General features: G+C 74.1%; 35 protein-coding genes and 4 pseudogenes. 24 read left to right on the top strand and 15 right to left on the bottom strand.

All coding sequences use genetic code 11. From position 1 onward, the window contains the following. Positions 1 to 228: 228 nt before the first annotated feature. From AB0C22_RS28030 to AB0C22_RS28020, 3 genes and pseudogenes are all read left to right on the top strand, one after another. Positions 229 to 831, top strand: a pseudogene (locus AB0C22_RS28030) (DEAD/DEAH box helicase); the annotation flags it as partial. A 180-nt stretch (positions 832 to 1,011) separates the two neighbouring features. Then, a pseudogene (locus AB0C22_RS28025) lies at positions 1,012 to 2,508 on the top strand (helicase-related protein); the annotation flags it as partial. 204 nt (positions 2,509 to 2,712) lie between these two features. Further along, positions 2,713 to 3,837, top strand: coding sequence for a hypothetical protein (locus tag AB0C22_RS28020; protein ID WP_255597751.1), 1,125 nt, complete (start codon positions 2,713 to 2,715; stop codon positions 3,835 to 3,837). A gap of 359 nt (positions 3,838 to 4,196) precedes the next feature. Here AB0C22_RS28020 and AB0C22_RS28015 read toward each other — a convergent pair whose 3' ends face one another. Next, the gene (locus AB0C22_RS28015) at positions 4,197 to 4,613 is read right to left on the bottom strand and encodes a helix-turn-helix transcriptional regulator (protein ID WP_219464817.1); all 417 of its coding nucleotides are present in this window, start codon (positions 4,611 to 4,613) and stop codon (positions 4,197 to 4,199) included. Between the two features lie 225 nt (positions 4,614 to 4,838). Here AB0C22_RS28015 and AB0C22_RS28010 point away from each other — a divergent pair, with 225 nt between their 5' ends. Next, positions 4,839 to 5,264, top strand: a complete 426-nt coding sequence (locus AB0C22_RS28010; RefSeq protein WP_219464815.1) for a hypothetical protein — start codon at positions 4,839 to 4,841, stop codon at positions 5,262 to 5,264. A gap of 6 nt (positions 5,265 to 5,270) precedes the next feature. Here the strand turns inward: AB0C22_RS28010 and AB0C22_RS28005 are convergent, their stop codons facing one another. From AB0C22_RS28005 to AB0C22_RS27990, 4 genes are all read right to left on the bottom strand, one after another. Further along, entirely contained in the window at positions 5,271 to 6,440 is a 1,170-nt protein-coding gene (locus AB0C22_RS28005) for an SAM-dependent methyltransferase (protein WP_219464813.1), read from the bottom strand. A 136-nt stretch (positions 6,441 to 6,576) separates the two neighbouring features. Continuing rightward, positions 6,577 to 8,325, bottom strand: a complete 1,749-nt coding sequence (locus tag AB0C22_RS28000; RefSeq protein ID WP_219464811.1) for a DEAD/DEAH box helicase — start codon at positions 8,323 to 8,325, stop codon at positions 6,577 to 6,579. Positions 8,326 to 8,705: 380 nt separating this feature from the next. After that, positions 8,706 to 8,933, bottom strand: coding sequence for a DUF3107 domain-containing protein (locus AB0C22_RS27995; RefSeq protein ID WP_091242202.1), 228 nt, complete (start codon positions 8,931 to 8,933; stop codon positions 8,706 to 8,708). A gap of 65 nt (positions 8,934 to 8,998) precedes the next feature. Beyond that, positions 8,999 to 9,637, bottom strand: a complete 639-nt coding sequence (locus AB0C22_RS27990; RefSeq protein ID WP_208568268.1) for a TetR/AcrR family transcriptional regulator — start codon at positions 9,635 to 9,637, stop codon at positions 8,999 to 9,001. 148 nt (positions 9,638 to 9,785) lie between these two features. Between AB0C22_RS27990 and AB0C22_RS27985 the strand changes: the two genes are divergently transcribed. From AB0C22_RS27985 to AB0C22_RS27960, 6 genes and pseudogenes are all read left to right on the top strand, one after another. Continuing rightward, a complete protein-coding gene (locus AB0C22_RS27985) occupies positions 9,786 to 13,268 on the top strand; it encodes a hypothetical protein (RefSeq protein ID WP_357537928.1) in 3,483 nt (1,160 codons plus the stop codon). 45 nt (positions 13,269 to 13,313) lie between these two features. Beyond that, positions 13,314 to 14,249, top strand: a pseudogene (locus tag AB0C22_RS27980) (alpha/beta hydrolase); the annotation flags it as partial. A 209-nt stretch (positions 14,250 to 14,458) separates the two neighbouring features. Next, positions 14,459 to 15,454 (top strand): DUF3152 domain-containing protein, encoded by a 996-nt coding sequence (locus tag AB0C22_RS27975; RefSeq protein WP_357537926.1) that lies wholly within the window; start codon positions 14,459 to 14,461, stop codon positions 15,452 to 15,454. Between the two features lie 330 nt (positions 15,455 to 15,784). Next, positions 15,785 to 16,543, top strand: coding sequence for a DUF3152 domain-containing protein (locus AB0C22_RS27970; RefSeq protein WP_357537924.1), 759 nt, complete (start codon positions 15,785 to 15,787; stop codon positions 16,541 to 16,543). A 110-nt stretch (positions 16,544 to 16,653) separates the two neighbouring features. Next, positions 16,654 to 17,835 (top strand): adenylyltransferase/sulfurtransferase MoeZ, encoded by a 1,182-nt coding sequence (gene moeZ / locus AB0C22_RS27965; protein ID WP_219464807.1) that lies wholly within the window; start codon positions 16,654 to 16,656, stop codon positions 17,833 to 17,835. Positions 17,836 to 17,928: 93 nt separating this feature from the next. Next, a complete protein-coding gene (locus tag AB0C22_RS27960; protein ID WP_219464805.1) occupies positions 17,929 to 18,858 on the top strand; it encodes a prenyltransferase/squalene oxidase repeat-containing protein in 930 nt (309 codons plus the stop codon). A 66-nt stretch (positions 18,859 to 18,924) separates the two neighbouring features. Here the strand turns inward: AB0C22_RS27960 and AB0C22_RS27955 are convergent, their stop codons facing one another. Together AB0C22_RS27955 and proB are read right to left on the bottom strand one after the other, a co-directional pair. Then, on the bottom strand, positions 18,925 to 20,166 hold the full coding sequence (locus AB0C22_RS27955; protein ID WP_219464803.1) for a glutamate-5-semialdehyde dehydrogenase: 1,242 nt from the start codon (positions 20,164 to 20,166) through the stop codon (positions 18,925 to 18,927). Positions 20,167 to 20,215: 49 nt separating this feature from the next. Next, the gene (gene proB / locus AB0C22_RS27950; RefSeq protein ID WP_357537921.1) at positions 20,216 to 21,373 is read right to left on the bottom strand and encodes a glutamate 5-kinase; all 1,158 of its coding nucleotides are present in this window, start codon (positions 21,371 to 21,373) and stop codon (positions 20,216 to 20,218) included. A gap of 13 nt (positions 21,374 to 21,386) precedes the next feature. Here proB and AB0C22_RS27945 point away from each other — a divergent pair, with 13 nt between their 5' ends. From AB0C22_RS27945 to AB0C22_RS27935, 3 genes are read left to right on the top strand one after another with little or no spacing between them, the layout of a single operon-like run. After that, positions 21,387 to 21,701: an MGMT family protein gene (locus tag AB0C22_RS27945; RefSeq protein WP_088644748.1), complete on the top strand. Its 315-nt coding sequence runs from the start codon at positions 21,387 to 21,389 to the stop codon at positions 21,699 to 21,701. Between the two features lie 31 nt (positions 21,702 to 21,732). Further along, a complete protein-coding gene (locus AB0C22_RS27940; protein WP_357537919.1) occupies positions 21,733 to 23,343 on the top strand; it encodes an MFS transporter in 1,611 nt (536 codons plus the stop codon). After that, entirely contained in the window at positions 23,340 to 24,788 is a 1,449-nt protein-coding gene (locus tag AB0C22_RS27935; protein WP_357537917.1) for an aminotransferase class V-fold PLP-dependent enzyme, read from the top strand. Before AB0C22_RS27940 ends, AB0C22_RS27935 begins: the two co-directional genes overlap by 4 nt. 243 nt (positions 24,789 to 25,031) lie before the next feature. Here the strand turns inward: AB0C22_RS27935 and AB0C22_RS27930 are convergent, their stop codons facing one another. Beyond that, positions 25,032 to 26,234, bottom strand: a complete 1,203-nt coding sequence (locus tag AB0C22_RS27930; protein WP_357537915.1) for a hypothetical protein — start codon at positions 26,232 to 26,234, stop codon at positions 25,032 to 25,034. After that, entirely contained in the window at positions 26,227 to 26,769 is a 543-nt protein-coding gene (locus AB0C22_RS27925) for a SigE family RNA polymerase sigma factor (RefSeq protein WP_357019574.1), read from the bottom strand. Before AB0C22_RS27925 ends, AB0C22_RS27930 begins: the two co-directional genes overlap by 8 nt. Before the next feature lie 188 nt (positions 26,770 to 26,957). Here AB0C22_RS27925 and AB0C22_RS27920 point away from each other — a divergent pair, with 188 nt between their 5' ends. Next, the gene (locus AB0C22_RS27920; RefSeq protein ID WP_357537913.1) at positions 26,958 to 27,545 is read left to right on the top strand and encodes an NADH-quinone oxidoreductase subunit B family protein; all 588 of its coding nucleotides are present in this window, start codon (positions 26,958 to 26,960) and stop codon (positions 27,543 to 27,545) included. A gap of 389 nt (positions 27,546 to 27,934) precedes the next feature. Further along, entirely contained in the window at positions 27,935 to 29,251 is a 1,317-nt protein-coding gene (locus AB0C22_RS27915) for a DUF2252 domain-containing protein (protein WP_208568257.1), read from the top strand. Between the two features lie 16 nt (positions 29,252 to 29,267). Here AB0C22_RS27915 and AB0C22_RS27910 read toward each other — a convergent pair whose 3' ends face one another. Further along, on the bottom strand, positions 29,268 to 30,314 hold the full coding sequence (locus tag AB0C22_RS27910) for a glucose 1-dehydrogenase (RefSeq protein WP_208568256.1): 1,047 nt from the start codon (positions 30,312 to 30,314) through the stop codon (positions 29,268 to 29,270). A gap of 322 nt (positions 30,315 to 30,636) precedes the next feature. Here AB0C22_RS27910 and AB0C22_RS27905 point away from each other — a divergent pair, with 322 nt between their 5' ends. Both AB0C22_RS27905 and nuoH read left to right on the top strand, forming a co-directional pair. Further along, entirely contained in the window at positions 30,637 to 31,443 is an 807-nt protein-coding gene (locus AB0C22_RS27905; RefSeq protein WP_357537911.1) for an NADH-quinone oxidoreductase subunit C, read from the top strand. After that, positions 31,443 to 32,408: an NADH-quinone oxidoreductase subunit NuoH gene (gene nuoH, locus AB0C22_RS27900; RefSeq protein ID WP_208568254.1), complete on the top strand. Its 966-nt coding sequence runs from the start codon at positions 31,443 to 31,445 to the stop codon at positions 32,406 to 32,408. The genes AB0C22_RS27905 and nuoH overlap by 1 nt, the downstream gene beginning before the upstream one ends. Before the next feature lie 51 nt (positions 32,409 to 32,459). On the opposite strand, the gene AB0C22_RS27895 is transcribed toward nuoH, so the two are convergent. Together AB0C22_RS27895 and AB0C22_RS27890 are read right to left on the bottom strand one after the other, a co-directional pair. Continuing rightward, on the bottom strand, positions 32,460 to 33,776 hold the full coding sequence (locus AB0C22_RS27895; protein ID WP_357537909.1) for a S8 family peptidase: 1,317 nt from the start codon (positions 33,774 to 33,776) through the stop codon (positions 32,460 to 32,462). A gap of 210 nt (positions 33,777 to 33,986) precedes the next feature. Beyond that, positions 33,987 to 34,283: pseudogene (locus AB0C22_RS27890) on the bottom strand (hypothetical protein). A 301-nt stretch (positions 34,284 to 34,584) separates the two neighbouring features. On the opposite strand from AB0C22_RS27890, the gene AB0C22_RS27885 reads away from it, so the two are divergent. Next, complete coding sequence (locus AB0C22_RS27885; RefSeq protein ID WP_357537907.1) at positions 34,585 to 34,998, top strand: GntR family transcriptional regulator; 414 nt, start codon at positions 34,585 to 34,587, stop codon at positions 34,996 to 34,998. 52 nt (positions 34,999 to 35,050) lie between these two features. Here AB0C22_RS27885 and AB0C22_RS27880 read toward each other — a convergent pair whose 3' ends face one another. Next, on the bottom strand, positions 35,051 to 36,097 hold the full coding sequence (locus tag AB0C22_RS27880) for a glutathione S-transferase C-terminal domain-containing protein (RefSeq protein WP_357537905.1): 1,047 nt from the start codon (positions 36,095 to 36,097) through the stop codon (positions 35,051 to 35,053). 96 nt (positions 36,098 to 36,193) lie between these two features. On the opposite strand from AB0C22_RS27880, the gene AB0C22_RS27875 reads away from it, so the two are divergent. Beyond that, positions 36,194 to 36,616 carry an ester cyclase gene (locus tag AB0C22_RS27875; RefSeq protein ID WP_357537903.1) on the top strand — a complete coding sequence of 141 codons (423 nt, stop codon included), beginning with the start codon at positions 36,194 to 36,196 and terminating at the stop codon, positions 36,614 to 36,616. Here the strand turns inward: AB0C22_RS27875 and AB0C22_RS27870 are convergent. Both AB0C22_RS27870 and AB0C22_RS27865 read right to left on the bottom strand, forming a co-directional pair. Continuing rightward, positions 36,597 to 37,010, bottom strand: a complete 414-nt coding sequence (locus AB0C22_RS27870) for a Uma2 family endonuclease (protein WP_357537901.1) — start codon at positions 37,008 to 37,010, stop codon at positions 36,597 to 36,599. The two genes, AB0C22_RS27875 and AB0C22_RS27870, sit on opposite strands and share 20 nt — an antisense overlap. Then, positions 37,010 to 37,174 (bottom strand): hypothetical protein, encoded by a 165-nt coding sequence (locus AB0C22_RS27865; RefSeq protein WP_357537899.1) that lies wholly within the window; start codon positions 37,172 to 37,174, stop codon positions 37,010 to 37,012. The genes AB0C22_RS27870 and AB0C22_RS27865 overlap by 1 nt, the downstream gene beginning before the upstream one ends. A gap of 184 nt (positions 37,175 to 37,358) precedes the next feature. Here AB0C22_RS27865 and AB0C22_RS27860 point away from each other — a divergent pair, with 184 nt between their 5' ends. The 5 genes from AB0C22_RS27860 (at position 37,359) to AB0C22_RS27840 (ending at position 42,499) form a co-directional block, all read left to right on the top strand. After that, on the top strand, positions 37,359 to 37,949 hold the full coding sequence (locus tag AB0C22_RS27860; protein ID WP_208568249.1) for an NADH-quinone oxidoreductase subunit I: 591 nt from the start codon (positions 37,359 to 37,361) through the stop codon (positions 37,947 to 37,949). Further along, positions 37,946 to 38,488, top strand: a complete 543-nt coding sequence (locus tag AB0C22_RS27855) for an NADH-quinone oxidoreductase subunit J (protein WP_357537897.1) — start codon at positions 37,946 to 37,948, stop codon at positions 38,486 to 38,488. The genes AB0C22_RS27860 and AB0C22_RS27855 overlap by 4 nt, the downstream gene beginning before the upstream one ends. A gap of 114 nt (positions 38,489 to 38,602) precedes the next feature. Beyond that, positions 38,603 to 39,004 (top strand): NADH-quinone oxidoreductase subunit NuoK, encoded by a 402-nt coding sequence (gene nuoK, locus AB0C22_RS27850; RefSeq protein WP_357537895.1) that lies wholly within the window; start codon positions 38,603 to 38,605, stop codon positions 39,002 to 39,004. Beyond that, positions 39,001 to 40,914: an NADH-quinone oxidoreductase subunit L gene (locus AB0C22_RS27845; protein ID WP_219464792.1), complete on the top strand. Its 1,914-nt coding sequence runs from the start codon at positions 39,001 to 39,003 to the stop codon at positions 40,912 to 40,914. The genes nuoK and AB0C22_RS27845 overlap by 4 nt, the downstream gene beginning before the upstream one ends. Before the next feature lie 55 nt (positions 40,915 to 40,969). Then, positions 40,970 to 42,499, top strand: coding sequence for an NADH-quinone oxidoreductase subunit M (locus AB0C22_RS27840; protein WP_219464789.1), 1,530 nt, complete (start codon positions 40,970 to 40,972; stop codon positions 42,497 to 42,499). Positions 42,500 to 42,503 lie beyond the last annotated feature (4 nt).

Below are 42,503 nucleotides of genomic sequence, written 5' to 3'. Positions count from 1 at the left end.
CGTCTACGCCCCGCCTGTGCGCCCCGGGGTCGGTGAGGAATCGGCGCGCTCCCTCCCTCCCTCCCTCCCTCCCTCCCTCCCGGTCGCCCCGGTGATCAAGAAGTTTGCGTCACCTGGAGGGCGGATCATGACGTAAACCTCTTGATCAACTGCGTGGGAGGTCGGGGTGTCCGGCCGGGGTGGTAGGAATGGCGGGTGGAGGTGCGGGAGCGGGTAGAGCAGGATCGGGTGGCGGTGCGGGAGCGGGCCGAGGGGGTGCTGCGCCGGCTGGCCGGTGCGCACGCCCGGCTGCGTGAGGACCAGTGGCGGGCCATCGAGGCGCTGGTGGTGGACCAGCGGCGGGTGCTCTGCGTGCAGCGCACCGGGTGGGGCAAGTCGGCGGTCTACTTCGTGGCCACCGCACTGCTGCGTGAGCGTGGCGAGCACGGCCCGACGGTCATCGTGTCGCCGCTGCTGGCGCTGATGCGCAACCAGGTGGAGGCGGCGGCCCGCGCCGGCATCCGGGCCCGCACCATCAACTCGGCCAACCTCGACGAGTGGGACGAGATCACCGCCGAGATCCACGCCGGGGCGGTCGACGTGCTGCTGATCAGCCCCGAGCGGCTCAACAACCCCGACTTCCGGGACACCGTCCTGCCGAGGCTGGCCGCCACCACCGGTCTGCTGGTGGTCGACGAGGCGCACTGCGTCTCCGACTGGGGGCACGACTTCCGGCCCGACTACCGCCGGCTGCGTACCTTCCTGGGCAACCTGCCCGAGCGGACCCCGGTGCTCGCCACCACCGCCACCGCCAACGAGCGGGTGACCCGGGACGTCGCCGAGCAACTCGGCACCGAACCCACCGCACCCCCCGCCGACCGCCACGCCCCCCGCGCCGAACTCTCCGCCGACCGCGCCGTGTCGCCCGCCGCACCTCGCGCCGACGGGAGTGCACTGACCGCCGATCCTGCCGCGTCGCCCGCCGATCCTGCCGCGTCGCCCGCCGACGCCGGTGGCCGGCGGGCCGACGTGCTGGTGCTGCGGGGCACCCTGGACCGGGAGTCGCTGCGGCTGGGCGTGCTCGACCTGCCCAGCCCGGCGCACCGGCTGGCCTGGCTCGCCGACCACCTGGACGCGCTGCCCGGCTCCGGGATCATCTACACGCTGACCGTCGCGGCGGCCACCGAGACCGCCGAGTTCCTGCGCGGGCGCGGCTGGTCGGTGGCTTCCTACACCGGTCAGGCCGACGACGCCGACCGTCGCGCCGCCGAACAGGACCTGCTCGACAACAAGATCAAGGCGCTGGTGGCGACCAGCGCGCTCGGGATGGGGTTCGACAAGCCCGATCTCGGTTTCGTGGTGCACCTCGGTGCGCCGCCCTCGCCGATCGCCTACTACCAGCAGGTCGGCCGCGCCGGTCGCGCCGTCGAACACGCCGAGGTGCTGCTGCTGCCCGGTGTCGAGGACGCCGCCATCTGGCGCTACTTCGCCTCGCTCGCCTTCCCGCCCGAGGATCAGGTGCGCACCGTGCTGGCCGCCCTGCACACCGACCGGCCGCTCTCCACCCAGGCCCTGGAACCCATCGTCGACCTGCGCCGGACCCGCCTGGAGTTGATGCTCAAGGTGCTCGACGTCGACGGCGCGGTCCGCCGGGTCCGTGGTGGCTGGCTCGCCACCGGCGAGCCCTGGACCTATGACGAGGCCCGGTTGCGCCGCGTCGCCGAGGCCCGCACCGCCGAGCAGCAGGCCATGCGCGAGTACGCCAGCACGCCCGGCTGCCGGATGCGATACCTGCGGGACTGCCTGGACGACAGCGGTGCCGGCGACTGCGGCCGGTGTGACCGCTGTGCCGCGCCGCTGTTCACCGCCGACGTGTCCGGTCCCGCGTTGACCGCCGCGCAGACCTTCCTCGGCCGCCCCGGGGTGCAGATCGCCCCCAAGAAGCTCTGGCCGACCGGCCTCGACGCGGTCGGCGTACCACTGAAGGGGCGGATTGCCCCGGCGGAGCAGGCGTTGCCCGGTCGGGCGGTGGGGCGGCTGTCCGACCTGGGCTGGGGTGGCCGGCTGCGCGCACTGGTCGGCCCGGACACGGCCGACGGCCCGGTCCCCGACGACGTGGCGGCGGCCGTGGTGGAGGTGCTGAAGGCGTGGGCCCACGGCGACGACCCGTGGCCGCGCCGCCCGGCCGGCGTGGTCGCGGTCGGCTCCCGCAGCCACCCGACCCTGGTCGCCTCGCTCGCCGAGCGGATCGCCACGGTCGGCCGGCTGCCGCTGCTCGGCCTGGTCACCCCCACCGGCCCGGCCGGGGCCGGCGGGCCGCGCGGCAACAGCGCCCAGCGGGTACGCGCCCTGCACGACGCCTTCACCGTCACCGACGAGGTGGCCGGCGCATTGGCCGGGCTGGACGGCCCGGTGCTGCTCGTCGACGACCTGGTCGACTCCGGCTGGACGATGACGATGGCCGCCCGGCTGCTGCGCCGCGCCGGTGCCCCCGACGTCCTCCCGCTGGCCCTCGCCGTCGCCGGCTGATCCGACCGGGCCGATGCCGGTGGCGGGCGGCCTCGGCAGGCGGCCGACAACGGGCTGAGCCAGCTCGGGTCGCCACGCCGACCAGCGGGCCCAGCCGACCAGCGGGCCCACCGGAGATGGTTCCCCGGCCGGCCGTAGTGCGACCGCCGCCACGGTGCCCGGCCGTCGCCCCGGTGCCGAGGGCCTCGACGGTACGGTGGGTGGATGGCCGACCAGCGATCCGTCACCCGGCCCGCCGGCCCGGCAGGTAGCGGCGGCCCGGCCACTGACCGGGGCACCCCGCAGCCGGTGGACCGGCAGGACCGGGGTACCCCCGACGCGGAACCGGGGGACCGGCCGGGACGTGGCGACGCGGAGCCCGGCGGATGGGTGCTGTCCGCCGGGGGGACCTCGGCCGGGGACGAGGCGTCGGCGGTCGGACCGGACCGGGCCACCCTGCGGTTGGCACTGGTGGTGGGTGGCCTGGTGCTGGCCGTCCTGCTCGGCTTCGGCCTCGGCCGGGCCAACGGGCGGCCCACCGACCGTACGACGGCGACCGCCGCCACCGCCGCCGGTGACCACACCCATGCTCCGGGCACCGGGGCGCACCAGCACGACGGCACCGCCGGGCAGTCGGGCGGCGACGCGGCCACCGGCCTGTCGGTCACCTCCGGCGGCTACACGCTCACCCCGTCGGGTGGGGAGTTCGTCGCCGGGCGGGCGGGCGAACTGCGGTTCCAGATCCGGGACGCCCAGCGACGGCCGGTCACCCGGTTCGCGATCGTGCACGACAAGCCGATGCACCTGGTCGTGGTCCGCCGTGACCTCACCGGCTTCCAGCACCTGCACCCGACGATGGCCGCCGACGGCACCTGGTCGATCCCGCTGACCCTGCCGGAGCCGGGCGTCTGGCGGGCGTACACGGACTTCACCGCGCTCGCCGACGACGGCCAGCAGACCCCGGCCACGCTGGGCGTGGACCTGGTCGCTCCGGGGGACTACACGCCCCGCCCGCTGCCGGCCCCGGCCACCCGGGCGACCGTGGCCGGGTTCACCGTCGACTACGAGGGCACGGCGCAGGTGGGTGCCGCCGTACCGCTGCGGTTCCGGGTCCGGGACGGGGCGGGACAGCCGGCGACCCTGGAGCGCTACCTCGGTGCGTACGGGCACCTGGTCGCCCTGCGTGAAGGGGACCTGGGCTACCTGCACGTGCACCCGGGACCCGGGCCGGCCACCGACACGGTGACGTTCTGGCTGACCGCGCCCGGCCCCGGCAGTTACCGGATGTACCTGGACTTCCAGGTGGCGGGCGTGGTGCGGACCGCCGAGTTCACCCTCACGGTCCGCTGACCCCCGGCAACCTCCACCCGGCCCGGCGAGGCGCTGCCGTCCCTGCCTGGTCAGCCGGCGAGGCGCTGCCGTCCCTGCTTGGCCAGCCGGCGAGGCGCTGCCGTCCCTGCGTGGTCAGCCGGCGAGGCGCTGCCGTCCCTGCCTGGTCAGCCGGCGAGGCGCTGCCGTCCCTGCCTGGTCAGCCGGCGAGGCGCTGCCGTCCCTGCTTGGCCAGCCGGCGAGGCGCTGCCGTCCCTGCGTGGTTACTCGGCGAGGCGCTGCCGTCGCCGCGTGCTCGGCCGGCTCAGCCGGAGCGGCCGCCCGGCCCGATGAAGGGTCCCAGCCGAAGGGCCTCAGCCGGCGAGGGGCAGCCGGAGGAGTCAGCCGGCCCGGCGGATCGGGCGGCGGGCGAGGTAGCGGAGCAGGTCGCGGATGTGGTGCTTCTCCTCGGCGGGCACCGTCGGATCGGCCAGCCGGTCGAGGATCACCCGGACGTCCGCCTCCACCGGGCCGTCGTCGGCGCGGCGGCGGGGGACGGGTCCCGCGTCGGGCAGGCCGAGGGCCCGGAAGGCCGCCGCCACCGGCAGGTCGAGGGCGGCGCAGAAACCGCGCACCTTGGCCAGCTCGGGATAGTCCTGCCAGTCACCGGCGAGCCAGCGGAAAACGGTGGATCGACCGACCCCGGTGTGGGCAGCGAGGTCGCTCACCGTCCAACCCCGCTCGTCACGGGCGTCGTCGATGGCCCGTCGCACGAACCGTGCGAACGCCATCTGGGGTGATACCTCTGTCGAACCCATGCCGGTGAGATCGTCCCTTCCGGTGGGAGTCGGGTGTCCGGTGCGCCCTTCGAGGGTAGTACGGCGGGACGTCGTGACAATTGCCCGACCGTCCGTCCCTTCCGCGCCGACGGCGTCGCCGCACCCGGGGCAGCTGGCGGGCGGGTGCGGACTGCCGCAGTTGTCACCAACCCAGGACGGTCGGTGGGGCCCCCGACCCGTCCCGTACGCCGAGGAGGAGCAGCTATGGCCGAGCCCGACCGTCCGGTGCCGCACCGCCCGGGTGCGGTCAGCCTCTTCTTCGTCGCCAAGGCGGGGGTGTTCGCCCTGGGCTTCTGGAGCTGGCTGCTGGTGCTGGTGTTGACCGGTGACGGGGCGACCGGCGGGCACGTGCTGGCCGCCGCCGGTGCCGTCACCACCACGCTGGTGGGGGTGGTGCTCGGCGTGCGGCTGGCCCTGCAACGCAGCGCCGCCGCCCGGCACGCCGAACTCAAGCGGCTCCTGGTCGACATCTCGTGGAACGCCTTCGCCGCCGCCGGCAACGCCGAGTCGGCCGGCACGGTGGTGCCGTTCCCCACCACGTCCGTCGAGGGCGAGCGTGGGGAGCGTGATCGGGTCCCTACGGTCTTCGCCCGGGGGCCGGGGGAGCGGCCCGGCGGGCGACGTCGCTGAGCCTGGTCACGCCCCGCCGACGGGTGCGGGCCGGTCGTCCAACAGGATCGACAGGCGCGGGGTGACCTGCCACTGGTCGACCAGCTGCTGATACTCGGCCCGCTGCGGCCCGGTGTCGGTGCCGGACCCGGTGCGGCGGGCGCGGATCAGCAGGTTGCGGGGGGTGTGCCGGGAGTCGACGAACTCGACCACCTCGGCCCGGTAGCCGTGCACCCGCAGCAGCCCGGCGCGTAGCGCGTCGGTGAGCACGTCGGCGAAGCGTTCCCGCAGGATGCCCTGCCGGGTCAGCAGCTCGTACGGGGCCGGCGTCGGCCGGGAACGCAGCTGTGCCGCCAGGTCGTGGTGGCAGCACGGCGCGGCGAGGATCCACCGGGCGTCCCAGCGCACCGCCCGGGCCAGCGCCTCGTCGGTGGCGGTGTCGCAGGCGTGCAGCGCGAGCACCAGGTCGGGGGCGGGTTCCACCACCGCGTCGGCGATGGTACCGGCCACGAAGGAGACCCGGTCGGCCCAACCGAGGCGGGCGGCCAGTTCGCTGTTGCGCTGCCGTTGATCTTCCCGGACGTCCACCCCGACCAGTTCCACGTCCAGCCCGCGACCGGTGAGGTACCGGTAGGCGGCGAAGGTCAGGTAGGCGTTGCCGCAGCCCAGGTCGACCACCCGCAGCCGGCCGGTGAGATCGTCGGGCAGGGTGGCGGCCAGCGCGCGGAGGAAGGCGTCGACCTGCCGCCGTTTGGCCGCGTTGCCGCCGATCGTCGCGAAGATCGGGTCCCCCGGATCGAGCAGGTAGTCCTTCACCCGGTCGTGGCCCTCCGGCCCGGCCGCCGGTCGGTCGGCGGTGGCCCGGTGCACCTGGGCTTCGCCGGACTTGGTCACCCGCAGTTGGAGGGTCGCCCCGGCGGTCTCCACGTGCCAGTTGCCGAACGGCTCGGCGAGCAGCGCGTCGACCGCCGCGTCGGCCTCCGCGCCCGGCGACACGTTCCGGGTGTACGGCCGGACGCCGTCGGACGTGGAGATCTGCAACCGGGGGCCGGTCTTGAGGGCCACCGGGCGTAGTTCGGCCCGGACCAGGGAGGGGCGCTGCCCACGGCGTCGACCGGCGGCGACGGCGCGGGTCAGGGCGGGGTCGAGCAGCAACGCCCGGACCTCGGTGAGGGCGGCGTCCAAGGGTTCCGGCATCGCTCCATCATCCTTCCCGGCCGATCGGTCCCGCGAGCGGGCGGACGCGGGGTGACCCGAACCGCCGTGGTGACCGGGCGGACACGCGACATCCCCCGGGCCGTCCGTACGGGCCGGGGGATGTCGGTGGTGCCAGTCAGTCGGCGGTGGCCTCGGCCGGCGTGTCCGTGCCGGAACCGCCACCACGGCGACGCCGCCGACGACGGGGCCGGGTCGACTCGCCCTCGCCGGCCGGCCCGGAGGCTGCGACTGCCGGCTCGGAGGCTGCGGCGGCCGGCTCGCCCGCCGTACCCGTCGGGGTGTCGGTGGACTCCCCACCGGTCACGGTGGTCGGCTCGCCCACGACGACCTCGCCGGCCCGGCGGCGACGCCGGTGGCGCGGGGTACGGGGGCCTTCGTCGGTGGACTCCACGGGCGTCTCGGTGGCGCCCGGCGCATCGGTGTCGGGGCGGCCCCGTCGGCCCTCGCCGCGACCGCCGGTGGCGCCCCGACCGCCGCTGTCACCGCGGCCTCGGCCCTCGCCGCGTCGGGAGCCCCGGCCGCCGCCGCTCTCACCCCGGCGGGAACGGCCACCGAGGTCCTCCTCGACCTCGGCGGAGAGCCCGGCCCGGGTCCGCTCGGCGGTCGGCAGGGTGCCGGTCATCTCGGCGGAGATGTCCAGGTCGGTGTAGAGGTGCGGGGAGGTGTGGTAGGTCTCCGGCGGCTCCGGCATGTCCAGGCCGAGCGTCTTGTCGATGATCCGCCACCGGGGCATGTCGTCCCAGTCGACGAAGGTGACCGCGACGCCGGTCGCCCCGGCCCGACCGGTACGACCGATCCGGTGGGTGTAAGTGTCCTGGTCTTCGGGGCAGTCGTAGTTGATGACGTGGGTGACGCCGCTGACGTCGATGCCCCGGGCGGCCACGTCGGTGGCGACCAGCGTGTCGATCTTGCCGGCCCGGAACGCGCGCAGCGCCCGTTCCCGCGCGCCCTGGCCCAGGTCGCCGTGCACCGCGGCCACCGCGAAGCCGCGGAAGTCGAGATCCTCGGCGACCCGGTCGGCGGCCCGCTTGGTGCGGGTGAAGATCATGGTGAGCCCGCGCCCCTCGGCCTGGAGGATCCGCGCCACGATCTCGATCTTGTTCATCGAGTGGGTGCGGTACGCCAGCTGCTGGGTCTGCGGCGACGGGCCGGTCTCGGCGGTGTGCCCGGCGTGGATCGTCACCGGCCGGCGCAGGAACCGCCGGGAGAGGGTGACGATCGGGTCCGGCATGGTGGCCGAGAAGAGCATGGTCTGCCGGTCGTCCGGCAGCATCGCCAGGATCTTCTCGACATCGTCGAGGAAGCCCAGGTCGAGCATCCGGTCGGCCTCGTCGAGCACGAGCGCGCGGACCCGGTCGAGCCGCAGGTGCTTCTGCTTCTGCAGGTCCATCAGCCGGCCGGGGGTGCCGACCAGGATCTCCACGCCCTTGCGCAGCGCGTCGATCTGCGGCTCGTAGGCCACGCCGCCGTAGATCGGCAGCACCCGCACGCCCCGGGTCCGCCCGGCGGCGGCGAGGTCCTTGGCGACCTGGATGCCCAGCTCGCGGGTGGGTACGACGACCAGCGCCTGGGGCACGCCGTCGCTGCCCTCGGCCGGCGCCAGGACCCGCTCCAGCAGCGGTACGCCGAAGCCGAGGGTCTTGCCGGTGCCGGTCGGGGCCTGGCCGATCATGTCGGTGCCGCGCAGCGCGATCGGGATGGCGTACTCCTGGATCGCGAAGGCGCGGGTGATGCCCGCCGCGGCCAGGGCCTCGACGGTCTCGGGCCGCGCGCCGAGCGCGGCGAACGTGGGGGCCTCCGGGCGGACCGGGGCGGTGGGGACCAGTTCCTGGCCCTCCAGTTGGTCGAGAATCTGTTCGCTCATCTGGATCTGGGGGTGCCCTCTCGTGGTGCGCCCCGTTTTGTCCTCAGGGCGCGTTCGGTGTGACGCGGGCCACGCGATCGGCGGCGGAGAATCGCCGCGCCGGACCGGGCCGCACGCGCGCCGTGGGCAGGACTTCGATCAGATCGGCGCCCACGGCAACTACCTCATCCTACCCGAGCAGGTCGGCACACGCTCCTGACCTGGACCCACGGCTTTTCGCCGGGGGTGGGAATTGTGACCTGAGTCACCGTTAATGTCGTCGGTGACGCCGACGGCACAGGGGTGGGCCAGCGCGGCGACCGGATTCGACACGGTCGGTGACCCGCCGCCCACCGGGCCCGGCCTGCGACGGGATCACCCGCCGCAGGGGCCGGACCGGTTCAGCGGACGGTGAACCCGACCGAACGGGGAGACGCCTCGGCGATCTCGACGTAGGCGACCTTGCCGACCGGCACGATGACCCGTCGACCCTTCTCGTCGGTCAGGGACAGCGTCCCCTCGACCTTGGCGAAGGCGTCGGTCACGATCTGCTCGATCTCGGCCGGCGACTGCGCGCTCTCCAGTACCAGCTCGCGCGGCGCGTACTGCACGCCGATCTTGACCTCCACTGTGCCTCCTCAGGTGGGCGAGATAGCCGCCGGTCCGAAGGCTATCCGATCTCGGGGCGGGATGTTCAGGCTGACTCACCCTGGAGCGGGAAGCTCGCGATGCCCCGCCAGGACAACGCCGCGACCAGCGCCTCGGCCTCGGCCTTCGGCACCTGCCGGCCACCGGCCAGCCAGAACTGGGCCGCCGTCTCCGCCGCACCGACCAGGCCGGAGGCGAGCAGCTCGGCGTGCGACCGGCTGACCCCGGTGTCGGAGATGATGGTGTCGGTGATCGCCGCGATGCAGCCCTGCTCCACCCGCTCCACCCGCTGCCGGACCGCCGGATCGTTGCGCAGGTCCGACTCGAACACGAGCCGGAACGCCTCGCTCTCGTGGTCGACGAAGTCGAAGTAGGCCCGCACCGACGCGCCGACCCGCTCCTTGTTGTCGTTGGTGCCCCGCATCGCATCGTGCACCTTGGCGACGATGGCGTCACAGTGCGTGTCGAGCAGCGCCAGGTAGAGATCCATCTTTCCGGGGAAGTGCTGATACAGCACCGGCTTGGAAACCCCGGCCCGCTCGGCGATGTCGTCCATCGCCGCGGCGTGGTACCCCTGGGCTACGAACACCTCCTGAGCCGCCGCGAGTAGCTGCTTACGGCGTGCTGAGCGGGGCAGCCGGGTGGGCCGGCCGGTAGTCTGCGCACCGTTCCCCACAGCGGTCATGGGAACCTCCGAGTTTCGTCATCCAGCCGGCACTTTTACCCCGTACCGGTCAGGGCACTCACCCCGGCCCCGGAATTGGCCCGCCGCTGTAACTTATCGCCACTGTCACCACACGGTAGCCTCAGCGGGGGCGACCAAGGAGCGCGCGGTGAGTGAATCAGGGCAACCCGGTGCCGCCACCCCGGGAGAGCATGACGACGGTACGGGTCAGCAGGACGACCTGGCCCGTTCCGTCAACGGTTGGGCACCTGCGACCGGGTGGTCCGGCGGAACCGACGCCCCGGGTTACCGGGAGTCGGCCTCACCGTGGAACCGGACCGATCCCACCGCCGGCTGGGGTGGTCAGCCGTCCCGGCACGGTGACCTGCCTGCGCCGTTCCCCGTTCCCCCGGCCGGCGACGAGGTCCCCCGCAACGGGCGGGCCCACCGCAATGGTCACGACTCGGCACCGGAATTCCCGGCCCCGCTGCGTCGCCCGGTGAGCGCCCCGCCCGGCGGGCCGGGGCACCCCGCCGACGACCCCGGATTCACCGACGGTGACCGACTGGTCGTGCCGGCCCAGCGGCCGGCGTCCCCGGCTGAGCCACCGCACGATCCCGAGTCCGCCCGGCACTCCTCGGACGATCCCGCCGCGCCCCGGCGCGGCCACTGGCCCGACAGTGGCCTGCCCACCTCCGCCCCGCCGGCCGTGCAGGTCCCGCCGGTCGGCACCGCCGCCTCCGGGTTCGAGGTGCCCCCCGGTTTCCACGCCCCCGAGCGGGGCGAGGCCGGGCCGCTGCCGACCGACGCCCCCCGCGACTGGAGCAACCGGCTGCCCGCCGAGGGCGGCCCGCGCGGGGCCGGCCGGTTCGCCCCCACCGAGCCCACCGCCGGCACCGAGCCGCCCGGTGCCGATCCGTACGGCACCGAGCCGCGTGGTGCCGGGCAGTACAGCGGGGAGCAGTCCGCTGCGGGGCGTCGGCCCGCCCCCGGACCGGACGAGCCCGACTGGTCCGGCCCGAGCTGGAACCGGCCCAGCTGGGGCGGCAGCTGGGCACCCGCCTGGTCACGGGACGAGGAGCCGCCCGCCGGCCGCCCGACCCGCGCCGAACGGACGGCCGAGTGGTCGGCCGAGCCCGCCCGCCCCTACGAGCCGGTCCGTGCCGAACCCGCCCGCCCCTACCAGCCGGTGCGCGCCGAGCCCGCCCGGCCGTACGAGCCGGTGCGCTCGGAGGTGCCCCGCCCGTACGAGCTGACCCGCTCCGAGCCGGTCACCCCACCGGCGCTGCCGGAGCCCGCGCCGCCGGTGGTCGCCCGGCCCGGCCGGGACCAGCCGCCCGTCGCGCCGGTCGTCGACCGGGTCGCCCCGGGCCGCCCCGGCACCGACCACCCCGAGCCCGACTGGTCCGACCGCACCGGTCACGACCGCGACCGGCCCGAGCGGGACTGGTCCGGGCGTACCGGCCGGTCCGAGCGGGACCTCCCGACCCGCACCGACCGGCCCGAGGGCGGCTTCTCCGGCCGGTCCGAGCGGGACTTCCCGGACCAGGTGGACCGCAGCGGTCGAGCGGAGCGCTCCGAGCGGGACTGGACCGCCCCCGTGAAGCGGGACTGGACCGACCGCCCCGAGCAGGACCGGTCCGGCCGGGACTGGACCGACCGGTCCGGGCGGGACTGGCCGGAGCCCGTCGAGCGGCCCGACCGCGGCCGGCCGGCCGGCGAGTCCGCCACCGAGGGGTCGCCCACGCCGGACCGACCGGCCGAGCGACGCCCCTGGGCGGTGGGCCCGCCCGCCGACGCGCCACCCGTACCCCCCGAGACGTTCACCGGCCCACCCCCGGCGGCCCCCGAGGCGTTCGCCGGCCTGCCCCGCGACGAGCCGGCCGGTCTGTCGCCCGCCGCGCGGGCCGAGCCGCCCGCCGTGCCGGCCCTGCCGGGGCCCGAACCGGTCGGGCCGGTGGCCGCCTCCGGCCCGGAACGGGGCACCGGACTGCCGCCCGCCGTCCGGGCCGACCAGCCGTTCCGACTCCCCCGCGACGAGCCGGCCGCCCGTCCCGTCGGCCGCGCCGACCAGCCGTTCCGACTCCGGTCGGTGCCGACCGAGCCGGCCACCCCCACCGATCTTCCCGGCCACCCGCCGGAGCCTCCCGTCTCCGCCGTCGGTGCCCCCGCCACGAGCGGGCCACACCGCCTGGACCGGATTCCCCCCGCGCCCGTCCCGACGAGCGCTCCCCCCTACGCGGCCCGCCGATCCGCCCCTGACCCGCTGACCGCCACCGAGCCGGTGGTGGACGAACGGCAGCCGGACCGGGGCACGGCGGTGCTGCCGCAGCGCGTCCCCGCCGAACCGGACGTGCCCGTCGTGCCGGAGCCGCCAGCCGTGGAGCCCCCCGCAGAGACCCCGGAGCTCGCCCGAATCGCCACCCACCTGCGTCGTGACGACGAGTCCGCCCCGCTGCGGGAACGCCCCGAGGGCTTCGACGTCAACGCGATCCTGGACGCCGTACGGGAGGTGGCCGGGGTGCGGGACGCGGCGCTGCGTCGTACCCCCGCCGGGGCGCACAGCCTGCGCCTCGACCTGTCCGACGGGGCGGACCCGGCGGAGGTGAGCCGACTGGTGGCCCGCCTGCTCCAGGAACGGATGGGCCTCGCCGCCGCGCCGCAGAACCTGTCCGGTGAACCCAGCGCCCCGGTGCCGCCGCCGCTGCGTCGGCGTACCGGTGAGCCGCGTCCGGCTGCCGGCGAGCGCCCGGGTGACGCCCGGGGCCGTGACGAGTTCGGCCCGGCCGACCGGCGGGATCCGAACCGGGGCGGTGCCCCGACCGGCCGGGCCCGCGCCGTCGAGCCACCCGCCGCGTCGCCGGTGGTCTCCCCATCCGCTGCGGCACCGCCCGTCGTCGCGTCGTCCCCGGTCGAGGAGCGCCCGGTCGGTGACCCCGCCCGACCGGCGGGTGAGCCGACGGCCCGGTCGACCGCCGCGGCCCGTGCCGACGGGGTGTCCCGCGCCGACGGTCCGGCCTGGGACGGCGAGGAGCACCCCGCCGAGGAGTCGCCGACCGCGTCCGGGGTGCCCCGGCGACGTCGGCAGCCCGTCCACCGGGGTCGGGCCAGTGTGGAGGAGGCACCCCCGGGGGCGCTGCTGGTGCCGACCGGCAGCCCGGCGACGCTCAACGCGTCGTACTCCGGTGGGCAGATGACCACGACGGAGACCGCGCCGTCGCGACCGCTGGACACCGGCGGTGTGCCGGGGCCCCGGGTGGTGATCGACCACGTCCAGGTGAGCACCTTCGGCCTGGACGCCAACGTCGAGGTACGCCTGCTCACCGCCGGTGAGCCGGCCGCCGGTCACGCCACCGGGCCGGCCGTGGACGGGTACGTGCTGCGGCTGTGCGCGGTGGCCGCCGCGGCGGCCGTGGACGAGTTGCTGCGCCACGCCGAGCGCACCGCCGAGCGGGGACGTTGCTTCGTCGAGCACGCCGCCGTGGTGCCGTTCGGCAACTGCGAGGTGGCGACCGTGGTGGTGCTGCTGGTCTGCGACGGCTGGGTGGAGCAGTTGGCGGGGTCGGCGCTGGTCGCCGGTGATCCGCGTCAGGCGGTGGTCCGGGCGACCCTGGCGGCGGTCAACCGACGCCTCGAAGCGTTGCTCGCCTGACCTGGCACGTTGTCGGCGAGGGGTCGGGGCGGTAACACTGCCGGTATGAAGCGCGCCGCCCTCTGGCCCGAGGAGCACCTGCCCCCGCACCGGCTGCCCCCACCGTGGCCCGGCCGGGCGGTACGCCTCGACGGCACGGTCACCTACGTCCGGGACACCCCGGCCACCGGGCCGGACGCGGAACCGGCGCTGTACGTGCACGGGCTGGGTGGTTCGTCGCAGAACTGGACGGACCTCGCCGGCCTGCTCGCCGGCCGCCTCGACGGGCAGGCGATCGACCTGCCCGGTTTCGGGCGCAGCGAGCCGGGGCTGCGCTACACCATCCCGGCGTTCGCCGACCGGGTGGTGCGCTGGATCGAGCACTCCGGCCGGGGCCCGGTGCACCTGTTCGGCAACTCGTTGGGCGGGGCGGTCTCGGTGTACGTCGCCGGTCGCCGGCCGGACCTGGTGCGGACCCTGACGCTGATCTCGCCGGCCCTGCCGTTCCTGAACTTCGGGCGTTCGTTGCAGGGGCGGATGCTGCCGCTGCTGGCCATCCCGCGGGGGGAGCGGTTGGCTGCGTGGCGGCTCGCCCAGCTCGCCCCGGAGGTGATGGCCCGGCAGGCGATGGAGGCGTGCGTGGCCGACCTGAGCCGGATCAGCGACCAGCGCCGGCAGGAGGCGCTGGAGGAGATCCGGGTCCGCTACGAGGCGACGCACTACGCCGCCGCGTACGTCCGGACGTTCCGGGGGCTGGTGGCCAGCTTCCTGCGGTCGTACCTGCCGGGGCCGGGGTCGCTGTGGCGGATCGCCGCCGCGATCGAGGCGCCCACCCTGGTGGTGGGGGGCATGAAGGACCGGCTGGTGGACGTCAGGGTGGCCCCGCAGACCGCCCGGATCATCCCGGACAGCCGGTTGATGATGCTGGCCGGCGTCGGGCACGTGGCCCAGTTGGAGGTGCCGCGTACGGTGGCTCGCGCCGTGCTTCACCTGCTCGCGGAGACGACGGGGTCCCCGCCGCCCGCCCGGCCCGGCAGGCCACCGGCCGGCGGTGCGGACCCGACGTCTGCCGGGGACGCGGCGCCGACGACCGGCGGTGGGGCGGACGTGCCGTCGGCCGGTGCGGGTGCCGCGCTTGAGTTCGGCGGGGGCGACGCGCCGGAGTCCGGTGGTGACGTGGCGTGGCGGCCCGGGGTGGCATCCTGACCCGGATGACTGCCCTCCTGCGCCACGGCCTGCGATGGGCCCGTGGCATCCGCCGCCCCGGGACGGTCCTGCGCCGTCCGTCCGTCTTCACCGGCCGGTCGCGTCCGGCGCTGTCGGCGACCGTGCTGCTGTTGGTGGTGGTCTCCGGCGGGCTGGCGGTGACCACGGGTGCGGGGTCGGGCACCGGTCGGTTGGTCGCCCGGCCGGTGGTGCCACCCGGCGGGTCGGCCGCGACCGGTAACGCGTCGGACGCCGTGGGGTCGGCCGGCGACTTCGGGCGGGCCGGGCCCGCCGACGGTGCGGGTCCGCAGGGTGCGGCCGGGCCGGTGCCGCCGGTCGCGGTGCCGTCGGCGGAGCAGGCCGGCGTGGGTGGCCCGACCACGGCCGTGCCGCCGTTGGCGTTGTCCGGGCCGGTCCCGGCGACGGGCCGGGGCACCTTCGCCTACGACGACCGGGCCGGGGCGACGCTGGGCCGGTCCGGTGTGCTGCGGCGGTACCGGGTGGCCGTGGAGGTCGGCTCCGGTGAGGACGTCCGGGACTTCTCCGACCAGGTGCAGGCGGCGCTGGCCGGGCCGGGTAGCTGGGTGGACGGCGGGCGGTTGCGGCTGCGCCGGGTGCCGGGGGACGCGCCGTACGACTTCACGGTCCAGTTGGCGACCCGGAACACGGCGGGTCGGTTGTGCCGGGCCGGTGGGGTGGACATCCGGGTCGGTGGGGTGCCGTTCACGTCGTGCCGCGCGCCGGGGAAGGTGATCGTCAACCTGGACCGGTGGCGGACGTCGGTGCCGCACTTCGTCCGGGCCGGGGTGCCGTTGGCGCTCTACCGGACGTACGTGGTGAACCACGAGGTGGGGCACGAGTTGGGGCACCGCCACGAGGGGTGCCCGGGGGTGGGCCGGCCGGCGCCGGTGATGCAGCAGCAGTCGTTGTTCCTGCGGGGGTGCACGGCGAACCCGTGGCCGTACCTGGGTGGGCGTCGGTACGCCGGCCCGGCGCGCTGAACCCGCCGGGGCGGGTCGTCCGGTGTATGTGAAACATCCTCTCGTAAGAAGTGGCAATAACGCTGATATGCCCGATTAGTCTGCCATGCTGGACGGGTGACCACCCCGACCGACTCCGCCGGGCGTCCGGAGCCGCCGGCCGCCGGCCCACCCGACCCACGCCCATGCGACCGCACCGCGTCGCAGCCCGCCGACCAGCGCCACCGCGACCCGCACACCGAGCCGCACCACGGCGGGCCGAGCCACGGCGGGCGAAGCCACGGCGGGCCGAGCCGCGGCGGGCCGAGCCACCCCACGGAGGGGCGGCGAGGGTCGTACCGCAGTCGTCGGTTGCGGCGTCGGCGTCGCCGGGCCGTGCTGCTCGGCCTGGTCCTGCTTGGCGCGGGCGGGTTCGTCGGCCTCTACCCGGACGACCCCCCGGGAGACCCCGCGCCGGTCGCCGGGCGGCTGGCCGACGGGACGGGCGGTGGACGACCGACCGGTGGACCCGACGGCGGGCAACCCCCCACCGGCTACCCGCGCAGCGGACCCGGGCGCTTCACCGTCGCAGACGGCCGCTCCGAGGTGTACGGCTCCGACGGTCCGCTGCACCGCTACCGGATCGAGGTGGAACAGGGCACCGGTCAGGACGTGGACGCGTTCGCCGCCGCCGTGGACGCCACCCTGGGTGACCCGAACAGCTGGATCCGCTCCGGCGAACTACGGTTCCAGCGGGTGCCGGAGGTGGCCGCCGCCGACTTCACCATCTATCTCGCCACCCCGGCCACCTCCGAGCGGATCTGCGCGGAAGGTGGGCTGGACACCGAGGGCTACACCTCCTGCCGGCTGCCCGGTCGGGTGGTCATCAACCTGGCCCGCTGGATGGACGCCGTGCCGGACTACGGGGCGCCGCTGTCGGTCTACCGGACGTACGTGGTCAACCACGAGGTGGGGCACGAACTCGGCGAGGAACACCAGGCCTGCCCCGGGGTCGGCGAGCCGGCCCCGGTGATGCAGCAGCAGACGTACGGGCTGGACGGCTGCGTGGCCAACGCCTGGCCGTACGTCGACGGCTCCCGCTACTCGGGCGAGCTGATCCCCGGCGCCTGAGTTATTCCCCTCCCGTATGTCGGACGGGGTGTCACTGCTCATGGCCGAGGGGTGGTCGGCCGAGCGACAATGGCTCGGTTCGCCATCAGCCGATCACCGGGGAGTCCACCGTGTCGTTGCCCCCGCTCGTCGAACCCGCCGCCGAGCTGACCGTTGACGAGATCCGTCGTTACTCCCGTCACCTGATCATCCCCGATGTGGGGGTCGAGGGGCAGAAGCGGCTGAAGAACGCCCGGGTGCTCTGTGTGGGTGCCGGTGGTCTCGGCTCGCCGGCCCTGATGTACCTGGCCGCCGCCGGGGTCGGGACACTCGGCATCATCGACTTCGACACCGTCGACGAGTCCAACCTCCAGCGCCAGATCATCCACGGCGTCTCCGACATCGGCCGGTCCAAGGCCGAGTCCGCCGCCGCGTCGATCCGCGAGATCAACCCGCTGGTCCAGGTGGAGATCCACAACACCGCCCTCGACCGGGAGAACGTCCGGGACATCTTCGCCCGGTACGACCTGATCGTCGACGGCACCGACAACTTCGCCACCCGCTACATGGTCAACGACGCGGCGGTGCTGCTCGGCAAGCCGTACGTCTGGGGGTCGATCTACCGGTTCGACGGTCAGGCGTCGGTCTTCTGGGCCGAGCACGGCCCCTGCTACCGCTGCCTCTACCCGGAGCCCCCGCCGCCCGGCATGGTGCCGTCCTGCGCCGAGGGCGGCGTGCTCGGCGTGCTCTGCGCGTCGATCGGCTCGATCCAGGTCAACGAGGCGATCAAGCTGCTCGCCGGGATCGGCGAGCCGCTGGTCGGCCGGCTGATGGTCTACGACGCGCTGGAGATGGAATACCGCAAGATCAAGATCCGCAAGGACCCGAACTGCGTGCTCTGCGGCGAGAACCCCACGGTCACCGACCTGCTGGAGGACTACGAGGACTTCTGCGGCGCGGTCTCCGAGGCGGCCCAGGAGGCGATCGTCGACTCGACCATCACCGCCACCGAGCTCAAGGAGTGGCAGGACGCCGGCAAGGACATCTTCCTGGTCGACGTCCGGGAGCCCGCCGAGTACGAGATCGTCCGGATTCCCGGCTCCACCCTGATCCCCAAGGGCGAGATCATCTCCGGTGAGGCGCTGGCGAAGCTCCCGCAGGACAAGCAGGTCGTGCTGCACTGCAAGTCCGGGGTCCGCTCGGCCGAGGCGCTCGCCGCGCTGAAGGCGGCCGGGTTCCGCGACGCGGTGCACGTCCAGGGCGGGGTGCTCTCCTGGATCAAGCAGATCGATCCCTCGCTGCCCGCGTACTGACCGGTGACCGGGGCCGGGGGCGGCGACGAACCGCCCCCGGCCCCGACCGATTCCCCGAGGCGGGATCGCGTCCGCGCCGGTAGCGTCTGCGCCGTGGTGGACTTGGATGCGGCGATAGGTTTCGTCGTGGCGCACGGTGACGCGGTGGACCGCGCCCGGCTGTCCCGGCTGCGCACCGGTGCGCCCGTGCCCCCCGACCTGCTCGACGCGGCCGAGGTCGGGCAGACCGTGGACGGCGGCTGGCCGGCGGTGCTCGGCGGTGAGGTCCCGTCCATCGACGCCACCTGTTTCCGCCTGGCCGAACTGGACGATCTCGGCGCGCTCGGCCGGCCCGCCGCCCGGCACGCCCTGGACTGGCTGGCCGCCCGGCAACTGCCCGACGGCGGCTGGGACGAGGACCCGCGGCTGGCCGGCAGCGCCCCCGAGTGGGCCACCCCGGGCGACCCGGAGGCCCGGCTCTACCTCTCGGCCAACGCCGCGTTCTGGCTCAGCGTCGCCGGTCGGGACGCCCGTGCCGCAGGCCCGCTGGACAACCGCGTCGGCGGCGCGTACGCCGGGGTGGTGCAGGCGGCGGCGCAGGCCCTGGCCGGGCAGCTCGCCCCGGACGGCAGTTGGCCGTCCTTCCTCGCCGCCGGCTGGCTGAGCGCGGCGGTGCTGCACCGCCAGCAGCTCTACTACGAGTCGGCCCGGATCCAGGCGGTGCTGGCCGAACGGATGCCGCAGCTGTCCCCGGCGGACACCGCCGCGCTGGCCGCCACCCTGCGCCGGGTGGAGGTGGGCGAGGAGCAGTGGGTGCTGGTGTCGGCCCGCAGGCGGCTCGCCGAGACCCAGCGCAGCGACGGCGGCTGGGACAGCGACGACGGCCACCAGTTCGACGTGCACACCACGCTGACCGCGATCCGTGCCTGCCGGCCGATCGGGCCGGTCCTGCCGCCGGGCTCACCGGTCGCCCCGCCGGGCTCACCGGTGGTGCGCCGGGCCCGCGTGGTCCCGCCGACCGACGACGAGCCCGGCACCTGGTGACCCCGGGCCCGCAGCGCCCGGCTGCGGGCGACCGCCCCCGGGCGTAGCCGGGCCGGGGCGGTCCGCTCAGCGCAGGTGACCGTCGCCGGTCACCACGTACTTGGTGGAGGTCAGCTCGGGCAGCCCCATCGGCCCCCGGGCGTGCAGCTTCTGGGTGGAGATGCCGATCTCCGCACCGAAGCCGAACTCGCCGCCGTCGGTGAACCGGGTGGAGGCGTTGACCATCACCGCCGCCGCGTCGACCCGGGCCACGAACTCCCGGGCGGCGGCCTGCGAGTCGGTGACGATCGCCTCGGTATGCCCGGTGCCGTAGCGGCGGATGTGCGCGACCGCCGCGTCGAGCGAGTCGACCACGGCGACGGAGATGTCCGCGCTGAGGTATTCGGTGGCGAAGTCCTCGTCGGTGGCCGGCACCACGGCGGGGGAGTGGGCGACGACCTCGGGGGAGCCGTGCACGGTCACCCCGGCCTCGGCGAACGCGGCCAGCACGACCGGCAGGAACGCGTCGGCGACGTCGGCGTGCACCAGCAGCGACTCGGCCGTGTTGCAGGTGCTCAGCCGCTGGGTCTTGGCGTTCAGGGCGATCGCCACCGCCTTGGCCTGGTCGGCGGCGGCGTCCACGTAGACGTGGCAGTTACCCACCCCGGTCTCGATCACCGGCACCGTCGACTCCTCGACCACGGTGCGGATCAGCGACGCGCCACCGCGCGGGATCAGCACGTCGACCAGGCCCCGGGCCCGCATCAGCTCCTTGACCGACTCCCGGGAGCCGGCGTCGAGCAACTGCACCGCGTCGGCCGGCAGCCCCGCCCCGGCGACCGCGTCACGCAGCACCGCCACCAACGCCGCGTTGGAGTGCGCGGCCGAGGACGACCCGCGCAGCAGCGCCGCGTTGCCGGACTTCAGGCAGATGCCGGCCGCGTCCACCGTCACGTTCGGCCGGGCCTCGTAGATGATGCCGACCACCCCGAACGGCACCCGCACCTGCCGCAGCTCCAGCCCGTTGGGCAGGGTCGAACCCCGGACCACCTCGCCCACCGGGTCGGGCAGTGCGGCCATCTCGCGCAGCGCGTCGGCGATGCCGGCCACCCGACCCGCGTCGAGGGCGAGCCGGTCCAGCACGGCCGCGCTCAGCCCCGCCTCCCGCCCGGCCGCCAGGTCCGCCGCGTTCGCGGTGAGGATCTCCGGCGTACGCGCCACCAGCGCGTCGGCCATCGCGTGCAGCGCGCCATCCTTGACCGTACGGGTGGCCACGGCGAGGGCCTCCGCCGCGTCCCGGGCCCGCCGGGCCTGCTCGACGACGCTCATTGCGTACTCCTTCGGATCTTCCGGAGGCGCCCGTGCGGGACGCCTGACGTCACAGCAGCACCAGGTCGTCGCGGTGGACGACCTCACGTTCGTACGCCGGGCCGAGCGCCGCGGCGAGTTCCCCGGTGGACCGGCCGAGCAGGCCGGGCAGCTCCACCGCGTCGTAGTTGACCAGTCCCCGGGCCACCGACGCCCCGTCGACGTCCACCAGGTCCACCGGGTCGCCTGCGGTGAAGGTGCCGTCCACGGCGGTGATCCCGGCCGGCAGCAGCGACTTGCGCCGGCCCACCACGGCCTGCACCGCGCCCGGGTCGAGGTGCAGCCGCCCCCGGGGTGCGGTGGCGTGCGCCAGCCAGAACAGCCGGGCCGCCGGGCGTCGCCGGGCCGGGTGGAAGAACGTGCCCACCGGTTGCCCGGCCAGCGCGTCGCCGGCCAGCGGGGCGGCGGTCAGCACCACCGGGATGCCGAAGCCGGTGGCGATCCGGGCCGCTTCCACCTTGGTGACCATGCCGCCGGTGCCGACCCCGGCCCGGCCGGTCCCGCCGATGTCGACGCCGGCCAGGTCGGCCTCGCCGCGTACCTCGGTGATCCGGGTGCTGCCGGGGCGGGTCGGGTCGCCGGTCCACAACGCGTCGACGTCGGAGAGCAGCACCAGCAGGTCGGCGTCGACCAGGGCGGCGACCAGGGCGGCCAGCCGGTCGTTGTCGCCGAACCGGATCTCCTGGGTGGCGACCGTGTCGTTCTCGTTGACGATCGGCACCGCCCGCAGGTCGAGCAGCTTGCGCAGGGTCCGGTACGCGTTGCGGTAGTGCGCCCGCCGGGTCACGTCGTCGACGGTGAGCAGGACCTGCCCGACGGTGAGCCGGTGCCTGGCGAAACCGGCCGCGTACCGGCCGATCAGCAGGCCCTGGCCGACGCTGGCGGCGGCCTGCTGGGTGGCCAGGTCACGCGGGCGGCGGGGCAGCCCGAGCGGGGCGAGCCCGGCGGCGATCGCCCCGGAGGAGACCAGCACCACCTCGCGGCCGGCGGCGGCGAGCGCGGCGAGGGCGTCCACCAGGGTGTCCACCCGGGTCTCGTCCAGGCCGCCGGTGGCGGTGGTCAGCGAGGACGAACCGATCTTGACGACGATCCGCCGGGCCTGGGTGACTGCTTCACGCACCCGCCCATTCTGCGTGGTCGGTCCCGACGGACCCCGCCGCGTTCCCATATCCTGGCCGGTCGTGACGCCTGAGGAGTACGTGGAGGCGGTGCTCGCGCTGGTCGAGCGGATACCGCCGGGCCGGGTGATGTCCTACGGGGCGATCGCCGACGCGCTGGCCGAGCGGTCCGGGCGGGCCTCGGCCCGGCTGGTCGGCTCGATCATGGCCCGGCACGGCGGCGGGGTGCCCTGGCACCGGGTGGTGAACGCGGCGGGTCGGCTGCCACCCGGGCACGAGGTGCGGGCGCGGGCCCTGCTGCGCGCCGAGGGCTGCCCGTTGCGGGGTGCCGGGGTGGATCTGGATGCCGCCAAATGGTGGCCGGATGAGGGGCGGTGACCAGGCGGTAACGTGAGTAGCATTCGGCCGCATGGACGTGCCACCGGCCGAGCCCGGCTCCCCACCCGCCGGCCTGCCCGCGCCGGTCCCCGGGGTGTCCGCGTCGGCCGCCGGCCTGCCCGCGTCGGCCAGCGGGGTGTCCGCGTCGGCCGCCGGGGTATCTGCGTCGGCCGGCGGCCTGCCCGCGCCAGCTGCCGGGGTGTCCGAGTCGGCCGGCGGGTCGGCCCGGTCGGCCGGTGCCGACGGGGTCGGGTTGCCGCGTCGGGTGCATGCCGGCTACGCGCTCGGTTCGTTGGCCACCGGGGCGTTCGGCACGGTGCCCGGGTTGCTGCTGCTGCCCTACCTGACCGACACGCTCGGGGTGGCCGCCGGGCTGGCCGCCCTGCTGGTGCTGTTGCCCAAGGCATGGGACGTGCTGGTCAACCCGGTCGCCGGGCGCATCTCCGACCGGACCCGCTCCCGGTGGGGGCCACGCCGGCCGTGGCTGCTCGGTGCCGGGATCGCCCTGGCGGTGCTCTTCGCCGCCATCTTCGCCGCGCCCTTCGGCGTCGGGCCGGCCGCCGGGGCGTACGTGGCCGTCGCGTTCCTCGCCACCGCCACCGCGTTCGCCTTCTTCCAGGTCCCGTACGTGGCGATGCCCGCCGAGCTGACCGACGACGCGGCGGAGCGTACCCGGCTGATGGGCTGGCGGGTCGCGGTGCTGGCGCTGGCCATCCTGATCTCCGGGGCGGTGGCCCCGATGGTGGTGACCGCCGGTGGCGAGGGGGTGGCCGGGCACCGCTGGATGGGGGTGTTCGTCGCCGCGCTGATCGCGCTCGGCGCGCTCGGCGCGTTCCTCGGCACCCGGTCGGCGGCGACCGGCACGGTGACCGCCACCGAGCCGACGCTTCGCGCCCAACTCGCGGTGGTCGCCGCGGACCGGCCGTTCCGGGCGCTGCTGCTCTGCTTCGTGATCCAGTCCGCCGGGGTGGCGACCATCCTGGCCGGGGTCAGCTACTTCGCGGCCCAGATCCTGCGGGACCCGACCACCGGGCCCACCGTGCTGTTCGCCTGCTTCGTCGGGCCGGCGTTGCTGGTGATGCCGCTGTGGACCCGGCTCGGCACGCGCCTGGGCAAGAAGACCGCGCTGGTCGCCGCCTCGCTGCTGCTGGCCGCCGGTGCGGCGACGCTCGTGGCCGCGCCGGTGCTGCCCGCCGCCGCCGTCTACGCGGTGGTCGCGCTCCTCGGCGTCGGGTACGCCGGGCAGCAGGTCTTCGCGCTGGCGCTGCTGCCCGACTGTGTGGCCGCCTCGACCGCGCGCACCGGTCGCCGACAGGCTGGCGTCTTCACCGGCCTGTGGACCGCTGGAGAGACCTTCGGTCTGGCCCTCGGCCCCGGCCTCTACGGCCTGGTCCTGGCCTTCTCCGGCTACGTCTCCTCAGCCACCGGCACCGCCGCCCCCCAGACCCCCACCGCCCGCTTGGGCGTCCTCCTGGGCTTCACCCTCGTCCCGGCCCTCCTCATCGCCCCCGCCACCCTCCTCCTCCGCCCCCACCCCTACCACCTCCCCCCACCTCCCGCCCCCACCCACCTCGTCGATCATGGAGTTGTGGCGGGGGCGAAAGCCGCGAAAACCTACGGAAAGGCCACCACAAGTCCATGATCGACAAGAACGGGGTGCCTGCCGAGCGGGTGCTGGACGAGATTCGGCAGCTCAGGGCGGGGGATCGGCCGGTGCACGGGGGGCGGTTGTTCGCCTACGTGTACGACCCGGGCGTCGGCGGGCTCGACGCGTTGGGGGCGGCGGCCCACGCGGAGAGCGCCCACGTCAACGGGCTCGATCCGACCGCCTTTCCGTCCCTGCTGGCGATGGAGAACTGGCTCGTCGGGGCAGCCGGCGGGCTGCTCGGCGGCGGACCGGGCAGCGCCGCGCCGGACGTGGTCGGCAGCGTCACCAGCGGCGGGACCGAGTCGCTGATCCTGGCCGTCAAGGCCGCCCGGGACGCCCACCCGGAGCTGACCGCACCCCGGATCGTGGTGCCGGCCAGCGGGCACGCCGCCTTCGCCAAGGCCGCCCACCTGCTCCGGGTCACCCTGGACACGGTTCCCGTCGACCCGGTCACCCTGCGCCCGTCGGTCGCCGACGTGGCCACCGCGATCCGCCCGGAGACGGTGCTGGTGGCCTGCTCCGCCCCGTCGTACGCGCACGGGGTGATCGACCCGGTGGCCGGGATCGCGCAGGTGGCGGCGGCGGCCGGGGTGCGTTGCCACGTGGACGCCTGCTTCGGCGGCTGGACCCTGCCCTACCTGCGTCGCCTCGGCGTGCCGGTGCCACCGTTCGACTTCACCGTCGACGGGGTCACCTCGATCTCCGTCGACCTGCACAAGTACGCGTACGCCCCGAAGGGGGTGTCGGTGCTGCTGCACCGGGACGCGACGCTGCGCTCCCCGCAGTTCTTCGCGTACGCCGGCTGGCCCGGCTACACCATGGTCAACCCGGTGCTCGCCTCCACCCGCTCGGGTGGCCCGATCGCCGCCGCGTACGCCACCCTGCGGCACCTCGGCGACGACGGCTACCTGCGGTTGGCCGCAACCACCCGGGACGCGGTCGACACCCTGGCCGCCGCCGTACGCGGGGTCGACGGGTTGCGGCTGATGGCCGAACCGGAGTCCACCGTGGTCTGCTTCACCAGCACCGACCCGGCGCTCGACCTGTTCATCCTGGTCGACGAGCTGACCGCCCGGGGCTGGCACACCCAACCCCAGCTGCGGTACGCCGACCTGCCCGCCAGCGTGCACCTCACGGTGACCGCCTCGGTGGCCCCCCGGGTGGCCGAGTTCGGCCCGGACCTGGCCGCCGCGGTGGCCGCCGCCCGCCAGGCCGGGCCGGTCGAGCTGCCGGCCGAACTGGTCGCCCTGGCCGGATCGCTGACCCCGCAGACGCTCACCCCGGAACTGATCGGGGGGCTCGCCGCCGGCCTCGGGCTGGGTGCCGGACCGCCGGACCGGATGGCGATGGTGAACACCCTGCTCGACGCCGCCCCCGCCGCGTTGCGCGAATGCCTGCTGGTGGAGTTCGTCGGCCTGCTGCAACGCCCCACCTGGTGACGGTCCGGGGGCTGCCTCCGCAGCCCCCGGAACGCCCCGAGCCCGTCTGATCCACTTCGGGCCCTGCCCACTTCGGGCCCTGCCCACTTCGGGCCCTGCCCACTTCGGGCCCTGCCCATGCGCGGGCCCTGCCCACTTCGGGCCCTGCCCATGCGCGGGCCCTGCCTGCTTGGGGCCCTGCCCCGGGGTGGGCTGCCCCGGGGGTGGCCCGGCCAGGCACGACGACCGCGCCCGGCCGGCTGGTCACCGGTAGGGCAGCGGGGTGACGTTGTCGTACTCGACCACCTCCGCGACGACCCGGTTCTCGGCGTCCAACGCCTGCGCGGTCAGCTCGGCCGTGCCCGCGCCGAGCGGATCGTCGGCCGCCACCCGTAGGCCCAGGACCAGCCGGAACTCGGCCCCCGGGGCCAGCGCGCCCAGCTCGCAGCGCACCGGCCCGCCGGTCGTCGCCGGGGCGGTCCGGCAGGCGGCCCAGCCGTCGCCGTCCGGGCGCAGCGCCACCGGCAGGTCGAACCGGAGCGCCACGGACCGGGCCGGCCCGGTGCCGGTGTTGCGGACCCGCACCGTCGTGTATCCGGCCCGGGAGCCGTCCGGTGCGACGCCGAGCACCAGGTCGGTGGCGGTGACCACGAGATTCACCTCGTGCGGGTTGGGCGGGAAACCGGTCGGCCCGGAGACCTGGCGGAAGGACCCGCCGTCCCAGCGGTAACCGCGCCACTGCCGCTGCGACCACTCGCCGGCCCAACCGCCACCCGGGTAGATGTCCCCGACCTGCACCCGGACCACCCCGTCACCGCGCACCTGCATCCCGATCAGCCACTGGGGCCGCTCCCGGGCGCTGACGACCACCCGCCCGACGGTGACGATCCGGCCGGCGGCGTCCCGGTCGAAGGCCACCACCTGCTGCCAACCGTGGGTGCCGAAGACACACTGCACCAACGCCACCGTCTCCTGCGCCCCGTCGGCATCGACGTCACCGTGGTCCACGGCGAGTAGGGCGTTCTGCCCCTCGTGGCCGTCCGCGGTCAACCGGACGCCCTCGGTGCGGCACTGCGCCCCGGCCGGCCACCCCGGCAGCGTAACCGTGGTGGCCAGCAGTTCGTTGCGGCCGATCCGGCCGTCGGGTGGCGTCGTCGGGGCCGCACCGGTCGGCGTGGGGCTGCCGGTCGGGGTCACCGGTCCACCCGGCGTCGGCGTACCGGTCGGTTCGGGTGCGGGCAGCACCGGGCCGGGCCGGGGCTCCGGACGGTGCAGTGCGACGTACCCCAGGGTCGGTCCGGTGAACAACGCCAGCACCGCCGCGACCAGCGCGGCCCACCGGCGCCGGCGACGCGACCGCACGGTCCGCCGGACCGCGGCCGGGCCGGGCACCACCACCTCCGCCAGCACGGTACGGCGGTAGCGGGCGAACTCCACGTTCGGATCGAGGATCTCCGGGTCAGGCATCTCGCACCTCCCCGGTGCTCTCGCGCAGTTGGGTGGCCAGGGCGGCCCGGCCCCGGTGCAGCCAGGACTTGACCGTTCCCTCGGCGACCCGCTCCTGGGCGGCGATCTCACTCACCGACATGTCAGCCAGATAGTGCAGGACGACCGCCCGGCGCTGCTTCGGTGGCAGCTGCGCCAACGCGACGTCGACCGCGACCCGGTCCGGTGTCGGTCCGGCCACGTGGGTCTCCCGTTGCCGGGACAACCACGCCTGGGCGGTCCGCAGCCGCCGCCACCGGTGGTGGCCCAGGTTCCAGGCGACCTTGCGGACCCACGCCAGCGGGTCGTCGTAGCCGGACACCCGGTCCCACCGCGCGTACGCCCGACAGAACGCCTCCTGCACCAGGTCCTGCGCCTGGCCGAGGTCGCCGGTGTAGGCGGTGAGCTGGACGACCAGCCCACGGAAATGGGCATGGTAGAACCCGTCGAAGCTCAGTTGCGGGGCTGCGGGCCGGGGGTCCGGTGGTGGATCACCGACCCGCGCGCTTCTCGTCACCGTCACTCGTCCTCCCCGTGGTCGCCCGACGGCCCGCACCCCGGGACACGGCCCGCCGTCACACGGGTAAGAGCCCGCTGCCTGCGCACAGGGTTGCGTCCGTCGGCTGTGGTTGACTGTCCGTTGGGAGACAGCGCAGCGGCCACGGCGACGTAACGGTCGTCGACCGGCCGGACGAGGAGGCGGTCGTGCAGTTGCCGGCAGTGCTCGGCGAGCCGATCCGGTTCGTCCTCAACTGGGGTCGCCGCTACTCGCTCTGGGTGTTCAACTTCGGCCTGGCCTGCTGCGCGATCGAGTTCATCGCCACCAGCATGGGCCGGCACGACTTCATCCGGCTCGGCGTCATCCCGTTCGCCCACGGGCCCCGGCAGGCCGACCTGATGGTGGTCTCCGGCACGGTCACCGACAAGATGGCCCCGGCGATCAAGCGGCTGTACGACCAGATGCCCGAGCCGAAATACGTCATCTCCTTCGGCGCCTGCTCCAACTGCGGCGGCCCGTACTGGGACTCGTACTCGGTGACCAAGGGGGTCGACCAGCTCATCCCGGTCGACGTCTACGTGCCCGGCTGCCCGCCCCGGCCCGAGGCGCTGCTGCACGGCATCCTCCGCCTCCAGGAGAAGATCGCCGCCGAGCAGTCCGGCATCGGCGGCGTCGACCGCACCGACCCCCTCGCCCCCCTGGCCGACGTCACCCCCTCCGACGGAACCCCCCCACGCCCAGCCGACTCCCTGACCGCCCCCCTGATCCACCCCCCCACCCCCTCAGCCCCCTGACCCCCCGCTGCCCCCGCCCCCGCTGCCCCCTCCGCCTCGCGCTCCCTCCGTCTCGCCCCGGTGATCAAGAGCTTTACGCCATCTCCACCCGGATTCTTGACGCGAACCTCTTGATCACCGACCCGTACCCGTCCGGACGCACGGGCCGCGCCCCAGCCGTCACTTTCTCCGGGATCCCTGCCCGTTGGGGCGTGCGGGCTCGCGCCCAGCCGCCGCTTTCTCCGGTGATCAAGAGGTTTGCGTCAGCATCCCGGCCGGAATTGACGCGAACCTCTTGATCACCGGGGCGAGGGTGAGGCGGGGGGAGAGCGGGGTGGGGGGAGAGCGGGGTGGGGGGAGAGTGGGGCAGGGGGGTGAGGGGGTGGTGGGTGGGGGTTAGCGTGCGGGGCATGAACGACTCTGGGGACCGGCGGTCCGCCTTCATCGTCGACGTGTTGACCGAGGAGTTCGGCGCGTCGATGGCACTCGATCCGGCGGCATTCCGCCGCAAGTTCCGCAAGATGGCTGCGTCACCGTTCGCCTTCTACCGGGGCAGCGCCGCACTGTTCTACGCCGACCAGCGCGGGGACTTCGCCGACGACGCGTTCCTCGACAAGGAGACCAGCCGGGTGTGGATCCACGGCGACCTGCACGCCGAGAACTTCGGCACCTACATGAACGGTTCCGGGCACCTGGTGTTCAACGTCAACGACTTCGACGAGGCGTACGTCGGGCCGTTCTCCTGGGACCTCAAGCGGCTCGCCGCCAGCGTGGCGTTGCTCGGCTACGCCAAGGCCCTGTCCGACCAGGCGATCGGTGAGCTGGTCACCGGGTTCGCCCGGTCGTACCTGACCGAGTTGCGGGCCATCGCCGCCGGTGGGGACGACGCGATCGGGTCGATCACCCTGGACAACGCCGACGGGGTGTTGCGCCGGGTGCTCCAGGAGGCCCGCCTGAACACCCGGGTCGACCTGCTGGCCGCGCAGACCACCGTCGACAACTACGAGCGGCGGTTCTCCCTCGGCGACGGGGTCTACGAGATCGACGGGGAGACCCGGGAGCGGGTGTGCGCCGCGTTCACCGGCTACCTCGCCACGCTGCCCGAGGCGACGGCCCGGCTGCGTCCGGTCGCCACCCAGATCAAGGACGTGGTGCTACGCAAGGGCGTGGGCATCGGCTCGGCCGGGCTGCCGTCGTACAACCTGCTGCTGGAGGGGCACACCGAGGCCCTGGAGAACGACGTGGTCATCTACATGAAGCAGGCGCAGGTGCCGGCGGTGGCCCGGTACGTCGACGACGAGCGGGTCCGGGGCTACTTCCGGCACCAGGGTCACCGGACGGCCGAGTCGCAACGGGCGTTGCAGGCGCACGCCGACCCGTGGTTGGGCTTCACCGAGCTGGACGGGGCCGGTCAGCTCGTCGCCGAGGTCTCCCCCTACGCCGCCGACCTGGACTGGTCGGACGTCAACGAGCCCGAGGAACTGGCCGGGGTGCTCGCCGACCTGGGTCGGGCGGTGGCCCGGATGCACTCGGTCGCCGACGACGAGTCCAGCCACGACCTGGTCGACTACTCCACCGAGGAGGCGATCGTCGCGGCGATCGGCGACGACACCGACGGCTTCGTCGGGCACCTGGTCGAGTTCTCCCACGCGTACGGCGTCCGGGCCCGTACCGACCACCAGCTCTTCGTCGACCTGTTCCGCAACGGCCGGCTGCCCGGCATCTGAGCCGGCCGGTCGGGGTTCACCTGTCGAACTCCAGCACCACCTTGATGTCCTCGTCGGCGTGGGCGTACGCCTGGGCGTACGCCGACACCGGCACCCGGCGGGTGATCAGCGAGTTCAGCCACGACTGGTCGGCCCGGGCGAGCGCCTGCGCGGCCAGTTCCCAGTGCCGCCGGTTGGCGTTGACCGAGCCGAACACCACGTTGTTCTCCAGCACCAGCTCCCGGTTGAGGGCCCCGGCGTCGAAGTCGATGGTCCGGCCCCCGCTGGACACCCCGGTGAGGCAGACGATCCCGGTGGGGCCGACCTTGCACATGGCGTCCAGCACCACCGTCGGAGCTCCGGTGCACTCGACCACCACGTCCGGCTCGACGTCCAACTCGTTCACCGACTCCGTGTGGTAGGTCGCTCCGAGCGCCCGGACCAGGTCCGGTTTCGGGCCGGTGGTGCTGCGGTCCAGCACGTGCACCGACAGCCCCCGCTGGACGGCCAGCAGAGCCGCCAGCAGCCCGATCGGCCCGGCACCGGTGATCAGCGCGGTCTGCGGTTCCCACCTGGCCCGGGTGCCGATCCGCCCGATGTGGTCCCACGCTTTCGCCACCACGCTGGTCGGTTCCAGCAGCATGCCCACCGGAGCGAGGACCGGGTCCAGCCCGATGGCGAACTTGGGTTGCACCCGCCACCGGTCCCGGGCGAAGCCGGGCAGCGCCTTGATCCCGTGCTCGGTGTACCGGCCGTTGCGGCACATGTCCCACTCGTCGACGGCGCAGTTGGGGCAGGGCACCGGATCGGGGTGGCGGACGATGCCGGCCACGAGGTCACCGGGTTGCAGGGTGCCGGACGGGTCTTCCAGCACCCGGCCGAGCGACTCGTGGCCGAGCACCAGCTCCCGTTGGCCGGGTGGGGCCTCGCCGTAGTGCCCGGCGATGATCTCCTGGTCGGTGCCGCAGATGCCGACGGCGAGCGCCTCGACCAGGATGACCCCCTCCTCGGCTGCCGGCTCCGGCCAGTCCTGTACCAGCCGCAGCGAGTCACGGACCTTGGGAGTCACCGTCACAGCGCGCACGGCCCCATCTTTCCCCGCCCCGTCCCGCCCCGCCCGGCAAAGCGCCAGATGCCCGCCCCGCCCCTGCCCGGCACAGCCCCGGACGCCCGCCCCGCCCCGCCCGGCACAGCGCCGGACGCCTGCCCCCGCCCGGCACAGCGCCGGACGCCCGCCCCTGCCCGGCACAGCGCCGAACGCCCGCTCGCACAGCGCCGGACGGACCGTCCGGGTCGCTCCGCGACACGGCGGAAGGCTGTCCGTTCACCTCATCCAGGTGTCCGCCGGGCGCGTACGACCGGGCGGGCGGACCCGGGGCCGGGGCGGCGGCCATAGGATCAACCGCATGACTCCGGAAGAGGTCGGTCGGCGGGTGGTCGCGCTGCTCACGCCGGTCGAGGCGACCGCGTCGGTGTCCGGCGGGCAGGCCCACGCCCGGGCCACCGTCGACGTACCCCCGGCGGCCTGGGCGGACACCCTCCGCGCGGTCCGCGACGACGCCGAGCTGGCCTGCGACTTCTTCGACTGGCTCTCCGCCGTGGACGAGCTGGCCGGCGGCTTCGACATCGTGGCCCACCTGTGGTCGACCCGGCACCGCCACGGCGTGCTGCTGCGGACCCGGGTGCCACGGCAGACGCCGACGGTGGGATCGGTGGTCGACGTCTTCCCGGGCGCGGCCTGGCACGAGCGGGAGACCCACGAGATGTTCGGTGTCGATTTCGCCGGCCACCGGGGGCTGGCCCCGCTGCTGCTGCCTCCCGAGTTCGAGGGGCATCCGCTGCGTAAGGAGTTCGTGCTCGCCTCCCGGGTGGCGAAACCGTGGCCGGGTGCGAAGGAACCGGGTGAGTCCGAGGCCGGTGGCGGTCGCCGGGCGGTCCGTCCACCCGGGGTGCCCGCCCCGGGGGAGTGGGGTGTGGTGCCCGCCCCGGCCGGTCCGGTGACGGTGGGCGACGGGCCGCGCGGCGGCGCCCCGGCCCGCCCGCCCAGGGACCGTCCGGCCCGGCCCACTGCGGGGGGCCGTCCGCCGCGTACCCCCGCCTCCGGCGCGACCGGCGATGCCCCGCCGGCCACCGGACGCCTGGCCCCCGACGGCCCGGCCGGCGACGGCCCGGCGCGCGGTGACCAGGGTGGCGACGAGCAGGGTACGGACTGATGCCGACCTGGTTGGAGCTGGTGATCCGGATCGGCGGGGTGCTGGTCGCGTTCCTCACCCTGCCCCTGATCGTCGGCCAGGCCGAGCACAAGGTGATGGCGCACATGCAGGGCCGGCTCGGTCCGATGTACGCCGGTGGCTTCCACGGGTGGGCGCAGCTCGTCGCCGACGGGATCAAGTTCGTCCAGAAGGAGGACATCACCCCCCGCGAGGCGGACCGGGCGGTGTTCCGGCTCGCGCCGGTGGTGGCCCTGGTGCCCTACCTGCTGGTGTTGCTGGTGATCCCGCTCGGCCCGGACGACCTGGTCGGGCAGCCGCTGGACATCGGCCTGTTCTTCGTCCTGGCGGTGGTCGGCGTCGGCGTGGTGGCGGTGCTGATGTCGGCGTGGGCGTCGGCCAACAAGTACAGCCTGCTCGGCGGGCTGCGCGGGGCGGCCCAGCTGCTCGGCTACGAGCTGCCGCTGGTGCTGGCCGCCGCCTCGGTGGCGATGGCGGCGGGGACGCTGAGCCTCGGCGGGATCGTCGAGGCGTGGCAGCCGTGGTGGCTGCTCTGGCAGGCCCCCGCGATGATCGTGTTCTTCGTGGCCGGGCTGGCCGAGATCCGGCGCCCCCCGTTCGACATGCCGGTTGCCGACTCCGAGCTGGTGTTCGGCTACATGACCGAGTACACCGGGCTGCGGTTCGCGTTCTTCCTGCTCGCCGAGTACGTCGGGATCGTGGTGATCGCCGCGCTGACCACCGTGCTGTTCCTCGGTGGTTGGCAGGGCCCGTTCGCCGACGCCCAGCTCGGGTGGCTGTGGACCCTGCTGAAGGTCTTCGCCGTCTCGTTCGTGATCATCTGGCTGCGGGTGTCGTTCCCCCGGCTGCGGGAGGACCAGCTCCAGCGGCTGTGCTGGCTGGTCCTGGTGCCGGCGGCGCTGGCCCAGCTGGTCCTCACCACCGCCGTACGGCTCACGCTGAACTGAGCGCCGGCCCGGAGGGGCCCCGGGACACTCCCCGGGGCCCCTCCGGCACGCTCACGGCGCGGCGTAGAGCAGACGGTTCGGGGAGCCGACCCCCGGGTTGACCACCTTGCCGGTGGTGGCGGCGGTGATCAGCGCGCTCTTGGCGGTGGCGAGGGTCGCCGACGGGTTGGTCTGCCGGTAGCGGGCCAGCCAACCGGTGACGTGCGGGGCCGCCATCGAGGTGCCGGACCAGCCGCTGGCCACTGCGGTGTTCGAGGCGATGCCGGCGGAGGTGATGTCCACCCCCGGGGCGAAGATGGTGACGCAGGTCCCGTAGCTGGAGAACGAGGCCCGGTTGTCGTTGATGTCGGTCGCCGCGACGGTGATGCCCCGGCTGGACCGGGGGCCGTTGGTGCAGGCGTCGGTGTTGAAGTTGTTGGCGATGAAGACCGGGTACACACCGTGGTCGATCAGGTTCTCGATCGAGGTGTTCGCCGACGTGCCGTAGCCCTGGAGGCTGAAGTTCGCCACCGAGACGGCCGCGTGGTTGGTGGCCAGCCAGTCGACGCCCTCGATCAGGTCGGTGCTCCACCCGGAGTTGTCGCACTGGAGGACCCGGACCGCGCGCAGCGTCACCGACTTGGCGACCCCGTAGGTGGTGCCGCCGATGGTGCCGGCGACGTGCGTGCCGTGGCCGTGGCAGTCGTTGGTGCCGTTGCCGTCGCCGACCGCGTCGTAGACCCCGGCGGCCCGGGTGCCGAAGTCGACGTGGGTGGCCCGGATGCCGGAGTCGACGATGTAGGCGGTCACCCCGGAACCGGTCGAGGTGTAGCCGAAGCTGTTGCTCAGCGGCAGGTTGCGCTGGTCGATGCGGTCCAGCCCCCACGACGGCGGGTTGCTCTGCACCGCCTGGACGGACACGCCGCCGGCCTGGGCCCGCCCGGTCCGGGCCGTCGTCGGGCCGGTCCGGTCCGGGGTGGTGCTGGTCAGCCCGCCCTGGATGCGGGTGTCCCGCTCGACGTACTGCACGGCCGGGTCGTTGCGGACGGCGGCGAGGGCGGCCGGCGGCAGCACGGCCGCGTACCCGTCGAGGACCTGGGTGTAGCGGTTGAGCACGGTGCCGCCGGCCCGCTCGGCGACGGCGGCCGACTGGGTGGTGCGGGCGAGGCGGGCGGTGCGCTCGCCGCTGACCGGCTTGTCGGAGAGGACGACGATGTACCGGTCCGGTGCGGCTTCCGTGCTGCCGGCCAGCAGCGGCGCGGGTGCGGTCCGCCCCGGGCCGGGGGTGGCCGGGGCCGCGACGGCGGCGTTGGTGGTGGTGGCGAGCGCGCCGGCGAGAACACCGGCGAGTACGCCCAGACGTGCGGTCCTGCTACCCAGCTTGCGCAAGGTTCGTTCCTCCTCAAGAGGGGAGTCCGTAGTGGACAGGCGGCCCGCCGACGGGAGTCGCATCGACGGACGTCCCATAGTCGAACAGGTCATATTGACCACCGTGTTAACTCTTGGGCACCGAAGGTGAATGTGCGACAGCTCTCAGTGGCGGGACCGAACGTCGTTCCCGTCGGTGTCGAAGTCCTTGCGGCGGTGCCAGGCGCTGGTCTACGCCACGTCTGTCCGGGCTTTTGTGTTCGAGCCGGATCGCCTCGGTTGTCCGACCGTGGACCTCGGGGTGGTTCGCGCTTCGATGACCAGTCCCGCTGGCTGTACGAAGATCGATCGGCGCGTGACGGCGTCCCCTCTGGCGTTGAGCTGGTAGCCCTCCAGTCAGACCCACCCGTCGTAGGTGGGCCAGTCGAGCACGCGGATGACTCGGAACGCGATTGGGTTGATGAACTGGACACTGGCCGACCGGTTCACATGGAGCAGGTCACCGGATCGGGGGGTGTGCGACGCCATTGGGCCGTGTGTGGTCATCGGCCCTCGCCCGGCCAGTGCCCCCGGTTGATCGGCACCCGGTGTCGGATTCTGCACGGCAGTTCGCGTCCGCAGCGGCAGACGATCCGCTTCCGGTCGCTGGACCATGCGGGCCGGTGCCTGCGTCGCAGCGTCAGTGCGACGGCGGCCAGGTACTCGTGGTAGGTGACGTGCCTGGGCATGTCGTGCTCCTTGCGGAGGGTCAGCATGACCAGATCACTCTAAGTGTTGTATTGACGTAAACACAACACTGCGACAGCATGAGGTCACCTAGCGTGCGCCTGTGAGCAGCGAGAGCGACTTCAATCCGGATGTCGCTACCTGGAAACAACTGGCGGATCGGCTGCGACAAGCCATTCGTTCCGGCCAACTCGCCCCTGGTCAGCGAGTCCCCACCGAGCTGAGCCTCACCCAGGAGTTCCAGCTCAGCCGACTCACGGTCCGCCGCGCGCTCCAGCAGTTGCGAAGCGAGGGCCTGATCGTGGTCGTACAGAGTCGCGGAACCTTCGTCCGGGGAGAACAGGATCGCGTCGAAGTGACCCTGAGTAAAGGCGATCGGGTTCAGTCGCGGATGCCCGATCCCGAGGAGCGGCGCAGGCTCACCCTCCACGAAGGTGAGCCCGTCATCCTGGTGACCAGGGCGGATGGCGCGGTGGAGGGGTACGGGGCGCACCGCGTGACCATCGTGGTCGGATAAACCCGCGCCCCCACCCATAGGCCGGGCGGGGGCGCGTGTGGTCGGTGGCGGCTCAGCCGATCGGGGTGTGTTCCGGCGGCACCTGCTCGGCCGGCAGCGGGGGCGGCGGGGGAGTGCCGTCGCCGAACGGCCGGCCGCCGAGCGCCTCCCGCCCGTGCGGGCTGAGCCAGTTGACCAGGTCCGGGCCCAGCGGCACCACCCCGGTCGGGTTGATGTCGCGGTGCACCTCGTAGTAGTGCCGCTTGATGTGGTCGAAGTCGATGGTGTCGCCGAAGCCGGGGGTGGTGAACAGGTCCCGGGCGTACGCCCACAGCACCGGCATCTCGCTGAGCTTCTGCCGGTTGCACTTGAAGTGGCCGTGATAGACCGGGTCGAAGCGGACCAGCGTGGTGAACAGCCGCACGTCGGCCTCGGTGATGGTGTCCCCGACCAGGTAGCGCTGGTCGGCGAGCCGGTCGCTGAGCCAGTCCAGCCGGTCGAACAACCGTCGGTACGCCTTGTCGTACGCCTCCTGCGAGCCGGCGAAGCCGCACCGGTACACCCCGTTGTTGACGTCGGCGAAGACGACCTTGTTGACCTCGTCGATCTCGGCCCGTAGGTGCTCCGGGTAGAGCTGCGGGGCGCCCTCGCGGTGGTGTGCCGTCCACTCGGTGGACAGGTCCAGGGTCATCTGCGCGTAGTCGTTGGTGACCACCTGCCCGGTCGGCACGTCGACGATCGCCGGCACGGTGATCCCCCGGTCGTACCCGGGGTACCGGGCGAAGAACGCATCGGCGAGCCGTTCGATGCCGAGCACCGGGTCCCGCCCGCCCGGGTCCAGGTCGAACGTCCAGCTCCGGGCGTCGTGGGTGGGCCCGGCCACCGCCATGGGCAGCGCCTCCTCCAGCCCGAGCAGCCGCCGTACGATGATCATGCGGTTGGCCCACGGGCAGGCCCGGCTGACCACCAGCCGGTAGCGTCCCGACTCGACCGGGTAGCCGTCCCGCCCGTCGACGGTGATCCGGGTGGCGATGTAGCGCTGGTCCCGGGTGAACTCGCCGCCTGGCTCGACGTACTTGCCGCCGCTCTGGGTCGCCGTCGTGCCGTTGCTCTCCGCCATGGTGTCGCCCTTCGTCCGCTTCGGCTCCCATCATGGCGGTTCTTCCGCCCGGGGGCAGCACAACGGCGTCCGGGTCGGTCCGCCTAGGCTGCCCGCATGATCGACGTTGCGGCGGTGGCCCGACGGTTCGTGGCCGACGTGTGGAACGCCGGCCACGAGGAGTCGGCGCACGAGTTGGTGGCGCAGGAGTGCCCGGGGCTGGGTGGCACCGGCCCGGCGGCGGTGCTGGCCTGGCACCGGGACCGCCGGGCCGCCTTCCCCGACCTGCGCTACAAACTGGTGGACGTGGTGGCGGCCGGGGACCGGGTGGCGCTGCGCTGGCGGGCCGCCGGCACCCAGGCGGGACAGTTCGGCCCGGTGCCGCCGACCGGGCAGGTGGTCAGCTATTCCGGGGCGACGTTCCTGCGGTTCGACGCCGCCGGGCGGATCGTCGACGTGTGGAGCGTCAACGAGCTGTTCCAACTGTTGCAACAGTTGGGTGTGGAGATGCTGCCGCCGCTCACCGACGCCGGGGCGTGATCCGGTCGACCGACAGGTTCACCGGGAACGGCTCACCGGTGTCGACGAACTTCGTCCACCGCCCGGTCTCCAGGTAGACCTCGTTCACCGCGTCGATCTTGTAGGTGTGCACGACCAGGCCGTCGTCCTCCACCTCGATCCGCCAGTAGAACGGGATGCCGGCCTGTGCGTAGAGCGTCGGCTTGAGCACCCGGTCGATGGAGCGGGTGCTGGGGGAGACGATCTCGACGGCCAGCACCACCTCGTGCGCCTCGTAGCGGGACGGCTCGCGGGCGGCGGCGGTGGACGTGGTCACCAGCACGTCGGGGATGAAGGAGCGGGTCCGGTTGATCCGCACCTCCACGGCCTGGGTCACGTCGTAGTCGTCGGGACACTCCTCTTCGAGCGCGACCATCAGGCGGCCGGCGATGGTCTGGTGGATGCGGGTGGGGGAGGGGGGGGCACGATCAGCACTCCATCGAGAAGTTCGCGGCGGCGGCCGTCCTCGGGCAGTGCGTCCAGATCGTCGGTCGTCCAGCTGCCCTCCGGCGGATGGTCGCTCTGCAACGCGGCGGTCATCGGTCGGTCCTTCCCGGTGCGTCGTTCTCCCCGCCCGTCACGGTAGCGCCGGCAAACGCCGGGTGGTGGTCGCGCGCGCCGTGGCCACAGGGCAGGATGACCCCATGAGTGAGCGCAGCGGGCGAGCCAGCCGGCTCAGTGCGGCGGCATCTCACGGTGTCGGTGAGCGCAGCGGGGCGACGCCGTGAGCGAGCGCGGCGGCGTCCCCGGCGAGGGGCTGGTGAAGGGGCTGGCGGTCACGTTGAAGACGATGACCCGCCGGTCGACCACCCAGCAGTATCCGGACGTCGCCCCCGAGCTGCCGCCCCGCTCCCGGGGCGTGATCGCGTTGCTGACCGAGAACTGCACGGTCTGCATGCTCTGCGCCCGGGAGTGCCCCGACTGGTGCATCTACATCGACTCGCACAAGGAGGAGGTGGCGGTGGCCGGCGCGGCCCGCCCCCGCCAGCGCAACGTCCTCGACAAGTTCGACATCGACTTCTCACTCTGCATGTACTGCGGCATCTGCATCGAGGTCTGCCCGTTCGACGCCCTCTACTGGTCGCCGGAGTTCGAGTACGCCGAGTACGACATCAAGGATCTGCTGCACGACAAGGATCACCTCGGCCAATGGATGGCCACGGTGCCGCCGCCGCCCGCGCACGACCCGCACGGCGAGCCGGCCAAGGAGGAGACCACCGCCGCGCGCAAGGCCGCCGCCCCGACCAGCTCCGCCGCCCGCCCCACCGTGGTACGCCCCGAGCCCGGCCCCGCCGACGGAGGTGCCCCCCGGTGACCGGTGCGGACGTGCTGCTGCTCGCCCTCGGCGCGGTGGCGGTCGGGTCGGGTGTGCTGGTGGTCGCCACGAAGCACCTGGTCCGGGCCGGCCTCTATCTGGTGCTCTGCCTGGGCGCGCTGGCCGGCGACTACCTGGTGCTCACCGCCGAACTGGTCGCCTGGGTGCAGGTGCTGATCTACGTGGGCGCGGTCGTGGTGCTGCTGCTGTTCGCGGTGATGTTGACCCGGGCGCCGATCGGGGCCTCCGACGACCTGGACCGGCCGGGCTGGCCGGCCGCGCTGATCGGGGCAGGCACCGGGCTGGGCCTGACGGCGCTGCTGGTCGACGCGTTCCGTTGGTCGACGGTGGAGCTGCCGGCGGCGGGCACCGCCGAGGGCATCGGCGAGCAGGTGTTCCGCTCCTGGGTGCTGCCGTTCGAGGTGCTGTCGGTGCTGCTGCTGGCCGCCCTGGTCGGCGCGGTCATCCTGTCCCGCCCGGACATCGGCCGCCGCCCCGACGCCGCCGCGTCGTCGTCGCGAACCGAGGCCATCCGGTGAGCGCGAGGAGTGAGCCGGGTTTGCGAGCCCCGCAGTCGCGAGCTGAGGTGGTCCGGTGAGCGCGAGGAGTGAGCCGGGTTTGCGAGCCCCGCAGCCGCGAGCTGAGGCCACCCGGTGAGGCCGGTCATCCCGTACGTCACGGCCGCCCTGCTGTTCGGCTTGGGCGTCTTTGGCGTGCTGCGGCGACGCAACGCGGTGCTGGTGCTGATGGCGGTGGAGTTGATGCTCAACGCGGTCAATTTGATCCTGGTCACCGCCGACACCACAGTGCGGGCGGTGCTGCCGCACTCCGGGCAGGTCTTCGCACTGTTCGTGATCGTGTTGGCCGCCGCCGAGATCGGCGTCGGGCTGGCCATCGTGCTTCAGCTCTACCGGCTGCGGGCCAGCGTCACCGTCGACGACGTGCCGCTGACCGAACCGGCTGTCGACCGGGCCGGGTCGGCCGGCGCACGGGCCGGGTCGGCCAGCGACGTCGCGGCCGGGTCGGCCGGCGCGCGGGCGGAGGCCGGGCGGTGACGGGGGTGCTCGGGGCGGCGCTGCCGGTCGTACCCCTGGTTGCCGGGTTGCTCGGGTTGCTGCTGCCGCCGGCACCGCAGAGGGCGACCACCGGGGAGAGCGCGGCCCGGCGGGCGGCGATCGGCCTCGGGGTGGCCGGTGCGGCCGGTGCGTTGCTGGTCGCGGTGCTGCTGCTGGTGCGGGTCGGCGACCCGGTGGAGACCAGCACCAGCTGGATCGACCTCGGCGGGCTGCGGGTCACCCTCGGGGTGCGGCTGGACGGCGTCGCCGCGCTGGTCGCGGTCGCGGTGACGGCGGTGGCGTTGGCGGTGCAGGTCTATTCGGTGGCCTACCTGCGGCGCGGCCCGCACGACGACGTCGAGGTGGACCACCGCTATCCGCCCTACGCGGCGCAGATCAGCCTGTTCACCGCCGCGATGCTGCTGGTGGTGGTCAGTGGGGACCTGATCCTGCTGCTGGTCGGCTGGGAGGTGATGGGCCTCTGCTCCTATCTGCTGATCGCCCACGACCGTCGGCTGCCCGAGGCGCCCGCCGCCGCGATGAAGGCGTTCCTGGTCACCCGGGTGGGTGACGTCGGGTTCCTGCTCGGCATCGCCCTGCTCGGCGTCTCGGCGGGCAGTTTCCGGATCGCCGACGTGCTCGCCCACGACCACTCCACCGGCACGTTGACCGCCGCCTGCCTGCTGCTGCTCGCCGGGGTGGCCGGCAAGAGCGCCCAGTTCCCGCTGCACACCTGGCTGCCGGACGCGATGGCCGGCCCGACGCCGATCTCCGCGCTGATCCACGCCGCGACCATGGTCGCCGCCGGGGTGTACGCGGTGACCCGGCTCTACCCGCTGTTCACCCGGGCCCCGGTGACGTTGGCGGTGCTCGGGGTGCTGGCCTCGGTCACCCTGCTGCTCGGCGCGCTCGCGGCCACCGCCCAGGACGACCTGAAACGGGTGCTCGCCTGGTCGACGGTCTCCCAGCTCGGCTACATGACCGGCGCGCTCGCCGTCGGTGCCCCGGCCGCCGCGCTGTTCCACCTGCTCACCCACGCCGCGTTCAAGGCGCTGCTGTTCCTCGCCGCCGGTGCGGTGATCCACGCCGTCGGCACCACCCTGCTGTCCCGGATGGGTGGGCTGCGGCGCAGCATGCCGGTCACCTTCTGGTGCACCTTGATCGGCCTCGGCGCGCTGGCCGGGGTGCCACCGCTGTCCGGTTTCTGGAGCAAGGACGGCGTCCTCGCCGCCGCCGAGGCCGCCGCGCTCGACGGCACCGGTCCCGCCCCGGCCTGGGTCGGTTGGCTGGTCTGGCTGGCCGGGCTGCTCGGGGTGCTGCTCACCGCCGCGTACGCGACCCGGCTGCTGCTGCGCGCCTTCTTCGGCGAGGCCCGGCTACCGCTGCTGCACCCGCACGACCCGCCGGCGCTGATGCGTTGGCCGGTGCTGCTGCTGGCCGTACCGGCGGCGCTGCTCGGGCTGGCGGCGTTCTGGCCGCCGTTCACCGACCGGTTGCGGGGCACCGACGCCGACGTGGAGCTGGTCCACCTCGCCCCGGCGGTGCTGCTGCCGCTCGCGTTGCTGGTGGTCGGGGCGGGGCTGGCCTGGGCCGGCTGGCGGCGGGACCCGGCCGCCGATCCGGCCCGCGCGCTGGGTCCGCTGCGGCCGGTGTTCGCCCGCGCCTTCCGCCTCGACGACCTGCAACACACCCTCGTGGTACGCCCCACGACGACGCTCGCCCGGGTGACGCGTACCGGTGACGAGGTCGGAGTGGACGGCCTGGTGGAGGGGGTCGGCCGGGGCACCTCCACGCTCGGTGCCGGGCTGGCCGCGCTGCACCGGGCGGCCCTGCCCCGCGCGACGGCGGCGGTGCTGGCCGGCGCCCTGCTGATCGGCCTGGCCGCCGCCCTGATCGGAGTCTCCTCATGAGCGCGAGGAGTGCAGTGCAGCGGAGCCCCGCAGTCGCGAGTGCGAGGAGTCGGCGGTGAGCCTGGGACAGGTGCTGTTGGTTGCGCTGCTGGTGCTGCCGGCGGTGGGGGCGGCGCTGGTGGCCGTGCTCCCCGGGGAGCGGGCGGCCCGGCTGCTGGGTACGGCGGTCGCCGGCCTGGCCCTGGTCGGGGCGGTGCTGCTGGTGCTCGGCGACCACGGCTGGTTCGGCTACGGCCCGGCCCCCGCCGTGCAGCCCTGGCACGAGGTCGACCTGCCCTGGGTGCCCGGTCTCGACCTGCGTTTCCACCTCGGGGTCGACGGCATCTCCTGGCCGCTGGTGGTGCTCACCGCCCTGCTCACCCTGCTCTGCTGCGGCTACACCGTGCGCCGGGTGCCCGAGGGTCGGGGGAGCGGCCGGGCGCTGGTGGCGTTGCTGCTGGTGGTCGAGGTGGGCATCCTGGGCACCTTCCTCGCCCTCGACCTGGTGCTGTTCTTCGTTTTCTTCGAGGTCGTCCTGCTGCCGATGTACGCGATCATCGCCGGCTGGGGCGGCACCGGCGATGATCTGCCAGCACGGGACGCGGCCCGGGCGGCGGCCCGCAAGTTCGCCCTCTACACGCTCTTCGGCTCGGTGCTGCTGCTGGTCGGCGTGTTCGTCGTGGTGGCCGCCGCCGGGACCGCCGACATCGTCGCGCTGACCGGCGGGGTGGGGCTGTCCCGGGGCACCCAGTTGACCGCGTTCGCCCTACTCGGGTTGGCGTTCGCGGTGAAGGCCCCACTCTGGCCGCTGCACTCCTGGCTGCCCGACGCGCACACCCAGGCACCCACCGTCGGTAGCGTCATCCTCGCCGGGGTGCTGCTCAAGATGGGCACGTACGGCCTGATCCGGGTTGCCGTCGGGGTGGCCCCGGAGGGTGCCCGCTGGGCCGCGCCGATCCTCGGGGTGTTGGCCGTCGCGGCGATCCTCGTCGGCTCCCTGGTCTGTCTGGCCCAGGAGGACCTGAAGCGGCTGATCGCCTATTCCAGCGTGGGGCACATGGGGTTCGTGCTGCTCGGGGTGGCGACGCTGACCGCCACCGGCATCCAGGCGGCGCTGATCGGCAACGTGGCGCACGGGGTGATCACCGGGCTGCTGTTCTTCCTCGCCGGGGCGGTCAAGGACCGGTCCCACACCGGGGCGCTCGCCGAGTTGTCCGGGCTGCGGGAGACCGCACCCCGGCTGGCCGGTCTGCTCGGCTTCGCGGCGGTCGCCTCGCTCGGCCTGCCCGGGTTGGCGGGTTTCTGGGGTGAGGCGTTCGCGGTGGTCGCGGCCGTCGAGCGGGGCGGGCCGCTGTGGACCACGCTGGCGGTGCTGGCGGCGGTCGGCGGGGCGCTCACCGCCGCGTACTTCCTGCGGTTGCTGCGTCGGGTCACCCACGGTCGGCCGAGCCCGGTGGTGGGCCGGTTCACCCCTGCCCTGGCCGGGGTGGAGCTGACCGCCTGGGTTCCGCTGGTCCTGCTCGCCCTCGCCGTCGGCCTGGCACCCACCCTGGTGCTCGGCTATGCGAGCGGCCCGGTGGACGCCCTGGTGGCGGTGCTCCGGTGAGCGC

The organism is Micromonospora sp. NPDC048894, from assembly GCF_040649765.1.
Classification (GTDB): domain Bacteria; phylum Actinomycetota; class Actinomycetes; order Mycobacteriales; family Micromonosporaceae; genus Micromonospora; species Micromonospora antibiotica.
Note: the sequence above shows the minus strand (reverse complement) of the source record. Positions and strands in the feature narration are given on the sequence as shown.

Bases quoted from the DNA above. Each gene is read 5' to 3' on its own strand.
- AB0C22_RS27865 (WP_357537899.1), bottom strand. From the start codon at position 37,174: ATGACCGCCGCGTTGCAGAGCGACCATCCGCCGGAGGGCAGCTGGACG.
- AB0C22_RS28020 (WP_255597751.1), top strand. From the start codon at position 2,713: ATGGCCGACCAGCGATCCGTCACCCGGCCCGCCGGCCCGGCAGGTAGC.
- AB0C22_RS27975 (WP_357537926.1), top strand. From the start codon at position 14,459: ATGACTGCCCTCCTGCGCCACGGCCTGCGATGGGCCCGTGGCATCCGC.
- proB (WP_357537921.1), bottom strand. From the start codon at position 21,373: ATGGGAACGCGGCGGGGTCCGTCGGGACCGACCACGCAGAATGGGCGG.
- AB0C22_RS27935 (WP_357537917.1), top strand. From the start codon at position 23,340: ATGATCGACAAGAACGGGGTGCCTGCCGAGCGGGTGCTGGACGAGATT.
- AB0C22_RS28015 (WP_219464817.1), bottom strand. From the start codon at position 4,613: ATGGGTTCGACAGAGGTATCACCCCAGATGGCGTTCGCACGGTTCGTG.
- AB0C22_RS27955 (WP_219464803.1), bottom strand. From the start codon at position 20,166: ATGAGCGTCGTCGAGCAGGCCCGGCGGGCCCGGGACGCGGCGGAGGCC.
- AB0C22_RS27875 (WP_357537903.1), top strand. From the start codon at position 36,194: ATGATCGACGTTGCGGCGGTGGCCCGACGGTTCGTGGCCGACGTGTGG.
- AB0C22_RS27915 (WP_208568257.1), top strand. From the start codon at position 27,935: ATGAACGACTCTGGGGACCGGCGGTCCGCCTTCATCGTCGACGTGTTG.
- AB0C22_RS27870 (WP_357537901.1), bottom strand. From the start codon at position 37,010: ATGGTCGCGCTCGAAGAGGAGTGTCCCGACGACTACGACGTGACCCAG.
- AB0C22_RS27930 (WP_357537915.1), bottom strand. From the start codon at position 26,234: ATGCCTGACCCGGAGATCCTCGATCCGAACGTGGAGTTCGCCCGCTAC.
- AB0C22_RS28010 (WP_219464815.1), top strand. From the start codon at position 4,839: ATGGCCGAGCCCGACCGTCCGGTGCCGCACCGCCCGGGTGCGGTCAGC.
- nuoH (WP_208568254.1), top strand. From the start codon at position 31,443: ATGCCGACCTGGTTGGAGCTGGTGATCCGGATCGGCGGGGTGCTGGTC.
- AB0C22_RS28005 (WP_219464813.1), bottom strand. From the start codon at position 6,440: ATGCCGGAACCCTTGGACGCCGCCCTCACCGAGGTCCGGGCGTTGCTG.
- AB0C22_RS28000 (WP_219464811.1), bottom strand. From the start codon at position 8,325: ATGAGCGAACAGATTCTCGACCAACTGGAGGGCCAGGAACTGGTCCCC.
- AB0C22_RS27880 (WP_357537905.1), bottom strand. From the start codon at position 36,097: ATGGCGGAGAGCAACGGCACGACGGCGACCCAGAGCGGCGGCAAGTAC.
- AB0C22_RS27990 (WP_208568268.1), bottom strand. From the start codon at position 9,637: ATGACCGCTGTGGGGAACGGTGCGCAGACTACCGGCCGGCCCACCCGG.
- AB0C22_RS27905 (WP_357537911.1), top strand. From the start codon at position 30,637: ATGACTCCGGAAGAGGTCGGTCGGCGGGTGGTCGCGCTGCTCACGCCG.
- AB0C22_RS27940 (WP_357537919.1), top strand. From the start codon at position 21,733: ATGGACGTGCCACCGGCCGAGCCCGGCTCCCCACCCGCCGGCCTGCCC.